Origin of the sequence: Rufibacter sediminis (genome assembly GCF_014269285.1) — a bacterium.
GTDB lineage: Bacteria > Bacteroidota > Bacteroidia > Cytophagales > Hymenobacteraceae > Nibribacter > Nibribacter sediminis.
On record NZ_JACOAF010000030.1, the window covers coordinates 344,334 to 401,530 of the forward strand.

Annotated in this window: 51 protein-coding genes (2 of these 51 cut by a window edge); 15 read left to right on the plus strand and 36 right to left on the minus strand. The window is 53.9% G+C overall.

The window, feature by feature from the left end; all coding sequences use genetic code 11:
• Positions 1 to 584, plus strand: partial view of a hypothetical protein gene (locus H7U12_RS13510; protein WP_186638912.1) — the 3' portion only. Its footprint begins 181 nt before the window's first position; 584 of the gene's 765 nt are visible here — the last part of the coding sequence; the start codon falls outside the window, past its left edge; it ends in the stop codon at positions 582 to 584.
• Positions 585 to 693: 109 nt separating this feature from the next.
• Here the strand turns inward: H7U12_RS13510 and H7U12_RS13515 are convergent, their stop codons facing one another.
• Positions 694 to 1,008, minus strand: coding sequence for an SH3 domain-containing protein (locus H7U12_RS13515; protein WP_186638786.1), 315 nt, complete (start codon positions 1,006 to 1,008; stop codon positions 694 to 696).
• A gap of 725 nt (positions 1,009 to 1,733) precedes the next feature.
• On the opposite strand from H7U12_RS13515, the gene H7U12_RS13520 reads away from it, so the two are divergent.
• The 3 genes from H7U12_RS13520 (at position 1,734) to H7U12_RS13530 (ending at position 3,401) form a co-directional block, all read left to right on the plus strand.
• Entirely contained in the window at positions 1,734 to 2,168 is a 435-nt protein-coding gene (locus tag H7U12_RS13520; RefSeq protein ID WP_186638788.1) for a GNAT family N-acetyltransferase, read from the plus strand.
• A 143-nt stretch (positions 2,169 to 2,311) separates the two neighbouring features.
• Entirely contained in the window at positions 2,312 to 3,007 is a 696-nt protein-coding gene (locus tag H7U12_RS13525; protein ID WP_186638790.1) for an alpha/beta fold hydrolase, read from the plus strand.
• Positions 3,000 to 3,401, plus strand: coding sequence for a septal ring lytic transglycosylase RlpA family protein (locus H7U12_RS13530; RefSeq protein WP_186638792.1), 402 nt, complete (start codon positions 3,000 to 3,002; stop codon positions 3,399 to 3,401). Before H7U12_RS13525 ends, H7U12_RS13530 begins: the two co-directional genes overlap by 8 nt.
• A gap of 873 nt (positions 3,402 to 4,274) precedes the next feature.
• Here the strand turns inward: H7U12_RS13530 and H7U12_RS13535 are convergent.
• The 14 genes from H7U12_RS13535 to H7U12_RS13600 all read right to left on the minus strand — a co-directional run bounded on the left by H7U12_RS13535 (position 4,275) and on the right by H7U12_RS13600 (position 19,703).
• Positions 4,275 to 5,225 carry a 1-phosphofructokinase family hexose kinase gene (locus H7U12_RS13535; RefSeq protein WP_241749353.1) on the minus strand — a complete coding sequence of 317 codons (951 nt, stop codon included), beginning with the start codon at positions 5,223 to 5,225 and terminating at the stop codon, positions 4,275 to 4,277.
• 447 nt (positions 5,226 to 5,672) lie between these two features.
• A complete protein-coding gene (locus tag H7U12_RS13540) occupies positions 5,673 to 6,347 on the minus strand; it encodes an ATP-binding cassette domain-containing protein (RefSeq protein ID WP_186638794.1) in 675 nt (224 codons plus the stop codon).
• Positions 6,337 to 6,645, minus strand: coding sequence for a hypothetical protein (locus H7U12_RS13545; protein ID WP_186638796.1), 309 nt, complete (start codon positions 6,643 to 6,645; stop codon positions 6,337 to 6,339). Before H7U12_RS13545 ends, H7U12_RS13540 begins: the two co-directional genes overlap by 11 nt.
• 146 nt (positions 6,646 to 6,791) lie before the next feature.
• Positions 6,792 to 7,943, minus strand: a complete 1,152-nt coding sequence (gene nagA / locus H7U12_RS13550) for an N-acetylglucosamine-6-phosphate deacetylase (RefSeq protein ID WP_186638798.1) — start codon at positions 7,941 to 7,943, stop codon at positions 6,792 to 6,794.
• 125 nt (positions 7,944 to 8,068) lie between these two features.
• On the minus strand, positions 8,069 to 10,501 hold the full coding sequence (locus H7U12_RS13555; RefSeq protein ID WP_186638800.1) for a TonB-dependent receptor domain-containing protein: 2,433 nt from the start codon (positions 10,499 to 10,501) through the stop codon (positions 8,069 to 8,071).
• A gap of 681 nt (positions 10,502 to 11,182) precedes the next feature.
• On the minus strand, positions 11,183 to 11,893 hold the full coding sequence (locus tag H7U12_RS13560) for a DUF4097 family beta strand repeat-containing protein (protein WP_186638802.1): 711 nt from the start codon (positions 11,891 to 11,893) through the stop codon (positions 11,183 to 11,185).
• Positions 11,894 to 11,921: 28 nt separating this feature from the next.
• A complete protein-coding gene (locus H7U12_RS13565; protein ID WP_241749354.1) occupies positions 11,922 to 12,785 on the minus strand; it encodes a DUF4097 family beta strand repeat-containing protein in 864 nt (287 codons plus the stop codon).
• A gap of 22 nt (positions 12,786 to 12,807) precedes the next feature.
• Positions 12,808 to 13,737, minus strand: a complete 930-nt coding sequence (locus H7U12_RS13570) for a HEAT repeat domain-containing protein (protein WP_186638804.1) — start codon at positions 13,735 to 13,737, stop codon at positions 12,808 to 12,810.
• Positions 13,727 to 14,236, minus strand: a complete 510-nt coding sequence (locus H7U12_RS13575; protein ID WP_186638806.1) for an RNA polymerase sigma factor — start codon at positions 14,234 to 14,236, stop codon at positions 13,727 to 13,729. Before H7U12_RS13575 ends, H7U12_RS13570 begins: the two co-directional genes overlap by 11 nt.
• A gap of 198 nt (positions 14,237 to 14,434) precedes the next feature.
• The gene (locus H7U12_RS13580) at positions 14,435 to 15,301 is read right to left on the minus strand and encodes an EamA family transporter (RefSeq protein WP_186638808.1); all 867 of its coding nucleotides are present in this window, start codon (positions 15,299 to 15,301) and stop codon (positions 14,435 to 14,437) included.
• A 160-nt stretch (positions 15,302 to 15,461) separates the two neighbouring features.
• Positions 15,462 to 15,938, minus strand: coding sequence for a hypothetical protein (locus H7U12_RS13585; RefSeq protein WP_186638810.1), 477 nt, complete (start codon positions 15,936 to 15,938; stop codon positions 15,462 to 15,464).
• Between the two features lie 125 nt (positions 15,939 to 16,063).
• Positions 16,064 to 16,396 carry a hypothetical protein gene (locus tag H7U12_RS13590; RefSeq protein ID WP_186638812.1) on the minus strand — a complete coding sequence of 111 codons (333 nt, stop codon included), beginning with the start codon at positions 16,394 to 16,396 and terminating at the stop codon, positions 16,064 to 16,066.
• A 2-nt stretch (positions 16,397 to 16,398) separates the two neighbouring features.
• Positions 16,399 to 18,807 carry a penicillin acylase family protein gene (locus H7U12_RS13595; RefSeq protein ID WP_186638814.1) on the minus strand — a complete coding sequence of 803 codons (2,409 nt, stop codon included), beginning with the start codon at positions 18,805 to 18,807 and terminating at the stop codon, positions 16,399 to 16,401.
• Positions 18,808 to 19,268: 461 nt separating this feature from the next.
• Entirely contained in the window at positions 19,269 to 19,703 is a 435-nt protein-coding gene (locus H7U12_RS13600) for a hypothetical protein (RefSeq protein WP_186638817.1), read from the minus strand.
• 216 nt (positions 19,704 to 19,919) lie between these two features.
• On the opposite strand from H7U12_RS13600, the gene H7U12_RS13605 reads away from it, so the two are divergent.
• Together H7U12_RS13605 and H7U12_RS13610 are read left to right on the plus strand one after the other, a co-directional pair.
• Positions 19,920 to 21,245 carry a M16 family metallopeptidase gene (locus H7U12_RS13605; RefSeq protein ID WP_186638819.1) on the plus strand — a complete coding sequence of 442 codons (1,326 nt, stop codon included), beginning with the start codon at positions 19,920 to 19,922 and terminating at the stop codon, positions 21,243 to 21,245.
• A 33-nt stretch (positions 21,246 to 21,278) separates the two neighbouring features.
• A complete protein-coding gene (locus H7U12_RS13610) occupies positions 21,279 to 23,351 on the plus strand; it encodes an insulinase family protein (RefSeq protein WP_186638821.1) in 2,073 nt (690 codons plus the stop codon).
• A 722-nt stretch (positions 23,352 to 24,073) separates the two neighbouring features.
• Here the strand turns inward: H7U12_RS13610 and H7U12_RS13615 are convergent.
• From H7U12_RS13615 to H7U12_RS13660, 10 genes are all read right to left on the minus strand, one after another.
• Positions 24,074 to 24,958 carry a DUF58 domain-containing protein gene (locus H7U12_RS13615; RefSeq protein ID WP_186638823.1) on the minus strand — a complete coding sequence of 295 codons (885 nt, stop codon included), beginning with the start codon at positions 24,956 to 24,958 and terminating at the stop codon, positions 24,074 to 24,076.
• A gap of 23 nt (positions 24,959 to 24,981) precedes the next feature.
• Positions 24,982 to 25,530 carry a hypothetical protein gene (locus H7U12_RS13620; RefSeq protein ID WP_186638825.1) on the minus strand — a complete coding sequence of 183 codons (549 nt, stop codon included), beginning with the start codon at positions 25,528 to 25,530 and terminating at the stop codon, positions 24,982 to 24,984.
• 23 nt (positions 25,531 to 25,553) lie between these two features.
• A complete protein-coding gene (locus tag H7U12_RS13625; protein WP_186638828.1) occupies positions 25,554 to 26,549 on the minus strand; it encodes an AAA family ATPase in 996 nt (331 codons plus the stop codon).
• A 264-nt stretch (positions 26,550 to 26,813) separates the two neighbouring features.
• Positions 26,814 to 27,434, minus strand: a complete 621-nt coding sequence (locus H7U12_RS13630) for a DUF4159 domain-containing protein (protein WP_186638830.1) — start codon at positions 27,432 to 27,434, stop codon at positions 26,814 to 26,816.
• A gap of 2 nt (positions 27,435 to 27,436) precedes the next feature.
• Positions 27,437 to 29,662: a T9SS type A sorting domain-containing protein gene (locus H7U12_RS13635; protein ID WP_186638832.1), complete on the minus strand. Its 2,226-nt coding sequence runs from the start codon at positions 29,660 to 29,662 to the stop codon at positions 27,437 to 27,439.
• Between the two features lie 227 nt (positions 29,663 to 29,889).
• Positions 29,890 to 31,206, minus strand: a complete 1,317-nt coding sequence (locus H7U12_RS13640; RefSeq protein ID WP_186638834.1) for a TldD/PmbA family protein — start codon at positions 31,204 to 31,206, stop codon at positions 29,890 to 29,892.
• Between the two features lie 68 nt (positions 31,207 to 31,274).
• Positions 31,275 to 32,918: a TldD/PmbA family protein gene (locus H7U12_RS13645; RefSeq protein WP_186638836.1), complete on the minus strand. Its 1,644-nt coding sequence runs from the start codon at positions 32,916 to 32,918 to the stop codon at positions 31,275 to 31,277.
• 550 nt (positions 32,919 to 33,468) lie between these two features.
• On the minus strand, positions 33,469 to 34,176 hold the full coding sequence (locus H7U12_RS13650; RefSeq protein WP_186638838.1) for a head GIN domain-containing protein: 708 nt from the start codon (positions 34,174 to 34,176) through the stop codon (positions 33,469 to 33,471).
• A gap of 83 nt (positions 34,177 to 34,259) precedes the next feature.
• Complete coding sequence (locus H7U12_RS13655; RefSeq protein WP_186638840.1) at positions 34,260 to 35,285, minus strand: DUF3667 domain-containing protein; 1,026 nt, start codon at positions 35,283 to 35,285, stop codon at positions 34,260 to 34,262.
• A 222-nt stretch (positions 35,286 to 35,507) separates the two neighbouring features.
• Positions 35,508 to 36,026: a hypothetical protein gene (locus H7U12_RS13660; RefSeq protein ID WP_186638841.1), complete on the minus strand. Its 519-nt coding sequence runs from the start codon at positions 36,024 to 36,026 to the stop codon at positions 35,508 to 35,510.
• 241 nt (positions 36,027 to 36,267) lie between these two features.
• On the opposite strand from H7U12_RS13660, the gene H7U12_RS13665 reads away from it, so the two are divergent.
• Positions 36,268 to 36,726 (plus strand): GNAT family N-acetyltransferase, encoded by a 459-nt coding sequence (locus H7U12_RS13665; protein WP_241749356.1) that lies wholly within the window; start codon positions 36,268 to 36,270, stop codon positions 36,724 to 36,726.
• Positions 36,727 to 36,762: 36 nt separating this feature from the next.
• A complete protein-coding gene (locus tag H7U12_RS13670; RefSeq protein WP_186638842.1) occupies positions 36,763 to 37,398 on the plus strand; it encodes a class I SAM-dependent methyltransferase in 636 nt (211 codons plus the stop codon).
• 188 nt (positions 37,399 to 37,586) lie between these two features.
• On the opposite strand, the gene H7U12_RS13675 is transcribed toward H7U12_RS13670, so the two are convergent.
• Both H7U12_RS13675 and H7U12_RS13680 read right to left on the minus strand, forming a co-directional pair.
• Positions 37,587 to 39,641 carry a M56 family metallopeptidase gene (locus H7U12_RS13675; RefSeq protein ID WP_186638843.1) on the minus strand — a complete coding sequence of 685 codons (2,055 nt, stop codon included), beginning with the start codon at positions 39,639 to 39,641 and terminating at the stop codon, positions 37,587 to 37,589.
• A complete protein-coding gene (locus H7U12_RS13680; RefSeq protein WP_186638844.1) occupies positions 39,616 to 40,017 on the minus strand; it encodes a BlaI/MecI/CopY family transcriptional regulator in 402 nt (133 codons plus the stop codon). Before H7U12_RS13680 ends, H7U12_RS13675 begins: the two co-directional genes overlap by 26 nt.
• A gap of 280 nt (positions 40,018 to 40,297) precedes the next feature.
• Here H7U12_RS13680 and H7U12_RS13685 point away from each other — a divergent pair, with 280 nt between their 5' ends.
• Positions 40,298 to 40,840 (plus strand): hypothetical protein, encoded by a 543-nt coding sequence (locus tag H7U12_RS13685; protein WP_186638845.1) that lies wholly within the window; start codon positions 40,298 to 40,300, stop codon positions 40,838 to 40,840.
• A gap of 75 nt (positions 40,841 to 40,915) precedes the next feature.
• Here H7U12_RS13685 and H7U12_RS13690 read toward each other — a convergent pair whose 3' ends face one another.
• Positions 40,916 to 41,125: a hypothetical protein gene (locus H7U12_RS13690; protein WP_186638846.1), complete on the minus strand. Its 210-nt coding sequence runs from the start codon at positions 41,123 to 41,125 to the stop codon at positions 40,916 to 40,918.
• A 538-nt stretch (positions 41,126 to 41,663) separates the two neighbouring features.
• On the opposite strand from H7U12_RS13690, the gene arfB reads away from it, so the two are divergent.
• Positions 41,664 to 42,068, plus strand: coding sequence for an alternative ribosome rescue aminoacyl-tRNA hydrolase ArfB (arfB, locus tag H7U12_RS13695; protein WP_186638847.1), 405 nt, complete (start codon positions 41,664 to 41,666; stop codon positions 42,066 to 42,068).
• A gap of 1,034 nt (positions 42,069 to 43,102) precedes the next feature.
• Here the strand turns inward: arfB and H7U12_RS13700 are convergent.
• Both H7U12_RS13700 and H7U12_RS13705 read right to left on the minus strand, forming a co-directional pair.
• Positions 43,103 to 43,909 carry a DUF481 domain-containing protein gene (locus H7U12_RS13700; protein ID WP_186638849.1) on the minus strand — a complete coding sequence of 269 codons (807 nt, stop codon included), beginning with the start codon at positions 43,907 to 43,909 and terminating at the stop codon, positions 43,103 to 43,105.
• A gap of 388 nt (positions 43,910 to 44,297) precedes the next feature.
• Positions 44,298 to 45,641: an MBL fold metallo-hydrolase gene (locus tag H7U12_RS13705; RefSeq protein ID WP_186638851.1), complete on the minus strand. Its 1,344-nt coding sequence runs from the start codon at positions 45,639 to 45,641 to the stop codon at positions 44,298 to 44,300.
• A gap of 209 nt (positions 45,642 to 45,850) precedes the next feature.
• Between H7U12_RS13705 and H7U12_RS13710 the strand changes: the two genes are divergently transcribed.
• A complete protein-coding gene (locus H7U12_RS13710; protein ID WP_186638853.1) occupies positions 45,851 to 46,678 on the plus strand; it encodes a cyanophycinase in 828 nt (275 codons plus the stop codon).
• 594 nt (positions 46,679 to 47,272) lie between these two features.
• On the opposite strand, the gene H7U12_RS13715 is transcribed toward H7U12_RS13710, so the two are convergent.
• Positions 47,273 to 48,166 (minus strand): NAD(P)/FAD-dependent oxidoreductase, encoded by an 894-nt coding sequence (locus H7U12_RS13715; protein ID WP_186638855.1) that lies wholly within the window; start codon positions 48,164 to 48,166, stop codon positions 47,273 to 47,275.
• 362 nt (positions 48,167 to 48,528) lie between these two features.
• On the opposite strand from H7U12_RS13715, the gene H7U12_RS13720 reads away from it, so the two are divergent.
• The 4 genes from H7U12_RS13720 (at position 48,529) to H7U12_RS13735 (ending at position 52,745) form a co-directional block, all read left to right on the plus strand.
• The gene (locus H7U12_RS13720) at positions 48,529 to 49,770 is read left to right on the plus strand and encodes an OmpP1/FadL family transporter (protein ID WP_186638857.1); all 1,242 of its coding nucleotides are present in this window, start codon (positions 48,529 to 48,531) and stop codon (positions 49,768 to 49,770) included.
• A gap of 11 nt (positions 49,771 to 49,781) precedes the next feature.
• On the plus strand, positions 49,782 to 51,086 hold the full coding sequence (locus H7U12_RS13725; RefSeq protein WP_186638859.1) for an SGNH/GDSL hydrolase family protein: 1,305 nt from the start codon (positions 49,782 to 49,784) through the stop codon (positions 51,084 to 51,086).
• A gap of 156 nt (positions 51,087 to 51,242) precedes the next feature.
• Positions 51,243 to 51,710, plus strand: coding sequence for a lipocalin-like domain-containing protein (locus H7U12_RS13730; RefSeq protein ID WP_186638861.1), 468 nt, complete (start codon positions 51,243 to 51,245; stop codon positions 51,708 to 51,710).
• Positions 51,711 to 52,262: 552 nt separating this feature from the next.
• Entirely contained in the window at positions 52,263 to 52,745 is a 483-nt protein-coding gene (locus H7U12_RS13735) for a hypothetical protein (RefSeq protein ID WP_186638863.1), read from the plus strand.
• 122 nt (positions 52,746 to 52,867) lie between these two features.
• On the opposite strand, the gene H7U12_RS13740 is transcribed toward H7U12_RS13735, so the two are convergent.
• The 5 genes in view from H7U12_RS13740 to H7U12_RS13760 are tightly spaced (at most 23 nt apart) and all read right to left on the minus strand, a layout consistent with a single transcriptional unit that may run on beyond the window.
• Positions 52,868 to 54,001: a glycosyltransferase gene (locus tag H7U12_RS13740; protein WP_186638865.1), complete on the minus strand. Its 1,134-nt coding sequence runs from the start codon at positions 53,999 to 54,001 to the stop codon at positions 52,868 to 52,870.
• Positions 54,002 to 54,970 (minus strand): glycosyltransferase family 2 protein, encoded by a 969-nt coding sequence (locus H7U12_RS13745; protein WP_186638867.1) that lies wholly within the window; start codon positions 54,968 to 54,970, stop codon positions 54,002 to 54,004.
• A 9-nt stretch (positions 54,971 to 54,979) separates the two neighbouring features.
• Positions 54,980 to 55,516 (minus strand): DUF4199 domain-containing protein, encoded by a 537-nt coding sequence (locus H7U12_RS13750; RefSeq protein WP_186638869.1) that lies wholly within the window; start codon positions 55,514 to 55,516, stop codon positions 54,980 to 54,982.
• A 23-nt stretch (positions 55,517 to 55,539) separates the two neighbouring features.
• Entirely contained in the window at positions 55,540 to 56,058 is a 519-nt protein-coding gene (locus tag H7U12_RS13755; RefSeq protein ID WP_186638871.1) for a DUF4199 domain-containing protein, read from the minus strand.
• Positions 56,059 to 56,073: 15 nt separating this feature from the next.
• On the minus strand, positions 56,074 to 57,197 hold the 3' portion of the coding sequence (locus H7U12_RS13760) for a dihydroorotase (protein WP_186638873.1). The gene runs 157 nt beyond the window's last position; 1,124 of the gene's 1,281 nt are visible here — the last part of the coding sequence; its start codon lies off the right edge, out of view — the gene reads right to left on this strand; the stop codon is at positions 56,074 to 56,076.

The following is a 57,197-nucleotide window of genomic DNA, read 5'->3' on the forward strand; positions in this document are numbered from 1 at the left end:
ACACTCTCAAATATGCCCCTGAAACGGTGAAGTATTTCCAGAGTCAGGAGGGCTACTTCGCCCGCGTAGACGCGGGTAGGCGCTTCAGTAATTTCGCGCAGCGGGAGCAGGCCGGGCGCATCTCCACCTACTTTGTGTACCGCACAGATTACAACTCCTACGCCCCGGGCATCGGGATTGGCATGGGCCGGTACGGCGGTTATGGAATGGGCGGCTACGGCATGGGCGGGTACGGTTATCCTACCCAGCGCCGGGTCTATTATTTTGAGAAAGAGAAAGGCGCTTTGCAGCCGCTCACCTACAAGAACCTGCGGGTGGCCTTGTCTGATAACCCCGGCAGCATGGAAAGTCTGCAGGAATACAAACGGGGGCAGAACATCCAAACGGGAATGTATGTGGCAGGCGCTGGCCTGATGGTGGCCGGTATCACGCAACAGTTCAGGGGCAGCAACTACAGCGGCAAGGTATCTCCCCTTCTGCTGGTAGGCGCAGGAATCTCGCTGCTTCCGCAGCTTATCAGGCTGGTGAAGAAAGACCGTCTCTCTGAGGCCATTGATATCTACAACTACGTTCCCAAAGAGTAGCACCATTTGATGGCACCCAAAAGGAAAGGGTCCACTCTCTACATGAGAGTGGACCCTTTCCTTTTTAAAAACGCAGCACCCGGCTGCCGGTGAAGGTATCTTCCAGTGGTTATAGTTTGGCGCTTTTGCCCACTTCGGTGGGGGCTTTAGCAGCCGTCGCTTTTTTCACCTTTTTGGCTTTGAGGTACGAACTCAGCACATAACCGGCTTCGCCGTCAATTTGTACCAGCGTCCACTCCTGGTTCTGCTTCCGCATGACAATGATCTCATCTTCTGAGCCCAGCAGGCGCATCACTTCCCCGCCAATAGCAGGCTGACGGTACATTTTAACTTTCTCGGTGTTCACCCGGCTGGTAGGACCTTGCGCGAACGCTGACAATACTTGCATGCAAACTAGGGCGGAAATGATTACTAAACGTTTCATAATACTTTGTTTTAATGAGTGAATGAGTTAAAACCTTGAATTATTTTACTTCTATTTGATTCTAAGAACACCTTTTATAAAAGAAAAGGACGTGACGTTCCAGGGCAACAATTGCCTATTTTTATTTCTGAATTTTTCCAATATGTTTCTGTTATACTCTAATAGATGCAGAATCTAAAAGAAGGTTGCTTGCGTCTGAACTTTTTTTCTTAATTTCTTTAGCGGTGAAAGCAACTACCTGAATTTTCTGTAATTCCACTGGGGCAAAACCGTTCCGCTGGCGTTTACAAGGAAGTTTACAAGATACATGCCAAATACATAAAATATTTATTTACAGCATCTTAGACACATTTACCCCATCTTTACTGTTCGCCCCCGAACATTCTCTTTTTAAAATCGAACACTTTTCGTGCACATGGCCCATTTCCAGAAAGATTTCTACCTAAAAATATTTCTTTTACTCCAGGGCATTCAAAGTGCAGCTGACTCCATTTAATTTCTAGCATCTGTCTCCTAAAGCTGAACATGCTCAAGCAATTAACTTGCAATTCGGGCCACATAACGGGACAAATATAGAAGGGCTATTTTTCTAAATACAAGCACGAAACGTTAATTAACAGACATTTAACGTTAGAAGTAATTCTGCGCTATTATTTAACATTTCCTTAGTATGTGTTTTACGGCCAGCGCGTACTTTCTATTTTTGCGGCTGAACAAATGACCCCATGGCTACATCTTTGCAAATAAGGGAAATAGAAGAGTTGGCGGAGATGGTCCGGCAGTTTCCGTTGATTCAGCACCTGAACCCCACCATGGAGCCTGCCCGCTACGAGGAACTCTTGCGTCAAATGGTACCCCAGCAGTACCGCATGGTAGGCGTTTTTGACGGAGACACCTGTCTGGGGCTTTCGGGGTACTGGATGGGCACCAAGCTGTACAGCGGCAAGTACCTGGAGGTAGACAATTTTGTGGTGGATGAACAGTCCCGCTCCAAGGGCATCGGGAAGCTGCTGCTGGACTGGCTTACCGCCGAGGCGAGCAAACACCGTTGTGAAACCATGATGCTAGACGCCTACGTGGTGAACCACGCCGCCCACAAATTCTACCTGCGCGAAGGCTTCGTCATCAAAGGTTTCCACTTTCTGAAAAGGCTGGGCTAAGACCCCGCATCAGCCTACCGAAGGTTCTTCTCGTTTACTTGCAAGCTGAAGCGCACCTGTTGCCCGGCCGTTTTAAGTCCGTTTTCCTGAAATCAGGCCCAAAACAGTTTGGTCTGAACGCGCAAGAACGCTTATCTTACCCTATGGAACCATTGCTACTGCTACACGGCGCTTTAGGAGCAAAAGATCAGTTTGAGCCCTTGCTGCCCTTGCTGTCTCCGGCTCTACCGGTGTACTCCTTTAACCTGGCCGGGCACGGCGGCGCTCCCTTTTCCGGCGAAGATCCCTTCACCATAGAAGGCTTTGCCCACCAGCTCCTGGAGTGGCTGGAGGCCCATGCGGTGCCTCCGGTGCAGGTAGTGGGTTATAGCATGGGCGGTTACATTGCCCTGGAGGCCGCCCGGCAGCAACCAACCCGCTTTTCAAGGATACTGACGCTGGCCGCCAAATTCAACTGGACCGCCGAGACTGCCCGCCACGAGGCCGCCAAACTTCAACCCGAGGTGATCTCCCTGAAAGTTCCGGCCTTTGCGCAAACGCTGCAGACTCGGCACGCCCCGCAGGACTGGACCCTACTCCTGCATCGCACCGCCGAGATGATGCGGCAATTGGGTCAGAAACCCACCCTTTCAGCCGAAGTGCTGGCCCAGATCAACGTTCCGGTGTGCGTGGCCGTAGGAGACAGAGACCAGATGGTTTCCGTGGAGGAATCGCTGGCCGCCTACCGGCAGTTGCCGCAGGGGCAGTTCACCGTTTTACCTAATACCAAACACCCATTAGAGCAGCTTCACTGGCCGCTCTTCGCCTCCGTGCTTCACCATTTCTTTTCGTATGCCTAAGTATTTCCTCCGCTATTCTCTCTGCCTTCTGTTTATCGCTCTACTTGCCTCAGGTTGCTCCTCCAGTGCTCCCGCCTTCGGGACGCGGGGCTACACCGAGACAGGCAAAGCTTCTTTTTACTCTGATAAGCTGAAGGGCAACAAAATGGCCAACGGTGAACGCTACAAGCCCGGCAAGCGCACCGCTGCCCACAAGAAATTACCCTTCGGGACCAAGGTGAAAGTCACCAACCCGCAGAATGGCCGCTCCGTGAAGGTCCTCATCACCGACCGGGGCCCGTTTGCCCGGGGCCGCATCATCGACTTGTCTAAATCGGCGGCCCGCAAGCTGGATATTGAGAAGAGTGGCGTGGCACCGGTGCAGATGAAGGTAGTGCGGGAAGGGAAGAAGTAAAGGCTTTTCCTTTTGGGGAGAGTTCTGTTGACACGAGTAGTTTGCTGATGCTAGCGGAGCATGGATGCACGCAGTAGGCTTGTGCTGCCAGAGGGTCGTTGTTGACGTGGGTGCAGTTTGCTTTTGCTAGCAGAGCGTGGATGCACGCAGTAGGCTTGTGCTGCCAGAGGGTCGTTGTTGACGTGGGTGCAGTTTGCTTTTGCTAGCAGAGCGTGGATGCACGCAGTAGGCTTGTGCTGGCGAAGAACCGCTATTCGCGTGGGTACACGCAGTCCGTTTATGCTAGCGAAGAACCGCTGTTTGCGTGGGTGCATGCGCTGGGTTGTTGCATAGCTTCCCTCCGTGCGCTCACGGCCGCGAGGCCCCGCCTTCCGGCCTCGCGCTGTACCAGCTTCCTTTGCTTCCTGCGGTCGCAATGCCTGCGGCACCGGAACCTGCTTAGGCGCTCAACCGAAAGGCTGGAAAAGGCAATGCGTCAGTAAGAACGCCTCAGACCTCACAGGTTTTAAAAGCATGTGAGGTCTTCTCTGTAGAGACGCAATACCTTGCGTCTTTTTTCCCTTGCGTCTTTCTTTCCACACATTCCCAAAATGTAGAGACAAGGCATGCCTTGTCTCCTGCGTGGCCTCCGCAACTGCCGGTGATTACCTGCAGAGGGCACCCACAAGAGGTGCGCCTACATTGTACTTCCTTACAATAATCTGCCACCCTGTCCGCCGTTGTAGGTGTTCTCACCAACAACGTAGACGACTGTCATTCACTTCTCCTAATTTTCGGCCCATCAACAATCTTTACAAAACATACTTCGCTCTGTTTTAAGGCTGCTTTTCTTTAAACACCCCTAAAACGGAGCGAAGCAGGTTGGATGGTTCTTTAGCGGCGGGCTTTTAGCCAGGCGTAGATGCTTTCCACATCAGATTTGCGGCACAGTTCTGAGCCAGGGGTCATGGTGGCGGCGGTGCCGGCGGCTACGCCGTAGCGCACTACCTCCGGCAGCGCCCAGCCTTCCAGCAGTTTCAGAACCATGGCGCCTACCATGCTGTCGCCGGCACCCACGGCACTTTCCTGTTTCACGGTGGGCGGCACGATGTACTCAAACCCATCCTGAGACGCCAGCATCGCGCCGCGGGGCCCCAGCGATACCACCAGTATCTGGCTTTTGCCTTCCTGGAGCACCTGCGTGGCCAGTTCTTCCTGCTCCTGGGCTGAGATCACTTCTTTGCGGGCCAGTGCGGCCAGCTCGTTCAGGTTGGGTTTCAGGAGGTAAATGCCTTTGCCGGCGGCTTTCATCAGGGCTTCGCCGGAGGTGTCTACCACCAGCTTGAATCCCTTCTTTGTGGCTATTTCGGCAATCTGGGCATAAAAATCGTCGGGGACGCCGGGCGGGTTGCTTCCGCTGGCAATCACGAACTCGGGGATTTCTTCCAGTTCTTCCAGCGCCTGCAGGATCTGCTGCCACTCTGGGGCGGAAATCTGCGGGCCGGGCATGCCAAACCGATACTCCTGCCGGGTAGAAGTCTCAAACACGATGAGGTTTTCGCGGGTGGCTTCCTGGCACTTGAACTTCCGGTACGCCACGCCTTCGGCCGTTAGAAGCTCGCCGATTTTATCGCCGGTGGGTCCGCCGGACAGAAACCAGGCAATGGATTCGCCCCCCAGCTTTTTGATGGCTCGGGAGACATTGATCCCGCCGCCACCCGGCTCAAAGACCGGCTTCTCACAGCGCAATTTCTTTTCGGGCGCGACAGAGTCTACGCGGGTGCTTTTGTCTACGGCAGGATTAGCGGTAATGGTGATGATTTTCATAGGAAAGGTAGTGCTCATGCAAATGAGGTAAAGCTTGTTGAAGGAGGTCCGAATTCCTAAAGATACTGATCTGATTGGAAAGTCTGTTTTAGCGGCATTTTGCAGAAAACGGGTTTAAATCGTCTTTTACGGAAGCGGGCGGCTTATCTTCGAAGAAAAGCAGAAAAGTTGCGCCCCGGCTGCGACTTTTCAGAGCCCTTGTGTCACTTACCGCCACATCAGAGTCTTGTTTTATGTCCCAACCCCAAGAACATACCGCCAGGCAGCACGCGTTTCTGGCGCTCTACGAGCCGGTGCATGCGCCCTTCGCCCGGTTAATGAAAGAACTCTTGCCCTTTAAGTGCTTCCCAACGCATCATCCTTGAGTAAGCACCGCATTCTAACGGAAGGCTATGGAACCTGACGTTCTACGTTGGGGCCATTTCTCTAAAAACGGGCTTAAAACAGTAGGAAAGAAATCGCTGATCAGGAGAAGATTCCGGCGGGCACGTACTCCCAATCTTCCAGTTCCTGCAGGTGGTGAATGGGTCGGCAAGTGCCCTCGGTGAGGAGTATCAGCCGGTCACTCACGTCAATGATGTGGCGGTAATTGTGGTCTGTCACCAGAATGCCTTTGGTTTCTTTGTGGGCCAGTATGAGTTCCTGCATATGTTCTTTCAGCAGCGGCTCAATGCCGGAGAAAGGTTCATCCAGCAGCAGAAACGGGGTGTCCAGGTGGAGCAGCAGCGCCACCTCCAGGTAACGTAACTGTCCGCCCGAAAGCTGATGGACGGTTTTGGAAAGCAGCGGCTGAATTCTGGCATGTTCCTTCAGCGCCTCCTGTTTCTCTCTGGAAGGCAAAAACAAAGAAATAAGCTGCCGCACTTTCAAGGAACGGGGCAGAAAGCTCTCCTGCGGCAGATAGCTGATGAGGTGCTGGGTAAAAGGGCGCTGGCACCGCTTGCCATTGATTCTGATGCTCTTGTTTTCGGTCTCCAGCGTGCCGAAGATGATTTTCAGCAAGGTAGATTTCCCAGAGCCGTTCCGGCCTAACAATCCCACCACCTCGCCCACCTGGCACTTGAGGTAAATGTTCTTGAGCAGGTTTCGGTCACCAATGCGGTAAATGATGCTGTCTGCCTCCAGAGTATCAGGTGCCATAGAGTAGGGGTTTGCAGAAAAGATAGAGGATATAAAAAGCAGCGTTCACCAGAAAACAAGTACCAAGTAACGCCCGCTTAGACCAGCCCCGGTTATGGTAGAAATAGTACTGCTCACGAGAACGCAGCCAAAAGAAATAGAAGGCAAGAACTAACCCCAGGAAGACGAAGGAAAAGAAAAAGCAGGCAAAGAAGACCGCCCGGTCTCTTTCCAGCGAGTAGATGAGCGCGCTCACAAACAACGAGAACGGCAGGTTGAAGGCATGAAGCGTTTTATAGTAATGCAAGAAGACCTTCATGCCAGAACAGGAAATAGCGGGTTACCCCAGAAACATCAGACGCTTCTGTATAACTGATTTCCTGAATATTTAGTATGCCTCGGCCACTGTCCGCAGGACTTTTCCGCTTTGGGGCCGTTTTCACCAAAACAGCCCCAAAGCAGCCGTTACTTTTTCGCCAGAACTACCTCTGCTCCTTCTACCCACACCCGTTGCAACGCCAGTGCCTGGTCAAGTACTACAATGTTGGCGGCGGCACCCGGCACCAATTGCCCTACCTGGTGCTCCAGTTGCAGGACCTGCGCCGGATACAAGGTGGCCATTCGGATCGCTTCGTCCAGCTCCAGCCCTACCATGTTCACGGTGTTCTGCACCGCCTGCAACATGGTCAGGGCAGAACCGGCCAACCGACCGTCTTCGGTTTCGCAGCGGCCGTTGCGGTAGTAGGCCTTGAAGTTCCCGAAATCGGTGAAGGGGATGTCCGAGCCCACGCAGGCGGCGCAGTCTGAGACGAGCAGCAGTTTTTCGCCCAGCATTTTCTTGGCCAGACGCACGGCATACGGATGGCAGTGCTCCCCATCCACGATGATGCCGGTCCAGGCCTGGCCGTAATCCAGGGTGGCCGCCGCCAGACCCGGTTGTTTGGTGTCTATGCCGCTCATGGCGTTGTAGAGGTGGGTCACCGCCGTGATGCCGTTCCGGAAGAAGTGCAGGGCTTGGTCATACGTGGCCAGACTGTGCCCCGCCGAGAGCACGATGCCGCTTTCGGCTAGCCGTTGCAGCACGCTTTCCTCCAGGCATTCCGGGGCCAGGGTCAGGTAGGTGATCACGTCTTTGCCCGCCTCCAGCAGCACCTCCAACTCCTCGTGCGTGGCCGTCCGGATGCAGGCGGTATCATGGGCGCCTGGCTTGCCGGGGTTGAAGTACGGTCCTTCCAGGTGCATGCCCAGAAACGTGTTGGGTTGCTGTTGCATAGCGGCTCGCACGGCGGTTATGGTTACCAGAATCCGGTCCTGAAACGCCGAGATCACCGTGGGCAGAAAGCTGGTGGTGCCAAACTGCAGGTGCGCGTCCCGGATGGTGTGCAGGCTCTCCACCGTAGGGTATTGGGTGAAATACACGCCGCCGCCGCCGTTCACCTGCAAATCCACGAAGCCGGGGCAGATGATGCCGCCCTGGGCATCCACCAGCGGAACATCCGCGGGAAGTTCATCCACGGGAACAAGGTCCAGGATTTTGCCGTCTGCTACCAGTACCGCATAGCCTTGGGCGGTAGTGTAGCCGGAGTAGATGGTGCCGTTGGTGAGAGCGAAGCGCATGGGCAGGAGAGCGGTTAGGTTGAAAGGGCAATTTGGGAAAAACACGCCAGAAAGAACCCATGCCGGAAGCCGTTTATGACCTCTTTTCCGAAAACTGCCCGTAAAACATCGGCCCTGCCAGATGATTATTCGCCTTCTTTCATGTCATCGTTCCGGATGGATTTCTGCTTGCGCGGCGTTTTGCTGGCGTTCTGCTGCCCAAACTTGAAATCAAAACTGAGCCGCACGGATCGGTTGAAGTTGCGGTTCTCACTCACTTGCGTGAACGCTTCGGTTCTTGTCTCAGACCCGTAGTTGATGGATTTGGTGAAGGGGTTGTTCACGCCCAGTGTCAGGCTTCCCCTTTTCTCAAAAAGCGCTTTCTTCACCGCGAAGTTGTAGTACTGCCACGCGTACGCCTTGCCCTGCAACGTCACCCGCGCCGAGTTGAAGCCTCCGGAGAATTGCGCCGTCAGGCCTTTGCCCAGTTCATAACCGGTTGTCACGTTCAGGTTGTATTGCCAGCCGGTGTTCTCGGTACCCAGGCCGCTCAAGCGGTTGTAGTACACGTTTGCGTTGCCGTTCAGGCTTACCGCTGGCACCGGCTTGGTGGCGCCAGACACGTTAACGCCGTAGCTCAACAGCTTGCCGGCATTCTCATAGGTATTCTGCGACACGCCGTCCTCAAGGCCCAGCGTCACCAGCTGGATGGCGTTATCCACCTGCTGGAGGTACAGGGCCGCGCTGAGGGAACTAGTCTTGAAGAAGGTGCTGTAACCAGCTTCGTACAGGTGGGTCAGCTCAGGGTCCAGCGCGGGGTTCCCGAAGAAAATGCTTTTGGGGTCGCGGTTGTCGCGGTAGGGGTTCAGCAGGAAAATGTGGGGCCGCTGGAGGCGCTGGGTGTAGCTGAATTTAAGGGTATGGTTCTCCTTCAGGGTTCTGGACAGCACCAGGCTGGGTATGAGGTGATGGTAGGTCTCGTTCAGAAAGGTCTGGGTGCTGGTGAAATCGCCTTTCAGCTGGGTCTGCTCCCACCGGAGGCCGGTTTTCAGGGTGTTTTTCTTGCCCAGCGTGACGCCGTAAAACAGGTAACCCGCCACCACATCCTGCCGGTAGTGGAACGTGTTTTCCTCGGGTGCTGCCCGGTCCTCCAGCGGATAGGTGATGTCATATTGGGCATCGCTGTTGGCGCGGCGAAGGATGGCCTTGGCTCCTACCTCCAGCGTGGCTTTGTTTTTGAACGGATGTCCATAATCGGCTTGGAAGGTAATTTCGCGGTTGCTGTTCTGGTTGGTGTTCCGCTGCAGGTAAAAGAGCTGGTCTTGCCGGGTGAAACGGTCCTGGTGCACGAAGTTTTCATGGTCAGACTGGCTGAATTGCCCCAACAGCGTCAGTTCCTGCTGCGGTTTGTACACGTGCGTGTACTCCAGGTTCACATCCGCGCCCAGCGGAATGAACTGGAATTTGCTGGCGTTCCGGATGTAGGGGAAAGGCCCCGGCTGGGTAGTGGTGGTTTCCTGCGCGCTGCTGCCCTGGTACCGGCCCGTATTCATTTTGAGCCCCACGGAGAACAGGTTCAGGGAATCGGGGTCATAGGTGAGGCCCAGCTCCGCCGAAGCGCCGCCACCGTGCACCCGCCCGTCGCCGGTTTGGCGGGTAATCACGTCTTCGCCCTCCGCGTGCTCCACCCGGTACAGGCCGTACCCTTTGGGCACCGAATACCGGAAACCGTTCAAATTCAGGGTCACGCCCATTTTGCCCCGCTGCATGCTGAGGTTGCTGAACACGCTGCTGTTCTGGGTGCCCGCCGTGGCCCCGATGCTTCCGGTCAGGCCGGGCAGGCTGTTCCGTTTGGTGATGATGTTGATGATGCCCGCGGAGCCCTCCGCATCATACTTGGCCGAGGGGCTGGTGATCACCTCCACGCTCTTGATCTGGTCAGAGGGAATCTGTCTGAGGGCATCGGCGAGGTTGGTGGCCAGCATGGTGGAAGCCTTATTGTTAATGAGCACCCGCACGTTAGAGGAGCCGCGCAGCTGCACGTTGCCGTCCACGTCTACGGAGAGTGAGGGCACTTTCCTGAGCACATCAGAGGCGTTGCCGCCCACGTTGGTGATGTCCTGATCGGCGTTGTACACCAGGCGGTCTATTTTGTCTTCCACCAACGGCTTCTGCCCCACCACGGTCACCTCCTTCAGTTTGTTCTCGGCCGGACTCAGCGTCACCCTTCCGATCTTCACCTCCGGCTCTCCGGCGATCACCTTTACCGGCCGGATATTTTTGGTCTGATACCCGATAAAGCTGACCGTCACCTGATACTCGCCCACCGGGATTGGGGAAAACGTGAACCGGCCCTGGTCATCGGTTAAGGTTCCGTCTTTGGATGGATTACCGCCCATTTGCGCCAAGGCTACTGTGGCAAACGCCACCGGCTTCCCCGAAACAGAATCCAGCACCGTACCAGTAATCTTCCCCGCGCCTTTCCCCGAGGCTTCGGTCGTTTTCGACGCGTTATTTTGCGCCCATCCGGAAAAATACAGGCATAGGAATCCCAGCAAAAAGAGGGCTCTTTTTTTCATAAAAGATGGAATAAAATAAAGGATGGAGAAGGGCGGTGCTCTGAGTGGGCACCCAGGATATAGAATCAATTTAATCTCGCCCGAGGGAAAGCAGACGGAGGTGAGCGGCACGGTAATCAGCAGAATGGTTTAGGGCTACTTTGCAGAAAACGACCTTAAAACAGGTTGGCTTAGGCGGATGGCGCAACGGCTTGGCGTTCTATCAATTGTAGGGACAATCCCTTGTGGTTGCCCTCTGCGGTGCAAGCGCGTTGCTGCTTCTTCAATGGACTTCGTCATCCCCCTACCCCCTTCAAAGGGGACATTGAGTTCTATTTCAATGTTCAATTCCTTTTAGAAGGCATTGCCATTACTGCACATGTTGAGCCTCTCGGCTCACTGAAGTTGCAAACTTCAGCTCATGTTAGGTCCAAGTTGAAAACTTGAACCAGCTATGGTTTTAGAACTTAACACGCCTGCCTCTTGGGAGGAACATTGAGAGAATAGCCGTTGTTCTATCCAACCAACCGGATTGCAAGTTTCCCGCCTGGGATAGGGCAACCACAAGGAATTGCCCCTACAGATGCGATCCGGGAGAACAATCCTTCTCCTATTTGCTTCAAAAAAGACAATCTGCCGCTGGAAGTATTCTTTAGAGTAAGTCCGTTTTGGGCCTATTTTCGGGAAAACGGCCCCAAAACGTTACTTCTTCTTCCGGAAGTAGATGTTGTTGCTGATGGTTTCCAGTCTGACGGCGGGGCCGCCGTTGTTGACGTTGCCTTTGAGCTGGTACCCCACCATGGGCGCTTGCTGCTTTTTGCCGGCCAGGTCAATGGGAAGATCAGAGTAGACTTCACCCGTGATGGTTTTCAGGGCGACGGTGGCGCCTTGCTGGGTGGGCCAGTCCATGTCCACGAAACCGCTGATGGATTTGGCGTTCACGGTGCCGCTGAGGCCGCGGAGTTCCAGGTTGCCGTTGATGGTTTCTAGGGTGAGGTTGGTCTCGCGGGGCAGGAAGATCTCGTAGTCAATGCGGGTGCACACGCCGTTTTTCTTCTTCCCGTTGACGTAATTCCCGAAGGTAGTGGTCGCGCCATCGGGGCAATCGCCTTCGTAGGTGCTGTTCTTCAGGAGTTCCTCGTTCAGATCGGCGGTGACGTTGAGCTGGTCTTGGCCGGGGTCAAAGGTGAGTTGCAGGGCCTGGTTCAGTTGGCCGCCGTTGATCTCGTACGTCACTTTCACGTAGGCGTCCTTTTTGTCCCAGGCGGTCACTTTCACCTCGTCCCCGAACTTCAGGTTCAGGTGCACTTTTTTGGAGGCGGGCACCGCCAGGGTTTTCTCCACCATTTTTTTCTGGGCATGGAGGTTCCCTATGCCCAGCAAGAGCAGGGCCAACACTAGTAAATTTTTCATAAGGAGTGGATTTTAGATGCCTGAGAGGTTATTTCTTTTTCCGGATGAAGATGTCGCTGGAGATGGTCTGGATGCTCATTTGCACCCCGCCGCCGTTGACTTTGCCGGCGATGTTGCCGCCACCGCCCACCAAGGCTAATTCCTGATCATCGTCCTTTTTGCGCTGCAGCTCAATGTCAAAGTCGGTGTAGATTTCGCCCTGCATGGAGTTCAGTTTGAAGTTGGCCTTGTCTTTGGCGGGCAAGGTGATGTCTATGTCCCCGCTCACGGTGGAAATAGCGCTGGGTTTGCTCTGGTTCAGCGAGGAGAAAATGACCTTGATGGAGCCGCTGGTGTTGTTGGCGATGACCGGCCCGGAGACGTTGGTTAAGGTGGCCTCGGAGTTATTCAGCTTCAGTTCAATCTCGCCCTCCAGATCAGCAATGGAGATGTCGCTTCCCTCCCAATTGGTTTCTTTGTACACCACGGCGGCGTTTTTGGGAATCCGGATGACGTAATCGATATCGGCCCGCGACGCTTTGGTGATGGAGAGGACGTTGTCTTTTTTGGTCACCGACAGGCCCATATTGGTATTGTCCTCTACCTGGTTGTAAAGCGGTTTCAGGCCTTCGGCCCGTTTAGGTGGCGCGCTGTAGTCCTTGGTTTCAATGATCACCTCATCGCCGGAGTGGCCAATGATCTTGACGTTGCTCTTGAACATGGAGAGTTGCACGCGCGCGTCTTTGCCGTTGCCCAGCTTCACTTTGTAGGTGCGCAGGTTATTTTCCTGCGGGGTCGCCTGTGGCGTTACGGTAGAAGTGGACGGACTATCTGCGGCGGTTGCTTTTTCTGCGACAAGGCAGTTCCCGGTGAGCATGAGCAGGGCCCATGCCAGTACAAATGGTTTTTTCATAAAAGTAGCAGTATATGCGTGGCTAGATAAGGGTGCCAAGACCCTCTTGTGCTTTGTATTTGACAATTGGCAATAAGTCTTCTTTGTGCATGAGCATCTCCAACTGTGACACCGCGGCGGCCTCTTTCAGTTTCACCACCATCTCAATGAGGGTGAGTTGCATGAGCGGCTCGGTCTGGGTGCCCAGAGCCTGGATGAACGCCTTCCGGACTTCTTTGTGGTCTTTGAACTGATACAGGGCCTCGCAGGCGGCCAGCCGCACATTCAGGTTACCGTCTTGGTTCATGGTCTTTACCAGCAGTTTGATGACTTTCTTGCTTTCCTGGGGCGTGAGTCCTTCGGTTTTCAGGTTCTGGGTCACCAGTTGCAGCCGGTCACTCGCCGAGGCACTTCTCACTGTTGCATGGGCCGTCAACACGTGTTTTACCGGTTCTCTTCTGGAAGCAACAAAGTTTTCTTCTACTGGCTCTGGAGTAACCGTGCCCGTTGCCGTATTCTCTGGATTCTCTGCCGGAGCGTAGGGTTCCACCTGCTGCGGATTGGTTTCCGGAGCTTTCTGCTGCAAAGCCACCGCCGGAGCAGTGCTGCCGGGAACATTGGCTGTCTCTTTGAAGTAATTCCCGGTCCAGAACGCGATGATGAGTAAACTGATGCTGGCGGCAATCTGCCAGACATAGGTCCTGAAGAAGCTGTTCTCCGCCTTTGAGGCAACTTTATCAGCCGTCAATGCCGGTTGCTCGATCTTCTCAAACAGCCAGTCATCGGCTAAAAACTTGTCTAGTTGCACCTCCTGCTCCTGCCTATAGAACTGGAACTGCGCGGCGTGCGCTTTGAGGGTGTCTGGCAACAGCTTGGTCTGCCGGAAGAAGTCTCTCAGCTGGTCTTCTTCCTCTAAGGACGTGTCCCCGTTGTAGTACTTCTCCAGTAAGGTTTCTATCTGTTCAAACTGCATAGTTTTCCATCTTTAAAAGTCCGTCACGCACACTTTTCCGGGCTCTGGAAAGCGCCACCCGAATGGCATTGACCTTCACGCCCGTGACTTGCTCTATCTCCTCGTAGCCGTACCCTTCCACATCGCGGAGGTGCAGGATCAGGCGTTGCTGCTCGGGTAGGAGTTTCACGAGTTCCTGCACCTTATTCACCTGGTCGGTGAGTTCGTAGCGCTGGTACGGGTTCGCCTCCGCAGAGTCCAGCTCCATGCCCACCACATCTACCATGTGCTTGTGCTTGCGGCTTTTGAGTTTATCCAGGCACAGGTTTTTGGTGATGCTCATGGCGAAGGCCTCAATGCTGGCGTAGGCGTGGAGCTTGTGTTTGTTGGACCAGAGTTTCAGGAAAACATCCTGCAAGATATCCTCGGCCTCTTCCTTGTTCTGCAACAGGAACAGCGCCATTCTGTACAGCTTCTGCTTGGCCGGGAGTACCTTGGTTTTAAACTCTTGTAAGTCCATTCAATAACAGAGACGACGGCGAGAGGAAGTCATTACAGCAGTTTCAAAATAAATTTTGAAATAGTTCTGAGTCTTGAGTTCTGAGTTAAGGAGAGAGCAGGCGTTTTGAGCCTGTTTTCGGGAAATAGGGCAAAAACGTCAAGACAAACGAGGAATATGTCAATGTAGCAAAAAGACTCAGGACTACAGACTCAGGACTTATTTCAGCAAGATAATCATCACAGAACCGGCCAGCATGATCACGGCGCCCAGCAGTTTCTTAAGGATGTTGGTCTCCTGGAAAAACCGGTAGCCCAGCCCAATGCTCACCAAGGTAGAAAGCTGAAACAAAGCCAGGGCGTATCCCACCGGCAGGTGCTCAAAGGTGTAATTGGTGGTGAACTGCATCAGGCCGATGCAGAGGACCAGAAACAAGTACTTCCAAAGCTTGGCAGATTTGAACTCGTTTCTGAAAAATTGGCGGTTAACCGGGTAAGCAAACGTGATGAATGCCGAAAAGAAAGCCCCAAACCAACACCAGCTGATGAACGAGATCATGGGCGAGGAATACAGGATGGTATTCTTGATGAAGACCGCCTCAATAGCCGCCAGCACCATGGCCCAAATCCGGAACTGAATACCCGGCTGTTTTAAAAGCCGCCAGGAGAATTTTTCATCGGTGGTGTCTAGCACAAAGTAGCTGCCGCCCACAATGAGCCCCATGCCCGCCACGCCCCAGTGCGTAGGAAACTCCTGCAACAGCACCATGCCAGCCAGTAACCCAATCACCGATTTGTAGGCGTTGATAGGCCCCAGCACCGAGAGGTCACCCGCTTGCAGCGCCCGTACCAGAAACCCGTTGCCCAACGCTCCCAACACGCCCACCACCCCTGAGTACAGCCAGAACTCCACCGGCAACGCCCACCAGTCCACCCAAACGGCCGGCACCCCGCACACGATGCTCAGCAGGAAGTAGGCCATAAAATTGATGATCAGCGGATGGCTTCCGGCGGCGGCTAATTGCTTTTGAAAAACATTCGCTACCGGGTTGGAAAGGATTCTGAGGAGAACGGCCAGGAAGATCAAAGCAGTGAATCAGGTTGAGAGCCCGTTGATTTGGGTGAAGGTAGAGAAGAAGGGTCAAACGCAGTAATCCTTTGAAAGACAGATCTGATCGGCGTTTACAACATAAGGAGCTTAAGCACCACTTAAACTTATTATGGGTGTCGTACCGGAGAGCTTTCCTTTATTTTAGACTGTTCTTGTGTATTGCTAAGATTCCAATCCCTGTATCAGTTGTTTCCTCTAAGTGATTTTCCTTGATTAGAAAAGATCTACTATTAAACTGGTTGCTCACCTTGGGGTTATTGGTTGAAGTAATAAACAAGGTGTCTTGTTTTACTTCAAACGTCCCTGTAGTTTCCACTTTTCTGAAGCCACCTAATTCAAAGGTTCTATCAGCATAAAGCTTCAGCAAGATACCTCCAATGGGTGCTTCTCTATGGGCAACTAATACTTCTTCTTTGTCTTCAGTGTTATAGGAGAAAAACAGCTCTTCAATAAGCAGAAATGAGCTTAGCGCTACTACTGCTACGAGAAACGAGACAGCGGCATTCCTTGCTCTTGATTTAACCCTTTTTAGTAGGTAGCCCAGCAAGAACGTAATGGTAAGCAGGCAACAGACTATTACCACCAGTGCTATTAGTAGAAATGCGATCTCCATAAAACAGGTTTACTTCCATTAAAAGCGAGAACGAACCAACACACCACGATAGAAAGAGAGCAGGCTTCTGTTCCACGCTCCTACTTGTTTTGGCCCCGTTTTCAAAAAAACAACCCTAAAACGCATCACACCCACAGCCGCCGGATCAGGTACCCAGACAGGGCGCTCACGCCTCCCACAATTCCGCCGATGAGCACGGTGGCGGCCATCAGAATCCAGGGGGAGTTGACGGTGAGCATGGCGGCTACGCGGTTGCTCAGAAGACCATCGGTGACGAGGTGCCAGAACAGCGCCGCGCCCAGCCACGTGAGCCCGATGGCCAGGAAACCCGAGAGAAACGCCTGCCCGCCGTACTGCGCCTTCCAGAACGCCAACCCGAAGCACACAAGGGCAATGCTCCACCACGGCAAAAAGAACTGAACCAACAGGCTGAGGAGAAAGATGAGGAGGAAGAGCATGGTTAGTTTTTCTTTAAGGTCCAGGTAACGGAGGTGGCAGCTGGTCTATCGTTCGGAGCGCGCAGGAACAGCAAGGGGTGGAGTTTTCCGCCTTGCCAATCGTTGAGCAGGTTGTCATAGAAGCGGCTGCCGGGGTTGCCGCTCTGCCCGCCGGGGTACACGCCCCAGGCCTGCAACTGCGGCCCCATCTGCACCACCATCCGCCAGGAAGGGCCGTGGCTGCCATTGAGGGCATTGATGGAATTGGCGCTTCCGCCCGCGTGCAGTTGCTGCCCGGAACCCGGCAGCTGCGCCATGTGCCGGATATGTGAGTTACGGGCGTTGCCCCACAGCCACTCCTCGCCGCCCACGCCCAGACTATCGGTGACCGCTTTGAAGGTGCGGTTGACCAGATCGGCCAGGGTTTCTTTCTGCGGGGTAGTTGCGTCATCGTACCACCGGCTTCGGGGCACCTGTTGGATCATCTGCACCGTTCTATCCCGGGCGGGCGCTTTGAAGGTATCGGCGGGGAAGTCATCGCTCCAGATGGCGCGGGCCAGGGCTTGAAACCATTCCTCAAAAAGCGAGGGCGCTATTTTATCGGGTTCAAAGCGATAATCCCAACTCGCCAGAAGCTGATACGCCTTGCGTTGGGTACCGGTGAGGGAATCCTGTTTCACCAGTTTCAGCAGAGTAGGCAGCACGTTGCGAGGAACAAAGCTGTAGGTGTCCGTTTGCATCAGCCGGAAAGAATCAGGCGTGGCCTGGGTCATGGCCGAGAGGCGCTGGTTGATGCGGGCGCTCCGCTCGTAACCGGCAAAACTGGAGCCCAGGTAATACGGGTAATCTTTGGGGCTCACCGGAGTCTGGTTAGCCGAGCTCACGAAGCCCCGTTTGGGATTGACCACCTGCGGCACCTGGTCCATGGGTACCCAGCCCTGCCAATCGTGCGCGGGGTTAGAGCCATCCAGCAGGAACTTGCCTTGCCCGGGCCACTTGAGCGGGTACAGGCCGTTGGAGACAATGGCGATGTTCTGCGAATCGGCGTAGACGAAGTTGAAGGCCGGGGCCGCCCAGGTCGTCAATGCCTGCCTGAACTCAGGGTACGTTTTGGCCCGGTTGACCAGGAGCAGCGTTTTCAGCTCGTTCTGCGCTTCATGGGCAATCCAGCGGACGGCGTGCCCGGTAGGCGTGTTGCCGCTCCGGAACGCTTTCTCGTGGGGCAAATACGCTACTGGTCCGTGGTGGGTGTACAACACGGTGTCAGCGATATCCGGCCCGCCTTTTACACTGATGTTCTCCACCACGCGGCGCACCGGCTTCCATTGGTTATCATGCCAGTACTGCTGCCGTTTCGCGTCTTTGAATTTGATCTCGTACCAGTCCAGCACATCGGCGCCTACGTTGGTCATGCCCCAGGCAATGTGCTCGTTGAACCCGATGCCCACGCCCGGCGCGCCCGGAATAATCACCCCGTAGCTGTTGATGCCGGGGGCGTGCAGTTGTACCACGTGCCAGATAGAGGGCAGACTTAAGTTCAAATGCGGGTCTGAGGCCAGCAGCGGGTAACCGTTGGCGGTACGCGCGCCCGTGACGGCCCAGTTGTTACTGCCCAGGTTCTCGGGTTTCTGCCGCTCTAGCGTATGGAACGCCACGCCGGCCATGAACTCTGCGGGCGTAGGCGGAATAGGCAACGGTTTAAAGCTAGGCCGGGTGCCTACCGGAACAATAGGCTCCTCCTGAAACGGGTACTCCGGGAACAGGTCCTGGACGATGTCTGCGCCGTACTTGCGGAGGTTGTTGGTCATGCGCAGGTCATCTGAATACCCGGTCATGTCATAGGCGAGCATCTTGAGCAGCAGCGCAATTTTGAGCGGACTCCAGGGCTCCGGGGCGTAATGCAGCAGCTTGTATTCAAACGGATACTCGTGCGCCGAGAGCTGCGCTATGTAGGCGTTCACCCCCGCCGAATACGCCTCCAGCACGGCCCGCGTCTGCGGATCGGCCTGCATCTGGGCCAGAGATTTTTTGGCAGCGGTCACCATTCCCATCCGGCGCTGGTACCGGTCCATCTCCAGGGCACGGTCGCCTATGATTTCCGACAATCGGCCGGCGGCCGCATGGGTCATGAACTCCATCTGCCACAGCCGGTCTTTGGCCGTGAGGTAGCCCTGGGCGTAGTAGAGGTCATGGTCGTTTTGCGCGAAGATGTGCGGCACCCGCAAGGAGTCAAACCGGACCTGCACCGTCGCTTTCAAGCCTTCCATCGTGAGTTCCTCGGAGGCAAAATCATCATCAGAACCGCTGCGCCAGAACCCTTCGTACGGGCTCAGGAATGGCCCCAAAGCGGGCACCACGCCGTACGTGCGGTTTAGCCCGTAGATGAGTAAAACAGTCAGGAAAACGGCGAGAATGGCTTTGATCCATTTCATAGAGGCAGCGGGCAGCGGTGGAATCTTTGGGGGAAGATAGTTTCTTCCTCAGGCAAAGGCAAGCCGAGGAGGATCATTCTGTTTTAAGCCTGTTTTCCGGAAAAGAGGCCCAAAGCGGAGTGATACCCGTCCATCAGGACATCGGCTTGCCGGGAGTGGCGTCGCCTGATGACAACGCACAACAGCCGACCTTTCAGGCACCAGAATCATGCAGGGGCAATCCCTTGTGGCTGCCCTCCGTTATGCCAGAGCGATGCTGGTTCTTCAACGGCCTGGTCATCCCCCTACCCCCTTCAAAGGGGGACATTCAGAGAGTAGCCGTTGCTCTACTCAACAAGCAAGGCTGCGAGCTTCCCGGGATAGGGCAACCACAAGGGATTGCCCCTACCAAACGCACCCCTATAGACACAAAAAAGCCGGAGGGTTACTCCGGCTTTCGTGCTTGCAATAAATTGAATGGATTATAAGTCGCCGGGGCTTTTGATGCGGCGCGGACCGCCTTGGCCACCACCGCCCTGGCCTCTTTCCAGTTGCTCGGCTACTATCTTGGCAAATTTCTCCTGCTGGGCGGGAGTTAACAGCGCATTGATTTCCAGAGCCCGTTTCTGGGCTTCGGCTTGCATGGCGGCCCGGTCAGGACGTCTGCCGGCAGCGCGCAACTTCTCCATGTCCTGCGCCGAGGCCAGTACGATGGCTTTGATTTTGGTGCTTTGCTCAGGCGTGAGTTCCAGTTGTTTCTCATAGCGCTGTAGTTGCATCATGGCCCGCTCTTCTGACGAAAGCCGGGCGCGGCCCTGGCCTTGAGGACCTTGAGTTTGCTGGGCAAACGCTGATGTTCCGGCGAACAGGGCTACAAACAGGAAAGCCAGCTTGGTAATTTTTTGCAGGGTTTTCATACTATGGTTTTACTTAGTGGGTTTACAGATTAGAGGCAAATACGGTGCCGTGGTTTAAAGATGATCGCAAAAAAAGACGAACTATCCAGAAGGCCGTCAGGCAGATGGAACAGTTTGTGAAAAAATTGCCTTATTTTTAAGGACGTTTTCCGGAAAACAGCCCTAAAACGCGCCATACCTTACAAACGACCCTTTTTATTTTTTAACGCTTTTTGAATGAAACGTAAGATTTTGAGTATCCTGCTACTGGGTGCCAGCCTGACGGCGAGTGCGCAGAGCAACAAAATTGAGTTCACGGAGTACGACCTGCCCAACGGGTTGCACGTGATTCTGCACCAGGACAAAACCACGCCAACCGTGGCCGTGACCATGCTGTACCACGTGGGCTCCAAGAACGAGAACGCTGACCGCACCGGTTTCGCGCATTTCTTTGAGCATTTAATGTTTGAGGGCTCAGAGAACGTAGAGCGCGGCAAGTACATCAACATGATTCAGAGTGCGGGCGGCGCCGTGAATGCCAACACCTCTTTTGACCGCACCTACTACTACCAGATTCTGCCGTCCAACCAACTGGCCCTGGGCCTCTGGATGGAAGCCGATCGTCTGCGGGCGGCCAAAATTGACCAGCAGGGTATTGAGACGCAGCGCCAGGTGGTGAAAGAAGAAAAGAAGCAGCGCATTGACAACCAGCCGTACGGCTCGTTGCTGGAAAACACCTTCGCGACGGCGTACGCGGTGCACCCGTACCGCTGGGTGCCCATCGGCTCGGCGCAGTACATTGACCGGGCATCGGCCAGGGAGTTTGAGCAGTTCTACAAGACTTTCTACGTGCCTAACAACGCGACCTTAACCATTGCCGGCGACCTGGACATCGCCCAGACCAAGGCGTGGGTAGAGCAGTATTTCGCGGCCATTCCCAAAGGCACAGGAGCTATTCCGCGCCCAACCGTAGTGGAGCCCCCGCAGGTGGAGGAAGGCCGCAAGGTGGTGTTTGACAACATTCAGTTGCCGGCGGTAGTGCAGGCGTACCACATTCCGGCGCAACGCTCCGAGGATGCCTATGCCATCAACATGCTCACGACTCTGTTATCTGGCGGTCCGAGCTCCCGTTTGAACAAAGCCTTGGTAGACAAACAGCAGAAAGCGGTGACCGTGGCGTCTATTCCGCTGTCACTGGAAGACCCGGGGCTGTTCATCAACCTGGGCATCGCAAACCAGGGGGTGGATGTCCATGACCTAGAACGCGCCATGGATGCGGAGATCGAGCGCGTGAAGAACGAGACCATCTCTGACCAGGAGTTCCAGAAGCTTCGCAACCAGATGGAAACCGACTACATCAACGGCATCTCCACGCTGGAAGGCCGCACCGAGAAGCTGGCCTCGTACCACGCCCTGTACGGCAACACCAACCTCATCAACACCGAACTGGACAAGATGCTGGCCGTGACCAAAGATGACCTGACCCGGGTTGCCAAGAAATACTTCACCAAAGAGAACCGCGCCGTGCTGCATTACCTGCCCAGGGCATCGCAAGCCAGATAAGCCGTGGTCACTTTCCCTTATTCACTCATTTCCATGAAAAAATATATTTCCATTTTCTTTCTGGCGCTGGCGGTCACGTTTGGCAGCACGGCCCAAACCACCAAGCAAACGCCGCCGCCCGCGGGTCCGGCCCCAGCTATTTCTATCGGCAAACACGAGTCGTTCACGCTCTCCAATGGCCTGAAAGTATATGTGGTGGAAAACCACAACCTGCCTACCGTGGCCATGAGCCTGGTGCTGGACCGCGCGCCGTTGCTGGAAGGCGACAAAGCCGGGTTGACCGGGGCCGCCGGTTACCTCATGCGCACCGGTACCGCCACCCGTACCAAAGACCAGCTAGACGAGCAGATTGACTTTATTGGCGCTTCTCTGAACACGTCTTCCACCGGTTTCTCGGCCTCCGGCCTGAAAAAGCATTTCCCCAAACTGCTGGAGTTGACCGCCGATGTGGCCCTTCGCCCAAAATTCACCCAGGAGGAGCTGGACAAGTTCAAAAAGCAGATGGCCTCCAACCTGGCCTCGTCTAAAGATGATCCGGCTACCATAGAGCGGAACGTGCAACAGGCGCTGCTCTACGGCAAAAACCACCCGTACGGCGAGGTCATTACCGAGAAAACGGTGGAGAACATTTCCTTAGCCGATGTGCAGAACTATTATTCTACGTACTTCAGACCCAACATCGGGTACCTGGCCATTGTGGGTGACATTACGGCCAAAGACGCGAAGAAGCTGGTGAAAGAATACTTTGGCAAATGGAAGAAAGCCGATGTAAAACAAAGCTCTTACCCGCTACCGGCCGCCTTGAACGCCAACCAAGTAGCCATTGTGGACCGTCCCAACTCGGTGCAGTCCAACATCTCGGTGACGTATGCGGTAGACCTGAAGCCCGGCAGCCCAGACGCCATTGCCGCCAGCCTGATGAACAACATCCTGGGCGGCTCTTTCGCCCGCTTAGACGCCAACCTGCGCGAGAAACGCGCCTATACCTACGGCTCCAACTCCTCGCTGACCACCGATCGCCTTTCCGGACGTTTCAGTGCGTTCGCCAGCGTACGCAATACCGTAACGGATAGCGCTTTCACCCAGATCATGTACGAGATGGACCGCCTGCGCAAAGAACCCGTACCCACCGAGGAGCTGCAGAAAGTGAAGAACATGATCATCGGGTCGTTTGCCCGGTCTTTGGAGAACCCGCTGACCGTGGCCATGTTCGCGATCAACACTGCCCGCTACAACCTGCCGCCGGACTATTACGCCAACTACCTGAAGAACGTAGCCGCCGTGACGCCCGCTGACATCCAGCGCGTAGCCCAGCAGTACCTGCAACCCGAGAAAGCACATCTGGTAGCCATTGGCAACGCCCGCGAGATCGCTGATAAACTGAAACGGTTCAACGCCAACCAGCCCATCGCCTATTTCGGGGCGTTCGGGGAGAAAACCGAGGCCCCGATGATGTCATTGCCAGCCGGGGTGAACGTGCAAACGGTTCTGGCGGCGTACATCAACGCCATCGGCGGCAAGGCCAACGTGGAGAAAGTGAAGGACCTCACCATCAAGCGCACCATGAAAGTGCCCGGTGCTCAATTGAACGTGCTGGTGCAGCAGAAAGGCCCCGATAAGTCTCTCCTGACCGTGAAGTTCAACGAAAACGAGATCAACCGGGTAGCTATCAATGGCTCCAAAGGTGCCATTATCTCCCAGGGCCAGATGAAGGAAATGTCTCCGGCCGAACTGCAGGATCAGAAACTGGACATCTGGACCAGCTTCCTGAACTATGACCAGCTGGGTGTGAAACTGGCCCTGAATCAGATAGAAAAAGTAGAAGGCCGCGACGCGTATAAACTGGAGCTCACCCTGCCCAGCGGCAAGAAGTCGTTCCACTACTATGACAAGGAAACCGGCCTGAAAATACGCGAGGTAGCCACCGAGCAAACCAGCGTAGGCACCGCCAACCAAACCACCGACCTGAGAGATTACCGCGAGGTGAACGGCATCAAGTTCCCGCACCAGATTGACCTCCACATTGGCAGCCAGGTAATCTCCACCACGGTGAACAGCGTGGAAATCAACAAGAACCTGAAAGACGATGTCTTCAAACTGAAATAGGCCTCTCGCTCCCTTTGTCTTGCTCCCGCTTCGGGGCTCTTTTTCTAAAAAGAGCCCCGAAGCGGGAGCAAGCATTTTAAGGCTTTTCCAGGACAAGAACTGCGCAGTTGGTTTTTGGCTTGTTTTAGAATATGGGGCTAAAAACAGTTGCGTCGGAGCTGCTGTTGGCGCAGACGCTCGCAGGTCTGGAAGACACGGCGAGGTCATAAGAGAGGGGCAGTCGGCCCGGCAGGGGAAGGCAGCAGCAATAACCTAATGCAAACGCTCCCCCTGGCGCGAGTCTCCAGACTCGTGACCGGAGGATGACGGGTAGTCTCCGACTACCCTCGCTGCAAAGCAGCGAAAACTAAGCAGCAGATTGGCGCTTCTGTTCTTCTAGTACTGGGAATGCATCGTGGAGGGAAAAAGAGTTTTATAGAACTGAAGAATACCGCAAAGGCGAATCCCTAATACAAGCCTCACCCGTGGTTCCTAGCGAGTCTGGAGACTCGCCCCATCCAATGTCACGAGTCTGGAGACTCGCTCCAGAAATGATGAAAAGCTATCAACTACCTTACACAATACGCCCATAACCGGAGAAGACCTCGTCGTGTCTCGCAGACCTGCGAGTGTCTGAATCGATGGAGGTCTCAGCTGCTTTTGAGGTCTTTTCTGAAAACCACGGCCAAAGCGCCCTGCTTCATTCCTAACTCAGAACTCTGGACTCAAGACTCAGAACTTCCCTATTGTCTTGCCCGGCTCATCAGAAAGGCCCTGAGTGCTTTGTCCAGCGGCTCATGCAGGTGGAAGCGCTCGTAGTGGATTTGCTTTTTACGCGTGTCGGTTTCCAGGCGGCGGAGCCACTCCTGCAGGCGCGCCAGGTACTCGGCCCGCTGAGCCTCTGAGCTGACCTGAATGGTTTGGCCGGTCTCCAGATCCTGAAAAGAGACTTGCCCCTGGTAGGTGAACTCCAGTTCGTTCTTGCCCATCAGATGAAACAGAAGCGTGTCCTTCTCCCGGGCCCCTATCTTGCGCAACGATTCCGATATCTCAGCGGCCTGCTCGTACATATCGGTCACCAGCACCGTAATCTCCTTTTGGCGCTTTTTCGCGAAGACAGGCGTTAAACGATCGGGCGCGGGAAAGTGGCCGTTGGGCTTCACGTGCTCCAGCTGGTGGAAGAACCGTTGCAAATGCTGGCTGCTCTGCTGCGGCGCGAGCTGCACCAACTGGTCTTCCTGCAACACAAACAAGCCCACGGCATCGCCCTGCTGGGTGGCCAGGTACGCCAGCGCCGCCACCAGATAACGGGCGTACTCCAGCTTGGTAAGATTACCGTCTTGATGGGCCATGGAGCCGCTGGCATCCACCACAAACCGCACCGCCACGCTGCTGTCCACCTCTGACTCCCGGATGTAGTACCGGTCTGACCGCGCGAACATCTTCCAGTCCAGCTGCCGCAAGTCATCGCCGGGCTGGTAGCTTCGGTACTGCGCGAACTCAATGCCCGCTCCCCGCCGGATGCTCTGGTTCTGCCCCAACAGAAAACCATCTACCACGGCCTTCGCAATCAGGCGTAGGTCTTTGATGGCGGCAAACGTTTGCGGGTTGAGCAGGCGGTGGGGCATTATTCTTCTGGGGGAAAAGCTTGTTATTTGAAATAGGATTCGTATTCTGCTTCTATGTCAATCGAGCTGATTGACTTTGGAGCTTTTCTAGGATGAAATAAGTAGATAGTCCACGCAGAGGAATCTGGATGTGCTGTGGCCACAAACTGGGGCTTACCATTGGCTGTCATAAATTTCAGATATCTAGCTGTAGAGTAAATAACCACAATCTCCTTCTCTCTAAGAAAGCTTTCGGCTTCACTCTGATAGTATAAATTATCATCTGCGGCGGTATAAAAGTCTTCCTCTCCATATTCTTCCTTCATCTTTTCAATCCTAGAGCTATTAGGAGAGATAAATACCGCTGCTGGTTTCTCAATGATCAAAGTATCGCTCTCTTTTGCAGCAAGTGGAGCAGTAGAAGCAGTGGGGCTATCTTCTTTCAGAATGCTTTTTCGAGTGCGAAGCTCCGAGGTGGTTTGGGTCGTTGAATCATCTGATTGCTCATTCACCACCCCCTCTGATTTCATCTTTTCTCCACTACAGGAAAGCAAAAGCATAGCAGTAAGGCAGATGATTGCTTGATGTCTCATTATTATTCCATCAAAGGTTCATTCTACCGCAACACCTCCCTGGGCAACTCCACGCCTTTCAGCAATTCCTCCACCACTCGATCGGTGGAGATGTTATCTGCCTCCGCGGAGAAGTTCACGAGCACTCTGTGCCGAAGCACGGGATACGCCATGGTCTGCAAGTCGGGGAGCGTGACTGCGAAGCGGCCTTGCAGCAGCGCGCGGGCTTTGGCGGTGAGGATAAGGGCCTGCCCGGCACGAGGACCGGCTCCCCAGCGCACGAACTCCTGGACAAAGGGCACGGGGCTTTCGGCGGGACGGGTGGCGCGGACTACCCGGGCTACGTAGGCCACCAGTTCATCGGAAATAGAGACTTCGCGCACCAGACTTTGCAGGGTCAGAATCTCTTGGCCGGACAAAACAGACTGCACTTTCTCGCGTTGGCCGCCGGTGGTACTTTTCAGGACGGAGATTTCCTCCAGTTCCGTGGGGTACTTGATTTTTATGTAGAGCAGGAAACGGTCTAGCTGGGCCTCGGGCAGCGGGTACGTCCCGCTTTGCTCAATGGGGTTCTGGGTGGCGAGCAGGAAGAACGGACGGGGCAGCGGGTACGTTTTTCCGGCGTATGTCACCTCAAACTCCTGCATGGCTTCCAGGAGCGCCGCCTGCGTTTTGGGCGGGGTCCGGTTGATTTCATCGGCGAGCACAATGCTGGCGAAGATGGGGCCTTCGTTGAACTGGAAGAAGCGTTTGCCGGTGGTATGGTCTTCCTCCAGCACTTCGGTGCCCAGAATATCGGTAGGCATGAGGTCCGGGGTGAACTGGATGCGGCGGAACGGCAGATCTACCGCGCTGGCCAATGTGCGTACCAACAGCGTCTTGGCGAGGCCCGGCACCCCTTCCAACAAGCCGTGCCCACCGGCCAGCAGCGTGATCAGGACCTCATCCAGGACTTCCTGTTGGCCGACGATGATTTTACCTATTTCTTGCCGAAGCGTGGGCAGTTTACTTAAGAGTTGGGTTACTTCTTGTGGGGTCACGTGGAGCGGAAGCTAAGAATCAGGAAATGCTTTGAAGGGTAAGTAAGCGATTGTTGCTGAATATGTCTGCGTTTTGGGGCCGTTTTCTGAAAACAGGTCTAAAACCAGAAAGTAGTTCTATGAGTTAACCGGCCAAGCATCTGCTTGCCTCCGCACGTCCTCCTGAATCTGAAATTTCCAGGAAAGCAGTTTTCACTTACTTTCTCAAAAACGGGCAGAAAACGCATTGCCAACATCGAGTGCGGAGAGATTTCGTAGCTCCATTTAACTGGTGAGGGCATACATCAGGATATTCACCCCAAACTTGGTGTTGTCCTCGGCCAGCCAGCGTTTGTTCCGAAAATCATAGTCCCATTCACAGCCGTAATCTTTGTTGCTGTAGAGCACGGCAATGCGGCCGTTCACCTCATAGGCTTTGAGGTAATCGTGGACCAGGTCATCGCCCCAGCCGTTGAGCTCAAAGGACGTAGTGGGCGGACCTTCTTCAAACTTGAAAAACGACTTGTACAGCGGGTGGTTGTTGGGGAGCTTCTTCAAGGACTTCGGCCCGAAACAGACGCGCATCTGCTCTTCAAACGACCGTGCGAACAGCCCGTCAATGTCATGGTTGCAGTCATCCACGAACACGAAGCCGCCGTTCTGCACGTAGCGTTCAAAGTTGGCCTTCTCCTTCGCGTTGAACTGCACCAGTTTGTGGCCACTCAGGTAACAGAATGGGTACCGAAACAACTCCGCACTTTCCAGGGAAATGACTTTCTCCTGCTCCACAATGGGCACGGTGGTGTATTCCACCAGCGAATGCAGCAGATTGGAGGGCATGCGCTGGTCGGTGTCCCAGTTGCCAGAGCGGTATTGTAAACGAACGAAGGTGAACGGAGCGGGCAAGACTATTGGTTTAGCTTAACAATTCTCTGGGTGTTTACTCTTCCATTTGCGGTAACCTCTAAAAGATAGGTGCCGGCGCCTAAATATGCTACTGGAACATCATAGTGCCCTGCATTGCTTCTTTGCACTCTTTTCTCTGAGTAAAGTTCTTGTCCTTGTAAAGAAAGCACTCTCACCTGAACATCGGCTTTAAGGCTCTCCTTTAAACTGAAGCGTATTTGGTTTGTGAATGGGTTAGGGAAGGCTGAACCCTGCAGTACAGCGGTCTTCTCATCTGGGGAAGCAAGAGGGCCCGAGAGGATTTTAATCAGGCCTTTGTAGGTGCCGTTCACCCTATGGATAGCTGCAAAATAAGAGTTGTCATTTCCTTTCACTAGATCATAGGCAGAACCTAGCTGCGCATCAGGAATAAAAAGCGGCTCCAGGTAGGTGCCATCTTCCCGCAGGCGGATAATGGAGCCGTTGGTGTTATTGCCATCAAAGGAGGTAAACTGCCCTACAACGGTCATACTGCCGTTGGTCTCTGGCAGCATAGTAAAGATATAAGGGCCTGTTGCATGCGCAGGGCCTGACCCGATAGAAAAGGAAGCGTCATGGGTGCTGTTGCTGTTCAACCTTACCATATAATCTGCCGGGGTGGTTGGGGTAGCCATGGACCATTTGCCCACTAGTATTTTCCCATCTGCCTGCACAGCCAGGGAGCGGGCCTGGTAGTTTATGCCAGGGCTTAGATCAAAGGAGGTGTCTAACGAGCCATCGGCGTTTAGGCGGGCTATGAGTTTGTTGTTAATATTTCCTGCCACCAGTATTTTGCCGTCTGGAGCGGTGGCCAGGGCTGTGACGGAGGAGATATTGATCTTGTTGAAAGCTGGGTCAATCATCCCCCCGTAATCCAGCCGCGTTAAGGTGCCCGCCTGATGATCTGGGACTATGATGTAGTTCCCCTGAATGGCTACAACCGGACTTATCCCTCTCATATAATTACCCAGTGCAAAGGTCTCATCCAGGGAGCCATCTGGTAAAAGACGGGCGGCGGAACCTGTGTAGGTGCCGTTCACATACGCTAAATCTCCGGCAATGATCACCTTGGAGTCTGCCTGAACCAGTACTTTTCTTATGTGTGCCTCGGCCCGAAGATCAGGGGCGAAAGAGGTTTCTATCGTTCCATTCGGGTTCAGTTTGGAAAGGCCGCTGCTAAAGGTCTTTTGCACTTCAGAGACAGAGCCGCCTATCAGAATGCTGTTGTCTGGTTGTACCACAAGGCTTCTTACCGGCGCCGTGTCATTGGATTGGACCCTCACAAAGGTATCATCATAGGTACCATCTTGCGTAAATCTAAAGACCAGGGACGGCATAGCTCTTCTGAGAAAGAAGCCTCCTGCCAGCACCTTCCCTTCCTGAAGGGCCAACGTAGTCACGGTGCCGGTAACACCATTAGTCCCTCCCTGCGTCATGGGGTTGTTGAAAATGACGGAAGACCCGTCTTGCGTAAGGCAGCCGATACCCACGAAGCCCGTGTCTGTACTGTTCACTTTGGCTTTCGTGGCAAAATAGATTTTGTTATCCGGGGTGGGAAGCACGTCTACAATGCCGTTCAAATCATGCACCTGGTTTTGCCAGGAAAAGGAATAATCCACCGCACCGTTGGCTTGCAGCCGTACCATTTTTCTGTTGCCACTGGAGTTCTCAAACCAGGTGAAATCACCGGCTACTATCAACTTTCCATCGGGTTGTGCTTTGATCACCTTCACGTTTCCTTCAGCCCCTGCCGTGAGGAGAAACGTTTCATCCAAAGAACCATCGGTTTTAAGGCGGGCTATGTTTTTGAGATCAGGGTTAGTCTTCAAGGCAAAAGTGCCCCCAATGAGAATTTTGCCATCTGGTTGCACATGAATGGTGTTCACGTTGCCATTGGCCACCGGGCTGGTAAAGGAATTATCTGGGCTGCCGTCTTCATTCAGCCTGGTAATGCCTATGTTCTGATTCGCAGCAGAGGCTACAATGGGCCCACCTAATAGAAGCTTTTTATCTGTTTGCTCTACTGAGACAAGGTTGCTGTAACTCCAGTAAGCGCTCTGTGCCTGAAAACCGGCATCAAGGCTCCCGTCGGCCTTTAACTTTGCTAAACCGTAGGCTTGGGTACTTCCTACGGCATCAATGAGGCCAGATACCAAAAGGCTGCCGTCACTAAGTCGGGTGAGGTGGTGCACGTCAGCGCTTCGTTCCAAAACAGGAGCAAAAGTTGGGTCGATTCTCTGCGAATAACCAGCCAAGGGAAGCATCAGCATACAGAATAGCAAGGACCGGAGGTGAACGGGTAATTTCATATGGCAAAGGCCAAGAAGCAGGTAAGTGCTTGGTGATTATAAAAATAGCTCCGTTTTAAGGCCGTTTTATGTAAAACGGCCCGAAAACAAAAAAGCCCCTCTCCGTGGGAGAGGGGTTAAGGTGAGGTCTACACCGCGTCAGACAAGCTGGTGAAGGTGAAGTCTCTGATCTTCATGGGCGGCACCAGGTTGCCCCCAATGCGTTGCGCCTTTCCTAAAGCTTCCAGGTTGTTGAGCATGATGACGGGGCTTTCGTTGAAGCGGAAGTTCTTCACGGGGTGCTTGATCTTGCCGTTCTCAATGTAGAAGGTTCCGTCACGGGTGAGGCCGGTGTAGAGCAGGGTCTGCGGATCTACGGCCCGGATGTACCACAAGCGCGTTACCAGAATGCCTTTCTGGGTGCCTTTGATCAGGTCTTCCAGGCTCTGGTTGCCGCCGGCCATGATAAAGCCGCCCGGCATGGGCAGGCCTTTCACGCCTTTCTTCTGGGCCCAGAACTGAGAGTACGGCATGTTTTTCACCACGCCTTTGTCAATCCAGGTGACTTTCTCGTGCGGACGGCCGTCGCCGGCCCAGGTAGAGGTAGGAATCTCGGGGTTGGTAGGGTCTGAGGTGATGGTCACGCGGGCATCGAACATCTTCTCGCCTAATTTGGTGGCCCCGCCGGTTTTGCTCAGGAAAGAACGACCTTCCTCGGCGGAACGCGCGTCCATGCTCCGGAACATGTTCTGCAGCAGGTCTACTGCGGCGGTAGGCTCCAGAATCACGGTGTATTTGCCCGGCTCAATGGCTTTGGCGCTCATAGAACCCAGGGCTTTCTGCGCGGCAATCTCAGAGGCCGCCGCCGTATCCAGTCTGCTGACATCGCTCACATCGCGAGTAACGTAACCAGACCCGGTACCGTCTTCGGTGCGCATGGTCACGGAGAAATCTACGCCGGAGCTTTGGTTATAGGCAAACAGACCCTTGGAGTTCATCTTGGCGTTGAACCCGCTACGGTCTTCCCAGAAACCGGCCGAAGTCAGTTTCTTGCTGTCGGCGAGGGCCATGCTTTTGCGGGCGGCCTCGGCGCGGTACTCAGGATTGATGTCTGCCGTGGATTTGAACCACGCGTTGCTGGGCAGGTAGTTCTGCGGTCCCAGCATGGGCACGTACTCAGGGCTTTCGGGGGCAATGCGGGCCACCTCTTCGGCGCGGCGCACCACTTTCTCCAGCGAGGCATCGTCAAATTCATTGATGGTAGCCACGCCACTGCGTTTGCCAAAACGGGCTTCCACGGCCAGGGACATGTTCTCTTCCTCGCCGCTGGTGGAAACGGTGCTGCGGGCGTAGCGGATGTTGCCGCCCTTATAGCCGCTGAGGTTCACCTCGCACTCATCGGCTTTGGAATAGCTCAGGGCTTTTTTGAGGAGCGCCTGGGCTTGATCTTTACTTAATATTGCCATTGGTTAGTATCACGTATCAGGTAGCAAGACACACGACTTTGCAGAAGTGTGTTGCCAGCTGGAGTTAATTAAATCTTACGACCAGTATTGATCACGTTCACGCCGTTGAAGCGAGTGTGGGCGGAGCCGTGCGATACGGCGCTTACCTGGCTGGGCTGACCTTTGCCGTCAAAGAAGGAACCGAACAGGCGGTAATCGCTCTCGTCACACACAGCGGCGCAGGAGTTCCAGAATTCCTGGGTGTTGCTCTGGTACGCCACGTCTTCCAATGGACCCACAATCTTGCCGTCTTTGATCTCATAGAACAGCTGCCCGCCGAACTGGAAGTTGTAGCGCTGCTGGTCAATGGAATAAGAGCCGCGTCCGGCAATGTAAATGCCGCGTTTCACGTCTTTGATCATCTCGTCTACGCTCAGTTTCTGCTTGCCCGGTGCCAATGACACGTTAGGCATGCGCTGGAACTGCACCGAGCTCCAGTTATCGGCGTAAGAGCAGCCGTGCGATTCTTTTTCGCCCAAGATGTGCACTTGATCACGGGTGGCCTGGTAGTTCACCAGCGTACCGTCTTTGATGAGGTCCCAACGCTTGGTTTTCACGCCTTCGTCGTCATAACCAACTGCTCCTAAAGAGCCCGGCTGCACCTTATCAGCGAAGATGGTGACGTGCTTGCTGCCGTACGGGAAGTTCTTGGTTTTCCATTTGTCCAGCGTGGCGAAGGAGGTACCGGCGTAGTTGGCCTCGTAGCCCAGCACGCGGTCCAGCTCCAGCGGGTGACCCACGCTTTCGTGGATGGTGAGGCCCAGGTGGTTCGGGTCCAGCACCAGGTCGTATTTACCGGCCATTACACTCTTGGCGGTGAGTTTCTCGCGGGCCTGCTTGGCCGCCAGACCAGCATCCGCGACAATGTCAAAGTATTTATCGTACCCGATGAGGCCGGTACCTTCGGGGCCTTTCATGGTAGGGGCTTTCACGGTGAGGTACTCGTATCCCATTCCCATGGGCGCGCTCAGGGCGTCGCGGGTCTTGAACTTACCGGAGGCTTTGTCTACGGCGGTTACCGTGAAGTTAGGCCAGATGCGGTGGATGTCCTGGTCAATGTAGGAACCGTCTGTAGAGGCGAAGTATTTCTGCTCGTTGATCTGGAACAGCGCGGAGTTCACGAAATTGGCACCGTTGGCCAGCGCGGCGGCGTTGGCGGCCAGCAGCAAATCGGCTTTCTCTGAGACCGGCACCGCGAAGGCGTTCTGTTTAATGGGCGTTTTCCAGGAAACCTCGCCATACCCCTGCTGCGGGGCCAGTTGCACCGGCTCTTTCTGCAGTTTGGCGTTGGCTTTGGCGATGGCCACGGCCTGCTCAGCGGCTTTGGCAATGCCTTTGTCGCTCACGTCTGAAGTGGCGGCGAAGCCCCAGGTACCGTTGGCGATGACGCGCACGCCCACGCCGTAGGACTCCGTGGTGCTGATGCCCTGCACCTGCTTCTCACGGGTGAACATGTTCTGGGAGAGGTAGCGCCCGATGCGCACATCGGTGTAGGTGGCGCCTTTGCTTTTGGCGGCGTTGAGGGCCACATCGGCGAGGCGTTTGTGCAGGGCCACATCTACGGGCTCCAACGCGCGGGCCGGGTCAATCTCGTGACCGAAGGTGGGCACGTTGGAAAGCAGCAGCCCTCCTACGCCCATGGCCGTCAGTCCAATAAAATCACGTCTTTTCAAGGGTTTGTTTGTTAGGTAAGCGAGAATTTCGGGGGCAAAAAGATTTGCACTTCTAAGTTTACTTGTTGTTGCGGAGGAAAACAAGCCAACTTTCAGAAAACACCCCTAAAACGGCTTTTTACCGATTAGCCAATCAGCAGAAACGCAGGCGGAAGGATGTATCTATTCTCTTCTGTACCTCAAGCGGTTACATTAGGCAGAAGCGAGGGAAAACTTTATCCACCGGACCTTTTCATGCGGCCACCGCCTCAGAGATTTGCAAACTTCCGCCCATAGTAGGTCCAAGTTGAAAACTTGAACCAGAGAATGCACTTGATATCGAACTGAAAACCTGAACCAGAGAAAGCACTTACTAAATAGACATATGAGAAGTGGGCACTTAAATAGAACGCTGCTTAGCCTGGAAAATCTGCTTCGTTTGAGAAATTCGCCCAGTCTGCCCAAAAAGACAGCTTCTCCGGCCTTCTTACTTCCTGCTCGCCTACGGCATAACACAAACGCCCCGGCTGATCACTCGGCCGGGGCGTTTGTCTGGTAACAGGAAAGGAACTTAGATGGGTTTTACTTTGCCCATGCCGTTGTGGCTGATTTTGGGCGAGCCTTTGTAGCCGATGTTCACAATGCCGGCGGCATCTACATTCAGTTCTTTGGCCACGTTTACCTCGGCGTTGCTGGCTCCGGCGGCGTCAATGGACAGGTAATCGGTTTTGAGGTCAAGGGCTTTCAGGTTGGTGGCTCCGGCCAGGTCCAGACGCACTTTGGGGGCACTACCGCTCAGGGTCACTTTGGTGCCGCCGGCCAGTTCTGCCTCCAGTTGCTTCACCTGCACCACCATGGTGGCGTTGATGCCTCCGGCGAAGTCCAGTTTAAGCGTGCTACCGGTAATGGCGTTGGTGGAGGTGAGTTTGATGCCGCCGGCCAATTCCAGCGTTTGCAGATCTCGCACGGTTACGTAAGCCTTCAGGCGTTTGGCGTTCTTGATGCTGTTGTTCTTGGTTTTCACCACCAGAATGCCGTTTTCTACTCGGGACTCAATGAGCGGCAGAATGTTTTCCTCGGCTTCCAGTTTCAGGCTGGGGGTGGCGCCTTGGGTGAGCACCACCTCAAAACCACCGCTCACCCGCAGCCCTTTGAACGCACTCACAGACCGGGCCTCGGTTTTGATGATCCCGTTCCCTTGCACCCCTTGGGCCTGTACCTGAGACACCAACCCTATTAGGGCGAAGAGCAGTAAAAATTGAGCGAATGTCTTTTTCATGGGTGTAGCTGTTTTAGAACCGTTTTCTTTAAAAGATGCAGAAACTACCCAAAGGTTGCCTACCTCCGGGGCAAAAAAGAAAATCAAATGGCCAGACTCACCACCAGACCCAGCAGCAGCGTCACCACGCCCGTGACCAGGTACAGGAATAGCAGCGTGCACATGTTGAAGAACGTGCGCAGGTACCCGCGCTTGAACACCCGCAGCAAGCCAAAGAAAAGGTACAGAATGCCCAGCAGATTGGCCCAGCCAAACAAATCAAACGAGGTGAACAGGTACAATGAGAGCATGTACACAATGTACAGCATGAAATAAAAGCAGTGCAGGTGAATGCTGAAGATCAGGTGCTCCATGTAGAACCGCCGGGCCCGGAAGAAGACCAGCTTGAGCAGCAGCGCAAACACGGGCATGAGCACAAACATCATCACAGACAGGTACTTCAGCGCTTTAGCCGCGAGCTCAATTCTGGTGAGCCGCTGAAAATCGGCGGCTTTCTGGAGGAGTCCGCGGGAAAACCAGTTATGCGAAGTGACACCCATCTGGGTGAGGGCAGCGTCTAACTGCTCTTTGGAGGCGTGGTGCGGAATGCTGTCCAGCGCGGAGAATCGCTCCTTTTCTGTTTCATTGTTCACTACCAGCAGACTGTCAAAGTTGAGGTTGCGCGCTTCCAGCTCTTTCCGGATGGAGTCCCGGGCCTGGGGCCCCGCCTTGGTAATGAGGCTATCTACCTGAACAGGCGTCTCCCGGATGTCCTTGCCCAGGACCTCGTCACCGTTCTTGATATGGCCCGCCCGCAGCGAGAGCAGGAAAAAGAAGACAAACGAGATGAACACGTACAACCTAATGGGCGGCACGTACCCCATCCGGCGGCCCCGATGGAATTCATTGGTGAGTTTGCCGGGCGCGAACAGCAGGTACTTGAGCGTCACCCAGAATTTGCTGTCATAGTGGATGGTGCCTTCCAGCAGTTCCAGCGCCACGTGCTGGAAAGGAACGTTCAGGTCATGGTTCTCCTGCCCGCATTTAGGGCAGAAGTTATCTGGCTGTTCCTGGGTAAAGACGTAATCACAATTGGTACAGACCGGGTACTTCCGCAGATGCTTGCCCATAAAACAGATGAGGTTCTTCCTATATATCCGTAGCAAGATACTGCAAACCGCCGCAAGTAACAAAGGCACAAACGTGCGTAAGGCAATGACTCAGTCGATTTCCGTCCGGTACTAAAACCGCCTGACCAGCAAGGCCTCTGTCGCGGAAATTCTGGAAACATCGAGGGCTCTGTTTCAGGCCTTCTTTCCGGAAAACAGCCCTGAAACGGACCGCACCGCTTTTTACGCCCGCACCACGCCATTGGCTCCAAACCCTACGCCGCCTTCCTCCTGTGTATTGCTGAAAAGGCGCCAGAAATGGGCCGAGGTCTCCAGCACGCCCTGGCTGGGCTGCACGCGCAGGGTGCGGTTTCCTTCCAGGGAAATGGTCAACTCGCCCTCCGCCGAGGCGGTCACTTGCCAGACCCTGAGCGCGTCTTTCTGCCCCCGCGCCAGTTCCTGCAGTTTGCGGTCGCGCAGGTTGCTGCCGGGCACCTGCGGATCAAACGCCGGATCGGCGAGGGTTTGGGTATCGCGGGGAATCTCCACCTCCTCAAACCGAATGGTGACCGCGCCGGCCTCCTCCAGTTGCCAATGGCAGGCGACCTCCAGCGTCCAGGCGCCCACGTCCAGCACCAGGCCGTTCGCGTTCCTGATGTGCGCCTTCCCGAAGTGGAAGTACTGTACATGTCCCAGCCGGGTGGCTTTGGTGAAGGGCAGCCCCAGCAAGTGCTGCATTTCCGGAAAGAGGTTCTCACTCATACGCTCGTGTCTCAAGGCAATTACAAACGCGAAGGTACGGTTTTACCTGATGTGACGGCCCCTGTGTTTTGCGGGTATTTTCCTGAAAATGGCCCCAAAACGAGAACACCCGCAGGCAATCAACCAAACGGTTTTCTGTATATTGAGATGCGGTGATCTTCTATCAAAAGGAATTTCCCCTTTGCCGAAGGCGGAATCACCGGCGCATCAACGACAACAATCGAACACCTTACAAATCATAATGGAAATGACGCAGGAAGTAGTGATCAGGGAATACACCCCGCAAGACAAACCCGCCGTGCTGGAGTTGCTGCGCCTGAACACGCCCGCGTACTTCTCTCCGGAGGAGGAAAAAGACCTCATCCATTACCTGGAGCATGAACGGGAGCTGTACTTTGTGGTAGAACACGACGGCACCTTGGCCGGCTGCGGAGGAATCAACTTCTCAGGAGACCCCACCACCGGTAAGATCAGTTGGGACATCATACACCCGGCGTACCAGGGGAAGGGTTTGGGCCGCTCACTCCTGCAGCACCGGATTAACCTGCTCAAAAACCGAAAACAGGTGCGAACCATCTCGGTGAGGACCTCGCAACTGGTTTATCAGTTTTACGAGAGAATGGGCTTTGAACTGCTGGAGATGGTGCCGGATTACTGGGCCCCGGGATTTGATTTGTACCGAATGGAATACACCCGTTAACCGCCCGGACCTGCGCCTTTTCCTTATCTCAGCCACATGGACCGCTACGCAGAAACACTGGCCACCTGGAACCAGCTGGCCTCCTCCTACCAAGACTGGTTCATGGACCTGGACTTGTACAACGACACGTACGACGCTTTCTGTCGGTTGCTCCCAGAGCCGGAGGCCCGCATCCTTGAGATTGGCTGCGGCCCGGGCAACATCACCCGCTACCTCCTGTCCCAACGGCCCGATTTCCGGATCAAGGGCATTGACGCGGCTCCCAGCATGGTGCAACTGGCCCAAGCCAACAACCCTGCGGCAAGCTTTCACCTGATGGATGCCCGCGACCTTGACCAGCAACCCGGCCCTTTTGAGGGCATCATGTGCGGCTTCTGCTTGCCCTATTTATCCCGGGAAGACTGCCGGAAACTGCTTTTTGATTGCGCTTCCCTCCTGACCCCGAAGGGAATTCTGTACCTCAGCACCATAGAAGGCAACTATGCAACCTCCAGGTATGAAACCAGCCGTGATGGCCAGCAAAAGATGTACGTGCATTATTACTCAGAGGAAGACCTACGGCCCCTGCTGCAAGAGAACCGGTTTGAGGTGATAGAACTGACGCGCAAATCCTTTCCCCAACCCGATGGCACCGTTTCTACCCACCTGATTTTCATCGCAGAGAAAAATTAGAGCAGAGCGTTATCAGGAAACCGGATCAAGAAACCCGCCAGAACTCACAGCTGGTCTCCCGCGCAATTCCTGCAAAACCCCAACACACACAAATCCCCTTCCAGTACGTTTTTGCCGCCTTTTTCAGAAAACAGCTCTAAAACGCACCCGAAGGGGATCTTTGTTTTCACACTTCCATCAACCAGGTCTTACTTCGATTTTTCAGTGTGGCGGTTCGACTGGATTCTGAAGTTGGAGCCTTCTTTTTTCAGCAACAGTTCCACGTCTTCGCCGGTGGTGGCTTGCATGAGTTTTTTGTATTTCTGGAACAGGGCGTCAGACTGCTTCTTGTCGTTCACGTAAAGGCCGGATTTGTCTAGTTTAAATTCATAGTCCGCGTCGGCAGATTTGATGAGGCCATCAGACACCAAGGCCGCCTTGAGTTCTTTCATCATGGCGTCATGTTTCTTCATGCGCTCGTCGTGCTCTTTCATGCGCACCGCGTGTTCGGCCATGCGTTTCTCGTGTTCCTTCTGACGCACGGCGTGCTCGGCCATGCGGCGTTTATGCTCTTCTTCCCGGCGGGCCTGCTGCTCCTTTCTGCGTTCCTGGCTCACTTCCATCCGGGCGCCAAACTCCACCTGCCGTTCGGCAAAGGCTTCCATGCGGGCTTCGTACTCTTGCTGGCGCGCCTCATATTCTTTCATGGACGCCTCGTAACGCTTGTTGCCTTCCTTGTCCTCGGGGAGCGGGGGCACCGGCGGAACCGGAGGCACGGGTGCTATCTCGCTGCCTCTGAAAGCCGACGGAGTACGGGGCATGGGCGGCATGGGAGGCAGGGGCGCTAACCGGCCGAGGCCGCGCTCTTCAAGGTTGCCCAACGAGGCTTCCACTTCTTCCATGGCAGCTTCTACCTCTTCATCATCGCGGAGCGTTTTGCCTTTCCTGGCCGAGGCCAGTTGCTGGTCTATGCGGGACTGGTATTTGCCCAGTTCGCTTTTAGGAATCCGGCGGCCGTTAACGTACACCTCCACCACCTTCCCTTTTTTGTTCTGCACAATCACCAGGCCGTCTTCCAGTTGCTGCAACGTAAGGTCTTCGTCCAGCGCCTCCTGTTTTTCCTCGGCCGCGGCCGAAATCATGGCGTTGGCGGGAACCGGTTTCTCAGCGGGATTCTCGGCCTGGAGTGGCTTTTCAGGAACGGTGTAGTTGGCCCAGGCGCTGGCCGAGAACGCCAGCACGCCGGCCATAACGGCACAACTGGCCAGAAACCCTTCGGAGAAGGAAGGCCGCAGGGCGGATTTCTGCACTAACCGCGTGATACGGCTCAATAATGACCTCCGGCGGCCAGAAAAAGCCATGGCCAGGCGGGGAGAGGTTACGTTCGTTTTCATGATCAGTTCTTCTAGGTTAGTTAAGGCGTAAGCATAGGTGAGGGAATCGCCGCAGAGTTCCAGGGCGAGGTCATCGCAGGCGTGTTCCCGCTCGGTGCGGGCGCAGTCAGAGATCCACCACACGGCGGGGTGAAAGAAAAACAAGGTCTCCACCATGCTCTGCAGCAGGTTCAGGAGATAATCGCGCCGGTGGATGTGGGCCAGCTCATGCGCCAGAATGGCTTCTACCTGCGCCGTTGCCAGTCCGGTCAAGGCCCCCAGCGGCAGCAGAATCAGCGGTTTGAAGTGCCCGATGACCATGGGTACCTGCACCAACGCAGACTCAGTCACTTTCACCAACTGGTTTAGGCCCAACTGCCGCGACAACTCCTGCGCTTTCTGTTGCCAGACCTCGGGCACGTCCCGGGTGCGGTAAGACCGAAGCCGCTGTACATAGGCCCATCCGCCTAACACCCGCAGCCCCATGAGCAACAGGCCCATCAGCCAGAGCAGCACCACGGCCGGTAAGTGCTGGTTGAAATACGCCTGCCCCTGGGTTACTGCGGTTTCCCAGAAAGAAGCCGGAGCCGCTTGCAACACGGTGGTCTCCCACTGCACCCCTCCAGAGGTTTGCGCGGCAACTTCCTGGGGGGCAGCGGCAGGTGCATAGAGTTTCCAATACGTCACCACAGACACTACTAGCAGCGCCATCAGGGCTCCCCAGGTCACCCAGTAGCGGGTTGCCGCTGAGTGCCGGTGCATCAATCTCAGCAGGACCCCAACTAGCAGGGCCATCAATGCTCCTTGCCAGAGCGAGTGCAGCAGCGTGTACCCCAGGGCGTGGGTCACCTCCTGCGGAAGTACATCATGAATCAGCGTTTGAGGAGTCATCTTCCAGTTTTTTCAATAGGTGGCGGATTTGGTTTAATTCATCTGGGGTGGTGCGGTGATTGCCCAGGGCCTGCATGACCAGTTTCATGGCCGAGCCCCGGAACGTGGTGTCCAGGAAGCGGCCCAGGAGGTGCTGCTGGGTTTCTTCTTCGGTGACGGCGGCGCGGTACACGTGTGAGCGGCTCTCCTCATCGCGCGACACCAGGTTCTTCTCGAACATGATCTGCAGCAGCTTGAGAGTGGTGGTGTAGCCGGTCTCCTTGACTTTGCTCTGTTCTTCGTTCACAAACCGAACGGTGCTGGGCCCGTGCTGCCACAGGATCTGCAAGATCTCCAGTTCGGTTTCGGTGGGCTTTAAAGGGGCGGTATTCTCCATGGTATTCAACTCGGCTCTGTTCTACGACTTGTTTCGTAGACAATTATACGAAGCTTTTCGTAAAAAGAAAATTTAATCACGAAATATTTCGTAGATAAAAGCAAAATTCATCAACCCCTATAAAGTAGCTGATCTTCAGGCTCCTTAGGGCAACGTCTCTGCTTTCCCATCGTTTTTAAGAAAACGCCGTGAAAGAAAATGGAGCCGGAGGCGTTCTGCAGGTAAGCGCCCGGTGTATTTTTTGGGCAGCTGTTTGGTTATCTCTTCCGTACTTTACCACATGAAGAAAATATTTCTGGCCGGGCTATGCCTCCTGTTCATGGGTTGCCTGCCTGCCCTGGCCCAACGTTACAAAACCGCCGCCGGGGTTAGAATTGGCAACGACGAGTTTGGAGGAACCATTCAACAAAAGATTCTGGAAAAAACCACCCTGGAAGGCATGGTCACGGCCGGCACAAGGCAGGTGACAGCCACCCTACTGGCCGAGCAGCATTTCCCTGTGCTGGGGCAGCGCTTCAATTATTACATGGGCGGCGGGGTACACGGAGGCCACTTAAAGGACTACGGCACTATTTACGGCTTTGATGTGATTGGAGGCCTGGAGTACAAAGTCAACGGGCTCCCGTTCCTGTTGTCTGCCGATTTAAAACCAGCTATCCACCTGCGGCATGAGGATTGGTTAAGTTTCGGGGGTGCCTTCTCTATCCGGTACGTGCTGATCAAGGAAAAGCCCCCCACCCCGGGTCAGATCATCAAAGGCATTTTCAGCCCATCAGACAAAAAGAAGAAGAAAAAGAAAGAGTCTTCCTCCTCCTGGTTTTAGCCTAGCCACGTCTGGGCTGCTTTGGGCATGTTTTCAAAAAAACGGGCTCAAAACCGATGTAAACACCCAGCTTACTTACGCATTAAGGCTTACTTTACCGGTAGTTCCCTGGTGGTAGGTGATGGGCGTAGCAGTTTCCGCGTCTTCAGCGGTAGGCCCCGGCATGGGCGCACCAGACTGGTTGATGTAAATGACTTCCTGGTTGTAGCGAATGCCGCTCAAGGCATCCTGCAAAGCCAGGCCTGAACCAATACACATGGCGAATAATAAGACGATGAGTTTCATGGCATTAGATGTTAAAGGTTACTAAAAAGACTGCGTGAATGAGCGGGAGTAGCCTCCCTACCAAGCCAAAGCCAGTTTCTTTCTTCCGGTCTCCGTGTCCCGCTACAGTTAAAAGATGCACCGGTTGCTCTGTAGGTTGTCCGCTCTGGTAAGTTTCTTTTCCAAAGCCATGCCAGATGATAAATAGTTTACTTATAGGCATTTACAAACTAACACCTTTTCCCAATTGTCCACCCGCGAACGGATGATGTCCAGAAATGAACAAGGCTGATGCGGGGAGAAAGAAAAATTCCAGCAAGGCATAGAGCAGGAAACCAACTCTTATTTCAGGCGATGCTCCCCTTCACTTGAAGCGTGCCCTCCCCATGAGGCTTATCTTGGAAAGGATGAAGAGCGGTTCTCTTGAACTTCCGCTGAATTTCTCAGAGCTTGCCTGGGCTGATGTTAGTTTAGAGAGTGCTTCTTGCCAGTCCTTGGCTCCTGTATTTTCCTCCTGACTGGAGAAGTATCGCTCTGCCCTGTCTTACGTACTGTTCCTATGCTCCCAGATTTAACCTCAGAATTAACTTTCCAGACTTCGCGCAGCAGTGGCCCCGGCGGGCAGAACGTCAACAAAGTCGCCAGCAGGGTAGAGGTGTGGTTTTCCATTGCGAACTCCGCACTGCTCACTCAGGAACAGAAAGACCTGCTTCTGGAGAAATTGACCCCGCGCCTGAACAAAGAAGGGTTCCTGCACTTGGCCAGTCAGGAAGACCGCAGCCAATTGGCCAACAAAGAGCTGGTGGTGGCAAAACTGTACGAGGTCTTGGAACAGGCCCTGCACCGGCCCAAACCCCGCAAGAAAACCCGCCCGTCTAAAGCTGCTGTGCAGAAACGGCTGCTGTCCAAGCAGAAACACGGGCAGAAAAAAGCGAATCGGCGAGCCGGGGGTGGGGATGATTGATCTGTTTTGAGGCTGTTTTCCGAGAATTAGTTTGAAAAAGACTTTTCGTTTCTGGATTTGGTTTGAGGGTTTATAGAAGGGTGTTCGCTTTTCTATGGAGCGGATTTACTTCCGTGATTTTTCTTTCTGCTGCTGTCTTTTGGTTCGCTATGACGCGGATTTACTTCCGTGCCTTTTTCTTTTTATTGAGCTATCAACTGTTGAGCAGTCAGCCCGGCCCACCGTTGTTGAACAATCAAGTTAACTTCCCTTAAGCAGAGATTCCCCCTTTGAAGGGGGTGAAGGGGGATGTTTACACCTGCTGATCCATTTTCTTTATTGAGCCTTTGCTACTCCGCCCGCCGTTGTTGGTGTTCTCACCAACGACCATAACTGCTTTTCAAGTTAGCAACTCGCCCTTGCTCTCCACTTCCTTTTTGCCAAGCCTTGTGGCTGCAGATGCGGTCTGCCCGCGTTTGTCACTTTTCTCCTGGATGAGAAAAGTAACCAAAAGAATCATGAAGAAAAGAAACTCGCTGACGCTCAAACAGTCTTTTCTTCAGTAATCATGACACCTGGAAAAGCCTTCTGTTCCATAGCAGACGTAAGCAGCTGCTACTTTATCCGCCGCTGCATTCGCTCTCTCGGAACTGGGCTACGCATGCGGCCCAGTTCCGAGAGAGCGCAGTTTTCCGTTATTGGGTTAGAGCCGCTGCAGTGCCTGTATCGTCCTGCGGACGGAGATGAATGTCTGTGCGCTGACCGGTTTCGCTCGCCGTTGTTGGTGTTCTCACCGAGAACTAAGACTGCGGTTCAACTGCGAAAACTCCCCTCCTCGGAGGGGTAGGGGTGGGTTTCATTCCCATAGTTCAGGTTGCCAACTTGGACCTACCATCATCCGATGTTTGAAATACTAGGGCACTTAGCTCAACGAATTAATTATGGTGCCAAAGGGCAATACGCTCTTTAAGAAGGCTGTTCCAGAGAATCTGAAAGGGTGTTTTATGGGCAGTTTTCTAAAATGAGGCGGAAAACCGCAGGAGCTGCTTGCCAGGTTAAAAGCTGACCTGGATGCCGTTGGTGAGGCTGTAGAGGTAGTTGGGGATGGGCACGATGGGGCGGTTCTCGTAGGTGTGCGAGAAGTTGGTGGTCAGCTGGAAACGGCTGTTGATCTTCATGACAATAGACACATCGCCGCTGAACCGGTGCCGGGCCATCTCGGCGGGTTGGTCGTAGCCCACCTGGTAATAATGGATGGTGTTCAGTTCCAGAAAGGGATTCAGCGGCAGCCGGATGCTGGCGTAGTTGGAGAGTTTGGGGATGTGTTTGTTGATGTATCGTTCCTCTTCCAGGTGATGCCAGCGCTCAAACTCGTACATGACGCCCGTGCCCAAATGGAACTTGATGTTCTCCTTCTGCACCACGGCGTACCGGATGCCCGCCCCGGCCAGCATTCTCAGTTCAAGTCCGCGGTTGTAATCATACTGGGCCTGGCCGTAGGTTTCATAAGACAACCGATCTTTCCGTTTGAAGGTCACGCGGCCGTGCACGTAGCCCGTTTCTACCTGGGTCTCGCCTTTGAGGCGCACATAATTATAGGAGGCCAGCAGCAGATACGTATTGTGCTCAGACACGTAGCCAATGTTGCCGTTGCCCGTCAGGCCCAGGAAATGATCCGTGGCGCCTTCTTTGCCCACCGCCCGGTTGAACAAATTCAGGTTAACGCCTAGTTTACCGGTGAAGTAATTAGAAGAATCTCGTTCTACCCGAACTTTCTCTACGTTCAGGATTTGGGCCGAAGCGCTGGAAACAAAAAGGAGACAGACAAGACAGAGGAAAAAAGCACGCAAAAAAAAGAACATAAGCAAACGTGACAAGGCTCACCAGAGCACCATGTCATTTGATAAGTAAGAAGAAACGGCAGAAGCTCGGGAAGTTTTCGGATGGAAAAGCTCGTCCTAACTTCAGCCTTTTACCCGAAGTTATTTGATTTTACTGGAAACACCAATCTCTTTCGTACGGAATGGACTTTTGCCGCTTGAGATTCCGTCCATTTACCCCCCTTTGGCGCAGCACCTTTATCAGTTGACCCTTCCCTTTTTCCGGGATCTTATGGGTTCTGAGGAAGCAGTTCTCCTATATCCTTTCTAATTTTGAAAAAGCAATGTCCTGTCCTGCTTTGGGGCCGTTTTCACCAAAACGGCCCCAAAGCAGGACAGGACATCGACTGCCAGCAGGATTCCTTTACGCTTAGCTTCCTGCGCTGAACTCCTTTACCACTTCACTCAGGTCATAGACGGGTACTTCCTCTTTGGCTTGGGCCACAATGCTGGCGGCGGCCGCAGACCGATAGCCGCTGGCGCAGTGCACCACAATGGGTTTATCATCCGGGATCTCGTCCAGGCGCTCACGCAGCTCGGGCAGCGGAATCTCCAGGGCTCCGGGAAACACCCGCTTCTCCTGCACCTCGCTTGTGTTCCTTACATCTACAATGGTGTAGGCCCCGGGGTTGGCTTTGAAAGCGGCTAAGTCCAGCACCGGCGACTGCTCTGTGCCAGCGGGGGGCACCGGCAGGGCTCCCGTGATCAGGGATTCGTAGCCAATGCTGGCGGCCCGGCCAATCAGCTCGCGTAGTTTTTCCTCGCCTTCGCCGATGAGGTAAAATCCTTCCTCGGGGCCTACCACGGCTCCTAACCAGGTTTCAAACTTGGGGCCGTCCTGCAGGTTAATGGCGCCGGGCAAGTGCCCCTGCTTGAACTGTTCCTGCGAGCGGGTGTCAATGAGGAGGCAACTTTTGCTCAGTTTGTGATCGGGTTCCAGAATGGGCACCTGTTTTACGGCTGTCTGGAACTTGGGAGCGCCTTTCAGGTTCAGGTGCACATCGTATTCAAAGTATTTCGGGACGAAGGGCTGGTCGGCGGTCACGAAGGCCACAAACTCGTCTTCGGTCATTTCCTGGAGGGCGGGGTTGGTCTGCTTCTGCTCCCCGATGGTGCTGCACTTGGCATTGCTCAGGTTTTTCCCGCAGAGGCTGCCCGCCCCGTGCGCCGGGTACACCAGCACCGCATCGGGCAGCGGCATGAGTTTCTGGCGGGTAGAGTGGTAGAGTTGGCGGGCCAGTTTGTCGCGGGTGGCGGTTTCGTGGCCCGCGTTCTCGCGCAGATCGGGACGGCCTACATCGCCAATAAAGAGGGTGTCGCCGGTAAATACGGCGTGCTCTTTGCCGGTCTCATCGCGCAGCAACAAAGAGATGCTGTCTGGCGAATGGCCCGGGGTGTCCAGGGCCTGCAACGTTACCTGCCCGATTCTCAGGTCCTGGCCTTCGTTGAAAGGCTTGTGCTCATACCGGGCCTTGGCGTGTTTGCTTATGTACACAGGAATCTGCTTGGCTTCTGAAAGCTCCAGGTGCCCACTTACAAAATCGGCGTGCGGGTGCGTTTCAATGATGGCCGTGATCTTGGCATCATGAATCATGGCGTACTCTTCGTACTGGCGGGGGTCACGCACGGGGTCAATGACCGCGATCTCGAAATCATCCATGATGATGTACGAGAAATGGGCCAGCCCTTTGTCTTCAAATTGCTCGATCTTCATATCTCTTCCAGATACGTATTCAGGACCGGCATCGTTGGAGGCTACTTTCCTGAAACCGGCCCCAAAACCCGGCAGCTGCCCGCCCGATGAGGCTTTCCAGTGGATTCCTTTTCATTTTTACCGTAATTTGACACCCTTGCGCCGGGTGCTACGTTGATTCTTCTACCAGCCACCCGGCAGCGCACGCTCATTTTAACACAACTCACGTTATGCAGGTACCCAAAGGAACGTTGATAGCACTAGGCGGGGGCGATGACGATGGCCTGATCAGCCTGATCCGCTCTGAGCTTTGCAGCATTGACTCTAACATTGAAGTGATCACCACGGCCACCCTGGAGCCGATGGAGTCTGGACAGGCGTACAAAGAGGCGTTTGAGGAGCTGGGCTGCAACAGCGTGCGGTTCATGCACATTGACGAAGACAACGAAGCCGACAAGCCCGAGTACCTTTCGCGCATTGCGCAGGCCGAGGTCATCTTCTTTACCGGCGGCAACCAGCTGCGCCTGAAAGAGTTTCTGGCGGGCTCGCAACTGCACCAGCTTATGCAACGGCGCTACAGGGAAGAGGAAATCACCATTGCAGGCACCAGCGCCGGCGCGGCCGCCATGTCTGACCGCATGATCTACGAGGGCTACGGCTACCATTCCTTGCAGAAAGGCGAGGTAAAGACCACGCACGGCCTGGGCTTTATCCAGAATGTGTTCATTGACACGCATTTCACCGAGCGCGGCCGCTTTGGTCGGTTGGCGCACGCTGTCACCAAGCGTCCTCAGTTTGTGGGCGTGGGGCTGGGCGAGGAAACCGGCATTATCATCAAAAACGGCAATCACATAGAAGTCTTCGGCAACGGGGTGGTCACCATCATGGACGGCTCGCACGTGCGCTATTCCAATCTGGAGGAAGTAGACGAAGGGCAACCCATCGCGATTGAGAACCTCACCATGCACCTGCTGGTAGAAGGCCACGAATACTGCCTCTCTGACCGCTACTTCCGGAAGCTTTCGCAGCAGAAACGCAAAACTTCCAGCAAAACGTAACCTTCGTCGGGCAACTTCTCCGCTCCTGCATTTAGGGTCTTTTGTGGAAAATGCGCTGTAAACGGCATTGGCGGAGACACTCGTTGGAGCTGCGTACAACTGAGTCCTGAGTTCTGAGTCACGAGTCCTGAGTTCTGAGTCTACGAATAGAAGAAACTGGCGCGAGACTTCAGTCTCGTGACGTAGGATGATGCGAGTCTCCAGACTCGCCGGGAACCACGGGCGCATCAGCCGTGGAGCAGCTTTGAAGACCTGGCAAACTGTACTTCCCTCCTGAAAGGAGCTTGGGAACCAGTTAGGAAAGCCGTTTATCTACGCGACACAGGCGTTTGCCGCCAAACTCCTTTCTGGAGAGGACGATGGGAAAGCAGTAATTCCTTTTTCTGATCTTGTGCTTGCTCTGTTGAGGTGACAAGATCTTTCATAAGGGAAGGCACGGAAGTAACTTCCGCGCCATAGAGAGGCATTTCGTTTCTGAGTCCTTACAACTGATAATTCTTACTACTGAAAAGGTCCATTTCGGGGCGGTTTTCTGGAAAACTGCCCTGAAACGGACCTTACCTGCGGGGTTGGCGAACCCGGCATCTGCTGGTGTTATTCTCTGAATTCTTTCTGCAGTTCCATGTTGATGGCCACTCCTGCCTTGGTACCCTCGGCGGCGGCCACAATGACCAGCTGCATGTCGCGGGCCGCGTCTCCGGCTACGTAGAGGCCGGGCACGTTGGTTTGCTGGTGTTTGTAGGTTCTCACCACGCCTTTGCTGGTGAAATCGCACTGCAGTTGCCGGGCCAGGTCTGAGTGCTGGTCTGAACCGGTCGCGAAGAACAGGGCTTCGCGGTTTTCTACCTGCCCGTTCTTGAGCACGATGCGCTGCATGTGTCCGTCTTCGCCCTCCAGACGCTCAATGGCCGAGGTATTGATCTGGACTTTGTTGCGGGCCAGGAGTTCGCGGTCTTCGCGGGTGAGGCGGTTGGTGCCATCGGTGAAGAGCATCACGTCACTGCTCCAGGTCTTCAGGGACAGGGAGAGCCCAAGGGCATCTCGGTTCTTGCCATAGGCTGCCAGGGGTTTGTTTTTGGACTCATAGCCGTCACAGTACGGGCAGTGGTGGATGCTGGAGCCGTAGAACGGTTCTGCTCCGGGGATTTTAGGCCATCGGTCACACAAGCCGGTGGCCAGCAGAAGTTTTCTGGAAAGGTAAACTTGGTTTTCCTCATCCTCCACCTTGAATAGGTCGCCTTCTTTGGTGGCGCGCACCACCCGCTTTTGCTTGATGTCTACTTCATACTTCGCCAGATCTTCGCGCCCCAGGCGCAGAAACTCGCCCGGCGGGGTGCCGTCACGGGAAATAAAGCCGTTCATGGCGTGGGAATAGGAGTTTCTGTACACTCCGGTGTCAAACAAAGCCACTTTTCGCATACACCGCCCCAATAACATAGCGGCGCTTAAACCGGCCGGACCTCCGCCTACAATCAATACGTCATACATAGTATCTATCTCTTAACCAGTCATGGCTAAACGCATCTGGTAAAAAAGAGATGACCTGCGGGCTATTTTTTTCTGCGCGGGTTTCTACCGCCTCCTGAAACCTGGGAAATACCCGTCTTATCTGCTGTTGGGAGAGTCGCTACAACGCTGCCCGGCCCTCCTGTTTCTCCTCTACACCTTGGCTGGGCAGGCACAAACATGATTGCATTATTCTGTAGTAGTGCGCCACCCTCCAGCTTGAATAATTTTTTATAAAAAATATGGTGATATGCATAACATTATCTAAATATCTGTTCTATTTTTCTATATTTGATTACCAAATATGCAAGAACCTAAAACACTTATATTTAACTAGCAAACGCATGAAAAGTAAATTTTTAGCCTTATTGGGCAGTGCTGTGCTCTCTGCGGGCGTCGCCAACGCTGGAGGGTTCCAGGCTAACCTTCAGGGGCAAAAGCAGATAGGCATGGGGCACGTGGGCACCGGGCTCGCTCTGGACCAAAGTAGCATTTTCTTTAACCCGGGAGCCTTGGCGCATCTGCGGCAGAACGGTATCCAGTTAGGGGTAAGTGCGTTGAATGCGAAAATCGCCTACAGAGAACCAGCCGGCGGAATTTCAGAGGCTTTTACCGATAATCCGCTGAGCACGCCGTTCCAGGTATATGCCTCCTTCGGGAAAGAGGAAAGTCCGCTGCGCTTTGGTATTGGGGTGTACACGCCGTACGGTTCATCGGTGAACTGGGGCGACCAGTGGCAAGGGCGCTTCGGGCTGAACGAGCTGACTTTGCAGGCCATCTACATTCAACCCACCGTTAGTTACCGGATCTCCGACAAACTGGGATTTGGCGCCGGCCTGATTTACTCCATTGGGAGTGTGAACCTACAGCGGAGCATCCCGCTCCAGGACGCCAACTACGCTGAAAGCGGCATTGAACTGGACGGCGGTGCCAGCGGCTTCGGGTATAATCTGGGCGTTTATTTCCAGCCTACCGAGAAGCTTTCTCTGGGTCTGACCTATCGCTCTAAAGTAGAGATGGAAGTAAAAGAAGGCGATGTCACGTTCATGCTGCCTACATCGCCCGTAGTGGCGGGTCAGTTTCAGGCTACCCAGTTTGACGCCAAGCTTCCGTTACCGGCCAACATTACCCTGGGGATTGGGTTCAAACCCACCGAGGACCTGACCATTGGCGTTGACGTACAGCGGGTGCAATGGAGCGCTTACAAATCACTGCGGTTTGACTACAACGCCGGCATCCGGGGAGAAATGTTCACCGAGAGCCCTCGTAACTATGAAGACGTGTTTATTTACCGCGTTGGTGCTCAGTACAAAGTATCTGATATCTTAACAGTGCGGGCTGGGGCCTATTACGACAACTCTCCGGTACAGGCGGGTTACCTGACCCCAGAAACCCCAGACGCTGACTCCAGAGGCGTGTCTGCCGGTTTAACCCTGGCTCTCAGCGAGAAGATTGACCTGGATGCTTCCTTCCTGTACATCAACAAGAAAGAGCGCACCGATGACGCCAGCAAATCTGGCGGTGTGGCTGGTACTTACAAATCAGTGGCCTATATCCCGGGCGTAGGCATCAATTACAAGTTTTAACGTAAAGCATCATGAAGAACATATTCTATAGATTAGGCGCTGCCGCTCTTCTTTCCAGCGTTTTCTTATTCTCTGGCTGTGAACCCGAGTTTGAGGAGGACATTACCGTTAGCCGCGGCCCTCTGGACTTAAGCAAGTACGTGGCGGTGGGTAACTCCCTAACTGCCGGTTTCCAGGACAACGGCCTGTACCTGGAAGGCCAGGTGTATTCTTATCCCAATATTCTGGCCAACCAGTTCAGCTTTGTAGGCGGCGGGCCTTTTACGCAACCTTTGTTTACCAATGAGCAACGCAATGGCTCTGGGTACATCCGGTTAACAGGCTTCTCTTCCACCGGCTTGCCCACCACTGAAAACGTCACCACCAACCTGGCGGTAACGGGCATGGGCGCTGATGGCAAAACGCCTTTACTGACCAAATTCACTGGCGAGGTGCAAAACCTGGGCATCCCGGGCATCCGGATGAAAGACGTGGTGACACCGGGTTACGGCTTCAACAATCCATTGGGCTTCAACCCGTACTACCAGCGTTTGCTGCCCAACGAGGCAACTCCCGCCGGAGGTTTGCTTCCGTACGTGAACAAAGTGGCTTCCGTAAAGGGAACCTTCTTCACCATGTGGCTGGGCAACAATGACGTGTTAGGCTTTGCCACTTCGGGCGGATTATCTCCCATCACGACGGACACTGAATTCCAGTCTGCCCTTGACGCCATGATGGCGGTACTTCCCGCTCAAGGCGTGGTGATTAACATCCCAGATGTAACGTCTGTGCCTTTCTTCACAACTAAGGCAACTGCTCTGTTAATGAGCCAGGCGCAAGCAGCTAACGCCAAACTGTACATCACTACCGGCGCTGGCGCGGTGCGCGAGGCGAAAGCAACTGATTTCGTGTTGCTTACTTCAACGGTTGGCACCCCAGAAGCACTGCCAGGCGTGCCTCAGCCGGTACCGCACGGTTTCTCTCCTTTCAATCCGCTGAGAAATCAGGAGGTACTGGATGAGACCGAGACGGCGGCGGTAAAAGCGGCTACCCAAAACTTCAACACCAAACTCTCTGCCGCCGCTACGGCCAAGAAAGTGGCCTACGCAGACATGAACGCGTATTTCAACACCATCAAGCAAGGGTTCACGCTTAACAACATCGCGTATTCACCGGCTTTTGTCACTGGTAACCTATTCTCTTTGGACGGTGTGCACTTAACTCCCAGAGGATATGCGATTGTAGCAAACAACCTGATCTCTACCATCAACTCGTATTATAAGGCCAACGTGCCTACCATTGACGTGACCCAGTTCCGGGCGGTGCTTATCCCGTAAGCGGAATTTCACCCTAGTATCTAACAAAAAGACCAGTCCGCCAGGCTGGTCTTTTTGTTGGCGCAGGTTGTTCCTCTATACTACCTCCAGATTTTCGCTCGTTTTTAAGCTTCTAACCAGCTACATTCGTATACAGGCTACCTTACATCTGAACCTATGAAAAAACATCCTCTCCTTCTTCTCCTTTTCTGCTGCACCCTTTTCTTCAGTGCCTGCAGCGACGATGACGACGCAACCCCATCTAAAGAGGATATGCTGATGAACAAACGCTGGCAGATCACCGCTTTGGAGGTAGCTCTCCCAATCATTGGTTCACAAGATCTTTATGAAGACTTTGAGGACTGTGAAAAAGATAATTTTATAGAGTTCAGGGCTAACGGAGTGGTGACGGTAGACGAAGGAGCCACCAAGTGCGACGATTCTAATCCACAACAGTACCCCGGAACTTGGACGCTGGAGGGAGATGTGTTAACCATTAAAGGCGCCGGCTCCTCCTTTGGCTTGCCGGTCAATGACTTGAAACTCACGATAACCCAACTGTCGGGCAACAGCCTAGAGGGAGAATTCTCCCAGTCTATTTCCGGCTATGAGATAGATGGTACCGTTACCTTAAAGACGATGTAAGCCGATCACTTACGCGTCATTATACTTTATGCAAAACAGAAGAGGGAGCCTAGGCTCCCTCTTCTGTTTTAAGGGCATTTTAACCAAATCAAGCCAAAAATGAGTTGTTGAACGGCACCGTTTTCCGGCCGGCCTCTACTGCAAAAAAATCCTCTCAGGCTGTTCCTCAACCTGAACTCCCTTCAGACTTTCCGTGCTTTGATAGAGCACATCTCCTTTGGCTCTCGTTTCCAAAAAAGAGCCTTAAAACATGCCTTTGAAGAACTTCACGCTTCGCAAGCACGGAGTTCACAGGCAGTCCCGCTAAATTCCTCCCCATTTTTTATCCTGATTCAGTAATTCCTTTTGCCGCCTTCACCTGCCTGAAATCCGGTTTCAGGCAGTTCGTGCCCGCTTCTCATTTCTTGGTGGTAGGGGTTCTTCCCAGCGGCCTGGTCTTACTAGCACAAACACCAAGTACTTCACCAACAACTACTTGCAGCATAAAAGACCAGTATTCAAATCCATTTCTAACCTATATCCATGTTTCTTTCACTTAATCAATTCCCTGTCATGTTAAAAAAATCTTACCTCCTGACCCTCTTAGCCGCTTTCACGTTGGTGTTCTCTTCCTGTGACAAGAACGATGACAAAGAAGAAAACGACCCGAAGCCAACTGTAGAAGCTCAATTGGCCCAGAAAACCTGGGAACTGGATGAACACGAAGTTCAGTTCGATGGGCAATCTCCCCAGGACATTTTAGAAATTGTGCAAGGCCAAGCTGGCACTGATGACATTGCCTTCAAACTGGACGGAAAGGGAGGGTTTGCCCTTCTTCTGGACGGCGATGAAGAGGAAGAAGGCGATTACGAGTACGAAATAGACGGTGATAACATTATCTGGAACTATCCTCTTACCTATACCTGGGCCGAATCTGAAGATGACATCCATGAATACGAATTTGAACTCAAGGGAAATACCTTGATCCTTACGGTTGATGGCACCGATCTGGAAGGAAACGACTTTGAGGAAACCATCACCTTTAAAGCAAAGTAGGAAAAGACCTTGCCAGCAGGAAACAGGAAAGGGAGCCCGTAAGCTCCCTTTCCTGTTTCTGGTTATGTCTGGTTGATGTTGGCTTTCTGTTTTAGGCCTCCTTTTCTGATAACAGCCTCTTTTTAAGGTGATAAGTTGGCAGCTTCCATGATGGCTCCCGCAAGAGCTTCCCAGGTGTACTGCTTCTTTTCTTCTTTTATGTTAAGGACCATCTCCTCTGCATTTCCTTCGTGGTAAAACCTTTCTATGGCGTCTGCGATAGCCTTGGGGTTTACTTCCACCACATAGCCTACTTTCTGATCGGGGATCATTTCCTTTAGTCCTCCCACACTGGTGACAATCACGGGTACCTCAAAATGGTAAGCGATGGGCGTGACGCCGCTCTGGGAAGCGTGCCGGTACGGCTGAACCACCAGATCGGCTACGGAGAAGTAAGCCGTCACTTTCTCATGCGGAATATACTCGGTGGCTAGAATCACATGGCTTTGCAGATGACCTTCCTCTATGATGCGTTGGTAGGTATCGGGTGCCTCGTAGTATTCTCCGGCTACAATCAGTTTGATGCCTCTCTCCTGAAGGCGGTGGTCTTTCATGGCTTCCAGCAGCAGGTCTAATCCTTTGTAATGCCGGATGAACCCGAAGAACAGGATGTACTTCCCCTCGGGGAGATGCAGTTCCCGCAGCGCATCTGCCCGTGCCATCTTCGGCCCATAGGTGTCATAGATGGGATGCGGCCTACTCAGGATAGGCTTGGTCTGGTTGAAGGTCTTCAGCTCCTGCGTAACCGTAGCCGACATGGTCACGAAGGCATCACAGGCATCCACGAAGTATTGGGTCAGCGCTTTGTCGCCGGGCCGCTTTTCATGGGGCACCACGTTATCGGTGAGCGCTACGACTTTGGTATGTTTATTCCCTTTGATGATTCTGGCCACGGTGCCTAAGCTAGGCGCCATGAAAGGCAACCAGTACCGGAACAATACCAGGTCTGGTTTCAACTGCCTGATTTTACGGCCCAGAGAAACCCACGTCAGCGGGTTGATGGAACTCAGCTTGCGGGAGATGGTAAGATCTTGGGGGGCAGGCTCCTCTACAAACTGGGTTTTCCCGGGGAAGAGAACCGACGGGTACTGAGTGGTGAAGGTATACATCTCCACCTGGTGCCCCAGCTGCTGCCAGATACGCGCCAGGCTTTCACTTGAAGCGGCAATCCCTCCCCGGAACGGGTACGCGGGACCAATGATGACAATATGGGCCATTTAACTGAACCCGATGTTGTCCCGGATCAGGTACTCATCTTTCCGTCTGCCTGCCAGGGAGATCATCTCGGCCAGGAAACCAGCCAGAAATAGCTGAACGCCCACGATCACCGCCACCAACGCCAGGAAGAAAAGCGGCTGATCCGTCACGTTCCGGACCATCTGGTTCTGGAAAGAGTAGTACACCTTTTCGATGACCAGCCAGGAAGTGATCAGAAAACCGATCAAGAATGAGATAGTACCCAAACTCCCGAAGAAGTGCATGGGGCGCTTCTTGAACCGCGAAACAAACGTGATGGACATCAAATCCAGGAAACCGTACACGAAACGCTCCAGCCCGAACTTGGTGGTGCCGTACTTCCGCTCGCGGTGTTGCACTACTTTTTCGCCTATTTTGCCAAAACCGTTCCATTTGGCAATAACCGGAATGTAGCGGTGCATCTCGCCGTAGACTTCAATGCTTTTCACCACCCGCTCATCATAGGCTTTCAGGCCGCAGTTGAAATCGTGCAGTTTGATTTTGGAGATCTTGCGGGTGGCGGCGTTGAAGAGCTTGGTGGGAAGGGTTTTGCTCAACGGATCATAGCGTTTCTTTTTCCAGCCAGATACCAGGTCATAGCCTTCGTCCACAATCATCCGGTAAAGATCCGGAATCTCGTCTGGGCTGTCCTGCAAGTCGGCGTCCATGGTGATGACCACGCGGCCCTGCGTTTCCCGGAACCCCACGTTCAAGGCCGCCGATTTACCGTAGTTGCGGTTAAACCGGATGCCTTTCAGGTTTGGGTTTTGTGCTGACAACTCCTCAATCACTTTCCAGGACGTATCCGTGCTGCCGTCATCTATTAAAATAACCTCATAAAGAAAACCGTGCGATTCCATCACACGGTTTATCCATTGGGTAAGTTCTGGTAATGACTCCGCCTCGTTTAAAAGGGGGATTACCACAGAAATATCTACTCTATGCTGCATGAATATTTTTTACTCGAACTCTGGACGGCTTCTCTTCATGATAGCCGCAATAATAAGGGACAAAAAGAAACCTAGAATAACTGCTCCTATCAAGCCCATCACCAACATCATTTCTGGGGTGGTAAACTTCTCGGTCATGCTTACTGCCTGCTCAATCTGTTCATCGCTCATCCCTTTGTTTTCCATTTCCTCAATAGAGGAATTCCGGATCTGCTCCAGCACGTTGGGGTCCACAAACTTCAGATAGATGTAGGTAAAGAGCCCACTTAGTACCCCGGAAACCGCTGTTACAATAGTGCCAGTGCCCAGCCCCTGGCCATACGACATGAAACCGCCATTCTCCTTTTTGAAATAGTTGTACGCCAACACAATCCCTATGATAGGAATGATCATGCTCGCGTAAGACAGCCCTTTGTTGGTATGAAGGCCAGTCACATAAAGGATAAGGCTGAAAATAATGGAGATAAAGGCTGTGATGACGCCATAGCGTATGCCTACAGAAGAGGGAGTCACGGCTGGCTCGTGCATGATTGCTTGTTCGTTCATGATTCTTGGTTTTGGTTTTTGGACTACTTTCTGAAAAACACGCCTAAAACGATACTGATAAAGAAACCCACCACCATTCTGTTCACGAAGCTGATCTGCGCCAGGATATAAGCGTTCAACTGATTCAGGTTCTGGTACGCATTTTTATAATTTACCTCTCCCATCACCTGTAGCAATTCCTGCCTGGTCAACTCCATTCGTTTCTGACTCAAGATAATATATTCTTTGATCATTTGTTCGCCCGCAAAAACAGAATAAATGCAGAGCAGCATGGCCGCGGTGAAGGCCAGAAAGAAAGTAGTCTGCAATCCTACCTTAAAAGCTTTCCCAAAACCCAGCTCAGCGTCATGAAACTTCTTGAAGTATTTAAGAGCCAGAAAAGTGAAAATAGAGCCAAAGATAAAGGTAGAGGAGTACTCGCTGGGGTTGTCATAGGCATTCTCAAACCCGGTGAGGGCCAGAATCATGATATACACAAAACTCACGATGCCTCCCGTGACGCCATATCTGATGGCGGTATTGGTAACAGCTCTGTCAAACATCTGTCTTCGTCTTCTCTAGTTTTGGTAGGCGGGGTTCACCGTGAGTTGCCCGTTCAGGTAGGTGGCGTACACACACCCTTTCAGTTCGCGCCCCAGGAACGGACTGTTCTTGGCGGCCGAGGCATTCAGGCGTTGGTCAAAAACCCAGGTTTTGGTGGGGTGAAAGAAAGTAAGGTTAGCGGCGGCGCCCTCGGCTAAGGTAGGCACCGGCAACGCTACTATCTCGCGGGAACGCACGGCCAGCTTTGCCACGATCTCTTTCCAGGAAAGATGCGAGGACAGCGTTTCGTTTGCCACGGAGAAGGCGGTCTGCAACCCGATGATGCCGGCATCTGCCAGGTCAAATTCCAGTTCTTTCGCTTCCTCGTTCCAGGGCGTGTGCGCCGAGACAAGGGTATCAATGGTTCCGTCCTGCAGACCTTCCAAGATGGCCGCGCGGTCAGCTTCGCTTCTAAACGGCGGCATGACCTTGTAATTGGTGTCAAAGGGCTCCATCATCTCATCAGTAAAGGCGCACTGGTGCGCCGCCACATCACAGGTCACCTGCAAGCCTTGCTGTTTGGCTGCCCGCACGGCGTTGATGCCGGCGGCGGTAGACAGCTGGGTAAGGTGAAGTTTTCCCTGGGTGTAGTTGAGGAGCTGTAAGTCGCGGGTGATCTGCACCTCTTCGGCAATGGCCGGAATTCCCTTCAGGCCCAACCGCGTACTGGCCGTGCCTTCGTGCATTTGTCCGCCCGCTGATAATTTTCTGTTTACGGGCTGATTTATGAGAACTCCGCCAAAAAGCTTCAGGTACTCCAGGGCTTTCAGCACGGTGTCCTCGGCCTGCAGAGAGTCGGCGCCATCAGAGAAAGCGATGGCCCCGGCGGCTTTCAGGTCCAGGATCTCGGATAAGTCTTTTCCGTCAATGTCATGCGTTACCGCCGCCATAGGATGTAAACGCACAAATCCTCCGGCAGAAATGTTCTTAAAGTACTCCACCGTAGAACGCGTCTGGATGATGGGGTTCACGTTGGGCAGACACGCCACCTCGGTGAAACCGCCGAAAGCCGCGGCCTGCATGAAGTTCTGCAACGTTTCCCGATGCTCGTAGCCGGGCTCGCCGCTGAAGGCGTTCAGGTCAAACCAACCAATGGAGC

What these genes read in the sequence shown, in the direction of transcription:
- H7U12_RS13515 (WP_186638786.1), bottom strand. Translation starts at nt 1,008, where the DNA reads ATGAAACGTTTAGTAATCATTTCCGCCCTAGTTTGCATGCAAGTATTG.
- H7U12_RS13520 (WP_186638788.1), top strand. Translation starts at nt 1,734, where the DNA reads ATGGCTACATCTTTGCAAATAAGGGAAATAGAAGAGTTGGCGGAGATG.
- H7U12_RS13525 (WP_186638790.1), top strand. Translation starts at nt 2,312, where the DNA reads ATGGAACCATTGCTACTGCTACACGGCGCTTTAGGAGCAAAAGATCAG.
- H7U12_RS13530 (WP_186638792.1), top strand. Translation starts at nt 3,000, where the DNA reads ATGCCTAAGTATTTCCTCCGCTATTCTCTCTGCCTTCTGTTTATCGCT.
- H7U12_RS13535 (WP_241749353.1), bottom strand. Translation starts at nt 5,225, where the DNA reads ATGAGCACTACCTTTCCTATGAAAATCATCACCATTACCGCTAATCCT.
- H7U12_RS13540 (WP_186638794.1), bottom strand. Translation starts at nt 6,347, where the DNA reads ATGGCACCTGATACTCTGGAGGCAGACAGCATCATTTACCGCATTGGT.
- H7U12_RS13545 (WP_186638796.1), bottom strand. Translation starts at nt 6,645, where the DNA reads ATGAAGGTCTTCTTGCATTACTATAAAACGCTTCATGCCTTCAACCTG.
- nagA (WP_186638798.1), bottom strand. Translation starts at nt 7,943, where the DNA reads ATGCGCTTCGCTCTCACCAACGGCACCATCTACTCCGGCTACACTACC.
- H7U12_RS13555 (WP_186638800.1), bottom strand. Translation starts at nt 10,501, where the DNA reads ATGAAAAAAAGAGCCCTCTTTTTGCTGGGATTCCTATGCCTGTATTTT.
- H7U12_RS13560 (WP_186638802.1), bottom strand. Translation starts at nt 11,893, where the DNA reads ATGAAAAATTTACTAGTGTTGGCCCTGCTCTTGCTGGGCATAGGGAAC.
- H7U12_RS13565 (WP_241749354.1), bottom strand. Translation starts at nt 12,785, where the DNA reads ATGAAAAAACCATTTGTACTGGCATGGGCCCTGCTCATGCTCACCGGG.
- H7U12_RS13570 (WP_186638804.1), bottom strand. Translation starts at nt 13,737, where the DNA reads ATGCAGTTTGAACAGATAGAAACCTTACTGGAGAAGTACTACAACGGG.
- H7U12_RS13575 (WP_186638806.1), bottom strand. Translation starts at nt 14,236, where the DNA reads ATGGACTTACAAGAGTTTAAAACCAAGGTACTCCCGGCCAAGCAGAAG.
- H7U12_RS13585 (WP_186638810.1), bottom strand. Translation starts at nt 15,938, where the DNA reads ATGGAGATCGCATTTCTACTAATAGCACTGGTGGTAATAGTCTGTTGC.
- H7U12_RS13590 (WP_186638812.1), bottom strand. Translation starts at nt 16,396, where the DNA reads ATGCTCTTCCTCCTCATCTTTCTCCTCAGCCTGTTGGTTCAGTTCTTT.
- H7U12_RS13595 (WP_186638814.1), bottom strand. Translation starts at nt 18,807, where the DNA reads ATGAAATGGATCAAAGCCATTCTCGCCGTTTTCCTGACTGTTTTACTC.
- H7U12_RS13600 (WP_186638817.1), bottom strand. Translation starts at nt 19,703, where the DNA reads ATGAAAACCCTGCAAAAAATTACCAAGCTGGCTTTCCTGTTTGTAGCC.
- H7U12_RS13605 (WP_186638819.1), top strand. Translation starts at nt 19,920, where the DNA reads ATGAAACGTAAGATTTTGAGTATCCTGCTACTGGGTGCCAGCCTGACG.
- H7U12_RS13610 (WP_186638821.1), top strand. Translation starts at nt 21,279, where the DNA reads ATGAAAAAATATATTTCCATTTTCTTTCTGGCGCTGGCGGTCACGTTT.
- H7U12_RS13615 (WP_186638823.1), bottom strand. Translation starts at nt 24,958, where the DNA reads ATGCCCCACCGCCTGCTCAACCCGCAAACGTTTGCCGCCATCAAAGAC.
- H7U12_RS13620 (WP_186638825.1), bottom strand. Translation starts at nt 25,530, where the DNA reads ATGAGACATCAAGCAATCATCTGCCTTACTGCTATGCTTTTGCTTTCC.
- H7U12_RS13640 (WP_186638834.1), bottom strand. Translation starts at nt 31,206, where the DNA reads ATGGCAATATTAAGTAAAGATCAAGCCCAGGCGCTCCTCAAAAAAGCC.
- H7U12_RS13650 (WP_186638838.1), bottom strand. Translation starts at nt 34,176, where the DNA reads ATGAAAAAGACATTCGCTCAATTTTTACTGCTCTTCGCCCTAATAGGG.
- H7U12_RS13655 (WP_186638840.1), bottom strand. Translation starts at nt 35,285, where the DNA reads ATGGGCAAGCATCTGCGGAAGTACCCGGTCTGTACCAATTGTGATTAC.
- H7U12_RS13660 (WP_186638841.1), bottom strand. Translation starts at nt 36,026, where the DNA reads ATGAGTGAGAACCTCTTTCCGGAAATGCAGCACTTGCTGGGGCTGCCC.
- H7U12_RS13665 (WP_241749356.1), top strand. Translation starts at nt 36,268, where the DNA reads ATGGAAATGACGCAGGAAGTAGTGATCAGGGAATACACCCCGCAAGAC.
- H7U12_RS13670 (WP_186638842.1), top strand. Translation starts at nt 36,763, where the DNA reads ATGGACCGCTACGCAGAAACACTGGCCACCTGGAACCAGCTGGCCTCC.
- H7U12_RS13675 (WP_186638843.1), bottom strand. Translation starts at nt 39,641, where the DNA reads ATGACTCCTCAAACGCTGATTCATGATGTACTTCCGCAGGAGGTGACC.
- H7U12_RS13680 (WP_186638844.1), bottom strand. Translation starts at nt 40,017, where the DNA reads ATGGAGAATACCGCCCCTTTAAAGCCCACCGAAACCGAACTGGAGATC.
- H7U12_RS13685 (WP_186638845.1), top strand. Translation starts at nt 40,298, where the DNA reads ATGAAGAAAATATTTCTGGCCGGGCTATGCCTCCTGTTCATGGGTTGC.
- H7U12_RS13690 (WP_186638846.1), bottom strand. Translation starts at nt 41,125, where the DNA reads ATGAAACTCATCGTCTTATTATTCGCCATGTGTATTGGTTCAGGCCTG.
- arfB (WP_186638847.1), top strand. Translation starts at nt 41,664, where the DNA reads ATGCTCCCAGATTTAACCTCAGAATTAACTTTCCAGACTTCGCGCAGC.
- H7U12_RS13700 (WP_186638849.1), bottom strand. Translation starts at nt 43,909, where the DNA reads ATGTTCTTTTTTTTGCGTGCTTTTTTCCTCTGTCTTGTCTGTCTCCTT.
- H7U12_RS13705 (WP_186638851.1), bottom strand. Translation starts at nt 45,641, where the DNA reads ATGAAGATCGAGCAATTTGAAGACAAAGGGCTGGCCCATTTCTCGTAC.
- H7U12_RS13710 (WP_186638853.1), top strand. Translation starts at nt 45,851, where the DNA reads ATGCAGGTACCCAAAGGAACGTTGATAGCACTAGGCGGGGGCGATGAC.
- H7U12_RS13715 (WP_186638855.1), bottom strand. Translation starts at nt 48,166, where the DNA reads ATGTATGACGTATTGATTGTAGGCGGAGGTCCGGCCGGTTTAAGCGCC.
- H7U12_RS13720 (WP_186638857.1), top strand. Translation starts at nt 48,529, where the DNA reads ATGAAAAGTAAATTTTTAGCCTTATTGGGCAGTGCTGTGCTCTCTGCG.
- H7U12_RS13725 (WP_186638859.1), top strand. Translation starts at nt 49,782, where the DNA reads ATGAAGAACATATTCTATAGATTAGGCGCTGCCGCTCTTCTTTCCAGC.
- H7U12_RS13730 (WP_186638861.1), top strand. Translation starts at nt 51,243, where the DNA reads ATGAAAAAACATCCTCTCCTTCTTCTCCTTTTCTGCTGCACCCTTTTC.
- H7U12_RS13735 (WP_186638863.1), top strand. Translation starts at nt 52,263, where the DNA reads ATGTTAAAAAAATCTTACCTCCTGACCCTCTTAGCCGCTTTCACGTTG.
- H7U12_RS13740 (WP_186638865.1), bottom strand. Translation starts at nt 54,001, where the DNA reads ATGGCCCATATTGTCATCATTGGTCCCGCGTACCCGTTCCGGGGAGGG.
- H7U12_RS13745 (WP_186638867.1), bottom strand. Translation starts at nt 54,970, where the DNA reads ATGCAGCATAGAGTAGATATTTCTGTGGTAATCCCCCTTTTAAACGAG.
- H7U12_RS13750 (WP_186638869.1), bottom strand. Translation starts at nt 55,516, where the DNA reads ATGAACGAACAAGCAATCATGCACGAGCCAGCCGTGACTCCCTCTTCT.
- H7U12_RS13755 (WP_186638871.1), bottom strand. Translation starts at nt 56,058, where the DNA reads ATGTTTGACAGAGCTGTTACCAATACCGCCATCAGATATGGCGTCACG.